Annotated in this window: 56 protein-coding genes (2 of these 56 only partly in view); 31 read left to right on the plus strand and 25 right to left on the minus strand. The window is 68.4% G+C overall.

The annotated features are described in order from the left end of the window. Nucleotides 1–441, minus strand: partial view of an SDR family oxidoreductase gene (locus EV649_RS24125; RefSeq protein WP_130385825.1) — the start only. 450 nt of this gene lie to the left of the window's left edge; the window shows 441 of its 891 coding nt (coding positions 1–441); its start codon is at nucleotides 439–441; its stop codon lies off the left edge, out of view. 74 nt (nucleotides 442–515) lie between these two features. Here EV649_RS24125 and EV649_RS24130 point away from each other — a divergent pair, with 74 nt between their 5' ends. Next, nucleotides 516–1127 (plus strand): TetR/AcrR family transcriptional regulator, encoded by a 612-nt coding sequence (locus tag EV649_RS24130; RefSeq protein ID WP_130385826.1) that lies wholly within the window; start codon nucleotides 516–518, stop codon nucleotides 1125–1127. On the opposite strand, the gene EV649_RS24135 is transcribed toward EV649_RS24130, so the two are convergent. Beyond that, on the minus strand, nucleotides 1108–1572 hold the full coding sequence (locus EV649_RS24135) for a MarR family transcriptional regulator (protein ID WP_130385827.1): 465 nt from the start codon (nucleotides 1570–1572) through the stop codon (nucleotides 1108–1110). The two genes, EV649_RS24130 and EV649_RS24135, sit on opposite strands and share 20 nt — an antisense overlap. A gap of 79 nt (nucleotides 1573–1651) precedes the next feature. Here EV649_RS24135 and EV649_RS24140 point away from each other — a divergent pair, with 79 nt between their 5' ends. The 6 genes from EV649_RS24140 to EV649_RS24165 all read left to right on the plus strand — a co-directional run bounded on the left by EV649_RS24140 (nucleotide 1652) and on the right by EV649_RS24165 (nucleotide 7296). Beyond that, nucleotides 1652–2119 carry a DUF2269 family protein gene (locus EV649_RS24140; protein WP_130385828.1) on the plus strand — a complete coding sequence of 156 codons (468 nt, stop codon included), beginning with the start codon at nucleotides 1652–1654 and terminating at the stop codon, nucleotides 2117–2119. Between the two features lie 2 nt (nucleotides 2120–2121). Next, on the plus strand, nucleotides 2122–2385 hold the full coding sequence (locus EV649_RS24145; protein WP_130385829.1) for a DUF3817 domain-containing protein: 264 nt from the start codon (nucleotides 2122–2124) through the stop codon (nucleotides 2383–2385). A gap of 9 nt (nucleotides 2386–2394) precedes the next feature. Further along, a complete protein-coding gene (locus EV649_RS24150; RefSeq protein WP_130385830.1) occupies nucleotides 2395–3198 on the plus strand; it encodes an exodeoxyribonuclease III in 804 nt (267 codons plus the stop codon). 24 nt (nucleotides 3199–3222) lie between these two features. Next, a complete protein-coding gene (locus EV649_RS24155; protein WP_130385831.1) occupies nucleotides 3223–3933 on the plus strand; it encodes an alpha/beta hydrolase in 711 nt (236 codons plus the stop codon). A 32-nt stretch (nucleotides 3934–3965) separates the two neighbouring features. Next, nucleotides 3966–6062 (plus strand): S9 family peptidase, encoded by a 2097-nt coding sequence (locus tag EV649_RS24160; RefSeq protein ID WP_130385832.1) that lies wholly within the window; start codon nucleotides 3966–3968, stop codon nucleotides 6060–6062. A gap of 274 nt (nucleotides 6063–6336) precedes the next feature. Beyond that, a complete protein-coding gene (locus EV649_RS24165; protein WP_130385833.1) occupies nucleotides 6337–7296 on the plus strand; it encodes a sigma-70 family RNA polymerase sigma factor in 960 nt (319 codons plus the stop codon). A 74-nt stretch (nucleotides 7297–7370) separates the two neighbouring features. On the opposite strand, the gene EV649_RS24170 is transcribed toward EV649_RS24165, so the two are convergent. The 3 genes from EV649_RS24170 to EV649_RS24180 all read right to left on the minus strand — a co-directional run bounded on the left by EV649_RS24170 (nucleotide 7371) and on the right by EV649_RS24180 (nucleotide 10255). After that, nucleotides 7371–8261, minus strand: coding sequence for an endonuclease/exonuclease/phosphatase family protein (locus EV649_RS24170; protein WP_130385834.1), 891 nt, complete (start codon nucleotides 8259–8261; stop codon nucleotides 7371–7373). 87 nt (nucleotides 8262–8348) lie between these two features. Continuing rightward, nucleotides 8349–9065 carry an HAD-IA family hydrolase gene (locus EV649_RS24175; RefSeq protein WP_130385835.1) on the minus strand — a complete coding sequence of 239 codons (717 nt, stop codon included), beginning with the start codon at nucleotides 9063–9065 and terminating at the stop codon, nucleotides 8349–8351. A gap of 44 nt (nucleotides 9066–9109) precedes the next feature. Then, nucleotides 9110–10255 (minus strand): CPBP family intramembrane glutamic endopeptidase, encoded by a 1146-nt coding sequence (locus EV649_RS24180; RefSeq protein ID WP_130385836.1) that lies wholly within the window; start codon nucleotides 10253–10255, stop codon nucleotides 9110–9112. Between the two features lie 46 nt (nucleotides 10256–10301). Here EV649_RS24180 and EV649_RS24185 point away from each other — a divergent pair, with 46 nt between their 5' ends. The 5 genes from EV649_RS24185 (at nucleotide 10302) to EV649_RS24205 (ending at nucleotide 15073) form a co-directional block, all read left to right on the plus strand. Next, nucleotides 10302–11270 (plus strand): Dyp-type peroxidase, encoded by a 969-nt coding sequence (locus EV649_RS24185; RefSeq protein WP_130385837.1) that lies wholly within the window; start codon nucleotides 10302–10304, stop codon nucleotides 11268–11270. 428 nt (nucleotides 11271–11698) lie between these two features. Beyond that, nucleotides 11699–13252: an ATP-dependent DNA ligase gene (locus tag EV649_RS24190; RefSeq protein ID WP_130385838.1), complete on the plus strand. Its 1554-nt coding sequence runs from the start codon at nucleotides 11699–11701 to the stop codon at nucleotides 13250–13252. Beyond that, entirely contained in the window at nucleotides 13245–13919 is a 675-nt protein-coding gene (locus tag EV649_RS24195) for a class I SAM-dependent methyltransferase (RefSeq protein ID WP_130385839.1), read from the plus strand. Before EV649_RS24190 ends, EV649_RS24195 begins: the two co-directional genes overlap by 8 nt. A 6-nt stretch (nucleotides 13920–13925) precedes the next feature. Then, nucleotides 13926–14159 (plus strand): hypothetical protein, encoded by a 234-nt coding sequence (locus EV649_RS24200; RefSeq protein WP_130385840.1) that lies wholly within the window; start codon nucleotides 13926–13928, stop codon nucleotides 14157–14159. 44 nt (nucleotides 14160–14203) lie between these two features. Continuing rightward, entirely contained in the window at nucleotides 14204–15073 is an 870-nt protein-coding gene (locus EV649_RS24205; protein WP_130385841.1) for a helix-turn-helix transcriptional regulator, read from the plus strand. 322 nt (nucleotides 15074–15395) lie between these two features. Here EV649_RS24205 and ctaD read toward each other — a convergent pair whose 3' ends face one another. The 3 genes from ctaD to EV649_RS24220 are packed head-to-tail and all read right to left on the minus strand — an operon-like array spanning nucleotide 15396 to nucleotide 18755. After that, complete coding sequence (ctaD, locus tag EV649_RS24210) at nucleotides 15396–17081, minus strand: cytochrome c oxidase subunit I (protein WP_130385842.1); 1686 nt, start codon at nucleotides 17079–17081, stop codon at nucleotides 15396–15398. A gap of 55 nt (nucleotides 17082–17136) precedes the next feature. Beyond that, the gene (locus tag EV649_RS24215; RefSeq protein ID WP_130385843.1) at nucleotides 17137–17937 is read right to left on the minus strand and encodes an LLM class flavin-dependent oxidoreductase; all 801 of its coding nucleotides are present in this window, start codon (nucleotides 17935–17937) and stop codon (nucleotides 17137–17139) included. Continuing rightward, nucleotides 17937–18755: an alpha/beta hydrolase gene (locus EV649_RS24220; RefSeq protein ID WP_130385844.1), complete on the minus strand. Its 819-nt coding sequence runs from the start codon at nucleotides 18753–18755 to the stop codon at nucleotides 17937–17939. Before EV649_RS24220 ends, EV649_RS24215 begins: the two co-directional genes overlap by 1 nt. An 84-nt stretch (nucleotides 18756–18839) precedes the next feature. Here EV649_RS24220 and EV649_RS24225 point away from each other — a divergent pair, with 84 nt between their 5' ends. Next, nucleotides 18840–19709, plus strand: coding sequence for a LysR family transcriptional regulator (locus EV649_RS24225; RefSeq protein ID WP_130385845.1), 870 nt, complete (start codon nucleotides 18840–18842; stop codon nucleotides 19707–19709). Here the strand turns inward: EV649_RS24225 and EV649_RS24230 are convergent. Beyond that, entirely contained in the window at nucleotides 19706–21724 is a 2019-nt protein-coding gene (locus EV649_RS24230) for a DUF1906 domain-containing protein (RefSeq protein ID WP_130385846.1), read from the minus strand. The two genes, EV649_RS24225 and EV649_RS24230, sit on opposite strands and share 4 nt — an antisense overlap. Nucleotides 21725–21898: 174 nt before the next feature. Here EV649_RS24230 and EV649_RS24235 point away from each other — a divergent pair, with 174 nt between their 5' ends. Both EV649_RS24235 and EV649_RS24240 read left to right on the plus strand, forming a co-directional pair. After that, a complete protein-coding gene (locus EV649_RS24235) occupies nucleotides 21899–22474 on the plus strand; it encodes a TetR/AcrR family transcriptional regulator (RefSeq protein ID WP_130385847.1) in 576 nt (191 codons plus the stop codon). 61 nt (nucleotides 22475–22535) lie between these two features. Continuing rightward, nucleotides 22536–23723, plus strand: a complete 1188-nt coding sequence (locus EV649_RS24240) for a Cmx/CmrA family chloramphenicol efflux MFS transporter (protein ID WP_130385848.1) — start codon at nucleotides 22536–22538, stop codon at nucleotides 23721–23723. Here the strand turns inward: EV649_RS24240 and EV649_RS24245 are convergent. Further along, complete coding sequence (locus tag EV649_RS24245) at nucleotides 23681–24478, minus strand: TIGR02569 family protein (protein ID WP_241998602.1); 798 nt, start codon at nucleotides 24476–24478, stop codon at nucleotides 23681–23683. The genes EV649_RS24240 and EV649_RS24245 overlap by 43 nt on opposite strands. Nucleotides 24479–24533: 55 nt before the next feature. Next, entirely contained in the window at nucleotides 24534–28034 is a 3501-nt protein-coding gene (gene dnaE / locus EV649_RS24250) for a DNA polymerase III subunit alpha (RefSeq protein ID WP_130385849.1), read from the minus strand. A gap of 113 nt (nucleotides 28035–28147) precedes the next feature. Between dnaE and EV649_RS24255 the strand changes: the two genes are divergently transcribed. Together EV649_RS24255 and lexA are read left to right on the plus strand one after the other, a co-directional pair. Then, complete coding sequence (locus tag EV649_RS24255) at nucleotides 28148–29071, plus strand: LysR family transcriptional regulator (protein ID WP_130385850.1); 924 nt, start codon at nucleotides 28148–28150, stop codon at nucleotides 29069–29071. Nucleotides 29072–29128: 57 nt separating this feature from the next. Further along, nucleotides 29129–29800, plus strand: a complete 672-nt coding sequence (gene lexA / locus EV649_RS24260; RefSeq protein WP_130385851.1) for a transcriptional repressor LexA — start codon at nucleotides 29129–29131, stop codon at nucleotides 29798–29800. On the opposite strand, the gene EV649_RS24265 is transcribed toward lexA, so the two are convergent. The 3 genes from EV649_RS24265 to EV649_RS24275 are packed head-to-tail and all read right to left on the minus strand — an operon-like array spanning nucleotide 29775 to nucleotide 32466. Then, nucleotides 29775–30917: an acyltransferase gene (locus tag EV649_RS24265; protein WP_130385852.1), complete on the minus strand. Its 1143-nt coding sequence runs from the start codon at nucleotides 30915–30917 to the stop codon at nucleotides 29775–29777. The two genes, lexA and EV649_RS24265, sit on opposite strands and share 26 nt — an antisense overlap. A 17-nt stretch (nucleotides 30918–30934) precedes the next feature. Beyond that, nucleotides 30935–32125, minus strand: coding sequence for a DUF6596 domain-containing protein (locus EV649_RS24270; protein ID WP_130385853.1), 1191 nt, complete (start codon nucleotides 32123–32125; stop codon nucleotides 30935–30937). Then, nucleotides 32122–32466 (minus strand): YciI family protein, encoded by a 345-nt coding sequence (locus EV649_RS24275; RefSeq protein WP_130385854.1) that lies wholly within the window; start codon nucleotides 32464–32466, stop codon nucleotides 32122–32124. The genes EV649_RS24270 and EV649_RS24275 overlap by 4 nt, the downstream gene beginning before the upstream one ends. Before the next feature lie 80 nt (nucleotides 32467–32546). On the opposite strand from EV649_RS24275, the gene EV649_RS24280 reads away from it, so the two are divergent. Beyond that, nucleotides 32547–33176, plus strand: a complete 630-nt coding sequence (locus EV649_RS24280) for a class I SAM-dependent methyltransferase (RefSeq protein ID WP_130385855.1) — start codon at nucleotides 32547–32549, stop codon at nucleotides 33174–33176. 1 nt (nucleotide 33177) lies between these two features. On the opposite strand, the gene EV649_RS24285 is transcribed toward EV649_RS24280, so the two are convergent. After that, a complete protein-coding gene (locus EV649_RS24285) occupies nucleotides 33178–33618 on the minus strand; it encodes a nuclear transport factor 2 family protein (protein ID WP_130385856.1) in 441 nt (146 codons plus the stop codon). Between the two features lie 93 nt (nucleotides 33619–33711). Here EV649_RS24285 and sigJ point away from each other — a divergent pair, with 93 nt between their 5' ends. Next, nucleotides 33712–34608 (plus strand): RNA polymerase sigma factor SigJ, encoded by an 897-nt coding sequence (gene sigJ / locus EV649_RS24290; protein ID WP_198682653.1) that lies wholly within the window; start codon nucleotides 33712–33714, stop codon nucleotides 34606–34608. Here sigJ and EV649_RS24295 read toward each other — a convergent pair. Both EV649_RS24295 and EV649_RS24300 read right to left on the minus strand, forming a co-directional pair. After that, nucleotides 34571–35749 (minus strand): FAD-dependent oxidoreductase, encoded by a 1179-nt coding sequence (locus tag EV649_RS24295; RefSeq protein ID WP_241998667.1) that lies wholly within the window; start codon nucleotides 35747–35749, stop codon nucleotides 34571–34573. The two genes, sigJ and EV649_RS24295, sit on opposite strands and share 38 nt — an antisense overlap. 65 nt (nucleotides 35750–35814) lie before the next feature. Then, complete coding sequence (locus tag EV649_RS24300; protein ID WP_241998604.1) at nucleotides 35815–36681, minus strand: diiron oxygenase; 867 nt, start codon at nucleotides 36679–36681, stop codon at nucleotides 35815–35817. A 94-nt stretch (nucleotides 36682–36775) separates the two neighbouring features. Between EV649_RS24300 and EV649_RS24305 the strand changes: the two genes are divergently transcribed. Next, nucleotides 36776–37906 (plus strand): MFS transporter, encoded by a 1131-nt coding sequence (locus EV649_RS24305; RefSeq protein WP_198682703.1) that lies wholly within the window; start codon nucleotides 36776–36778, stop codon nucleotides 37904–37906. On the opposite strand, the gene EV649_RS24310 is transcribed toward EV649_RS24305, so the two are convergent. After that, nucleotides 37881–38507, minus strand: a complete 627-nt coding sequence (locus tag EV649_RS24310) for an SAM-dependent methyltransferase (RefSeq protein WP_130385860.1) — start codon at nucleotides 38505–38507, stop codon at nucleotides 37881–37883. The genes EV649_RS24305 and EV649_RS24310 overlap by 26 nt on opposite strands. Nucleotides 38508–38643: 136 nt before the next feature. On the opposite strand from EV649_RS24310, the gene EV649_RS24315 reads away from it, so the two are divergent. From EV649_RS24315 to EV649_RS24330, 4 genes are read left to right on the plus strand one after another with little or no spacing between them, the layout of a single operon-like run. Then, entirely contained in the window at nucleotides 38644–39552 is a 909-nt protein-coding gene (locus EV649_RS24315) for a DUF929 family protein (protein WP_130385861.1), read from the plus strand. 2 nt (nucleotides 39553–39554) lie between these two features. Further along, entirely contained in the window at nucleotides 39555–40025 is a 471-nt protein-coding gene (locus EV649_RS24320) for a vitamin K epoxide reductase family protein (protein WP_241998606.1), read from the plus strand. A gap of 29 nt (nucleotides 40026–40054) precedes the next feature. Next, nucleotides 40055–40717 carry a DUF6766 family protein gene (locus EV649_RS24325; RefSeq protein ID WP_130385862.1) on the plus strand — a complete coding sequence of 221 codons (663 nt, stop codon included), beginning with the start codon at nucleotides 40055–40057 and terminating at the stop codon, nucleotides 40715–40717. Then, complete coding sequence (locus tag EV649_RS24330) at nucleotides 40717–41346, plus strand: UdgX family uracil-DNA binding protein (RefSeq protein WP_130385863.1); 630 nt, start codon at nucleotides 40717–40719, stop codon at nucleotides 41344–41346. The genes EV649_RS24325 and EV649_RS24330 overlap by 1 nt, the downstream gene beginning before the upstream one ends. On the opposite strand, the gene EV649_RS24335 is transcribed toward EV649_RS24330, so the two are convergent. Continuing rightward, nucleotides 41331–41810 carry a hypothetical protein gene (locus tag EV649_RS24335; RefSeq protein ID WP_130385864.1) on the minus strand — a complete coding sequence of 160 codons (480 nt, stop codon included), beginning with the start codon at nucleotides 41808–41810 and terminating at the stop codon, nucleotides 41331–41333. The genes EV649_RS24330 and EV649_RS24335 overlap by 16 nt on opposite strands. 64 nt (nucleotides 41811–41874) lie before the next feature. Continuing rightward, the gene (locus EV649_RS24340; RefSeq protein ID WP_241998607.1) at nucleotides 41875–44256 is read right to left on the minus strand and encodes a phosphoketolase family protein; all 2382 of its coding nucleotides are present in this window, start codon (nucleotides 44254–44256) and stop codon (nucleotides 41875–41877) included. Nucleotides 44257–44536: 280 nt separating this feature from the next. On the opposite strand from EV649_RS24340, the gene EV649_RS24350 reads away from it, so the two are divergent. Continuing rightward, nucleotides 44537–46690 carry a DEAD/DEAH box helicase gene (locus EV649_RS24350; RefSeq protein ID WP_241998608.1) on the plus strand — a complete coding sequence of 718 codons (2154 nt, stop codon included), beginning with the start codon at nucleotides 44537–44539 and terminating at the stop codon, nucleotides 46688–46690. 1 nt (nucleotide 46691) lies between these two features. On the opposite strand, the gene EV649_RS24355 is transcribed toward EV649_RS24350, so the two are convergent. Both EV649_RS24355 and EV649_RS24360 read right to left on the minus strand, forming a co-directional pair. Next, on the minus strand, nucleotides 46692–47306 hold the full coding sequence (locus tag EV649_RS24355) for a DUF1684 domain-containing protein (protein WP_130385866.1): 615 nt from the start codon (nucleotides 47304–47306) through the stop codon (nucleotides 46692–46694). A gap of 11 nt (nucleotides 47307–47317) precedes the next feature. Beyond that, on the minus strand, nucleotides 47318–47971 hold the full coding sequence (locus EV649_RS24360) for a transglycosylase SLT domain-containing protein (RefSeq protein WP_130385867.1): 654 nt from the start codon (nucleotides 47969–47971) through the stop codon (nucleotides 47318–47320). A 73-nt stretch (nucleotides 47972–48044) separates the two neighbouring features. Here EV649_RS24360 and EV649_RS24365 point away from each other — a divergent pair, with 73 nt between their 5' ends. From EV649_RS24365 to EV649_RS24385, 5 genes are all read left to right on the plus strand, one after another. Further along, on the plus strand, nucleotides 48045–48689 hold the full coding sequence (locus tag EV649_RS24365; RefSeq protein WP_157996294.1) for a VOC family protein: 645 nt from the start codon (nucleotides 48045–48047) through the stop codon (nucleotides 48687–48689). A 250-nt stretch (nucleotides 48690–48939) separates the two neighbouring features. Continuing rightward, a complete protein-coding gene (locus EV649_RS24370) occupies nucleotides 48940–49680 on the plus strand; it encodes a class I SAM-dependent methyltransferase (protein ID WP_198682654.1) in 741 nt (246 codons plus the stop codon). A gap of 91 nt (nucleotides 49681–49771) precedes the next feature. Then, a complete protein-coding gene (locus EV649_RS24375) occupies nucleotides 49772–50347 on the plus strand; it encodes a dihydrofolate reductase family protein (protein WP_130385869.1) in 576 nt (191 codons plus the stop codon). Between the two features lie 34 nt (nucleotides 50348–50381). Then, nucleotides 50382–51986, plus strand: a complete 1605-nt coding sequence (locus EV649_RS24380) for a RecQ family ATP-dependent DNA helicase (protein WP_130385870.1) — start codon at nucleotides 50382–50384, stop codon at nucleotides 51984–51986. Beyond that, a complete protein-coding gene (locus EV649_RS24385; protein WP_130385871.1) occupies nucleotides 51983–52555 on the plus strand; it encodes a GNAT family N-acetyltransferase in 573 nt (190 codons plus the stop codon). The genes EV649_RS24380 and EV649_RS24385 overlap by 4 nt, the downstream gene beginning before the upstream one ends. Here EV649_RS24385 and EV649_RS24390 read toward each other — a convergent pair. Genes EV649_RS24390 through EV649_RS24400 form a run of 3 tightly spaced genes read right to left on the minus strand, consistent with a single transcriptional unit; the run spans nucleotide 52533 to nucleotide 55639 of the window. After that, nucleotides 52533–52919, minus strand: coding sequence for a hypothetical protein (locus EV649_RS24390; RefSeq protein ID WP_130385872.1), 387 nt, complete (start codon nucleotides 52917–52919; stop codon nucleotides 52533–52535). The genes EV649_RS24385 and EV649_RS24390 overlap by 23 nt on opposite strands. Before the next feature lie 30 nt (nucleotides 52920–52949). Then, complete coding sequence (locus EV649_RS24395; protein ID WP_130385873.1) at nucleotides 52950–54557, minus strand: alpha-L-arabinofuranosidase C-terminal domain-containing protein; 1608 nt, start codon at nucleotides 54555–54557, stop codon at nucleotides 52950–52952. Then, a complete protein-coding gene (locus EV649_RS24400; RefSeq protein ID WP_157996295.1) occupies nucleotides 54497–55639 on the minus strand; it encodes an ROK family protein in 1143 nt (380 codons plus the stop codon). Before EV649_RS24400 ends, EV649_RS24395 begins: the two co-directional genes overlap by 61 nt. Nucleotides 55640–55761: 122 nt before the next feature. Between EV649_RS24400 and EV649_RS24405 the strand changes: the two genes are divergently transcribed. After that, nucleotides 55762–56857 carry the 5' portion of a sulfatase-like hydrolase/transferase gene (locus EV649_RS24405; RefSeq protein WP_130385875.1) on the plus strand. Its footprint extends 305 nt past the window's final position, so the window shows 1096 of its 1401 coding nt (coding positions 1–1096); the start codon lies at nucleotides 55762–55764; its stop codon lies beyond the right edge, outside the window.

The raw sequence follows: 56857 nt of genomic DNA on the forward strand, positions 1-56857 counted from the left end.
ACCCGGGATGTGGACGATTGCGGCGAGGGACGAGACGAGCAACAGATAGCCCTTGCTCTCCAGCAGGTACGGCAGCGTCAGGTGGACGGTGCGCCAGACACCGATCAGGTCGACATCCAGTACGCGCTCCCAGACCTTCGGGTCCATGCTCCGGCTGAAGCCCGGCGCCGCGATCCCGGCGTTCGCCATCACGACGTCGATCCGGCCGTAGCGCTCGGCGATCGCCTCGACCGCGGTCCGCAGCGAGTCGGTGTCGGTGACGTCGGCCTCCCACCAGCCGGAGTCCGGGCCGCAGTCCTCCGCGACCTTCTTCAACTCGTCCGGCTCCAGGCCGACCAGCGCGAGCTTCGCGCCGTCCTCCGCCAGCTTCCGGGCGACCGCGGCGCCGATCCCCCGGGAGGCGCCGGTGATGAGCACGACTTGACCGGCCAACGGACGCATCTGGCACCTCCAGCTTGTTGAGTGGATACTCAACAGTAAGTGATTATTGACCGAATACTCAATAGACTGCCCGCATGAGCCAGATCTCCTCCTCCGGTGCCAGGCTGCGGCCCGATGAGCGGCGGGCGCAGATCCTCGCGGCCGCGCGCCGGGTGCTGCTCGCGGACCCGCACCGCGAGCTCACGGTCGAGCTCGTCGCCGCCGAGGCCGGCGTCTCCCCCGCTCTCCTGTTTCACTACTTCGGCTCCAAGAAGAAGTTCCAGTACGCCGTCATCGAGGAAGCCGCGGCCGAGGTCATGCTGCGCACCGCCCCGGACCCGTCGCTGCCGCCCGACGAGCAGCTGCGTGCCGGGATCCGCGCGTTCGTCCGCGCCGTCCTCGAGGCTCCCCAGCTGTACCGGGCCACCCTGTTGATGTCGGCCGCCGGGGACCCCGACGTCAGAGCGCTGCACTCCGACCTGCGCCGTGTCTTCAGCCAGTGGGTGATCAGCGCCGTCGCCGAGCGCGGCATCGAGATCACCCCCGTCGTCGAGCTCGCCTGTCACGGCTGGCAGGGTTACGTCGAACAGACCCTGCTGGTGTGGATCGACAACCCGACCGTCTCGCCGGAAGCCCTCGAGCATCTGTGCGCGCAGTCCCTGGACGCCATCCTGTCGACAACCAGCCTCACGACGACCCCGGAGTGATCTCCGACGGCTCGGCAGCGAGCGCGGTCAGCAACTGCAGCACCTTGCCGATCAGACCGTCAGTCGCCTCCGCGCCGAGCCGCGCGGTCAGCTCCGCATCGATCGCGGACAGCACGACTCGGCAGCGACCGAGCAGTTGCTCGCCTGCAGCCGTGACCTTCAGGTCTGCGGCCCGTCCTCGCCCAGGTGCCGTCAGTCGCTCGACAGCCCCCATGTCCTGCAACTGCAGGAGCGTCGACTGCATGCTCTGGGCTGTGATGCCGTCCCTCCGGGCGAGCTCGCTGTACGACAACCCCGGCTGGTGTGCGAGATGCCCCAGCGCCGAGAAGTGCCGCAGCGACAGGCCCTCCGCCCGGAGATCACGCTCCAACCGCGCGCGCAGCTCTCCACCCAGCATCACCAGCAACAGCGCGGGACTCAGCGGCGGTCGCCTGGTCTCTTCCATCCGGCAATCATCGCAGGTTTCAGTCTCACTGATACTTGAGTTACAGTCTGGCTGAAACTTTCGACCTCTGGGGAGTGTGATGAACAAGTTCCTGCTCAGCGTCCATGTCCTGGCCGCGATCATCTTCGTCGGTCCGGTGACGATCGCGGCGAGCATGTTCCCGCCGATCGCCCGCCGGACGCTCCTGGCGGAGGCGCCGGACGCCGCGGTACTGGCGGTCCTCCACCGCATCAGCAAGGTCTACGCGATCGGCGGTCTGGCCGTGCCCGTCTTCGGTCTTGCGGTGGCCGGCGGGATGGGGGTGCTGGGCGACTACTGGCTGATCATCTCGATGATCCTCACGCTCGTCGCCGCTGCCTTGCTCGCCTTCGTGGTCATCCCCACACAATCCCGTGTGCTGGCAGCGGCCGCCGCCGGTCCCGACGTACGCACGGCGCTGCTCCCCCAGGCCAAGGCACTGTCCATGACCACCGGCGTGTTCGCCCTCCTGTGGGCCGTCGTCGTGGTGCTGATGATCGTCCGCCCCGGTTCGACAACGGGGGCCTGACGATGAAGGTGCTGAAGATCGCGGCGGCCGTCGAGGCTGCGACGGTGTGCTTGCTGTTCGCGAACCTCCTCACGGTGCATTGGGCGCCCGTCTCGTCGGTGCTGGGTCCGACGCACGGTACGGCGTACCTCGTGACGATCGTGACGGTCCTCACCTCGGCCGGCGCGTCGCCGCGGGCAAAGGTGCTCTCGTTCGTCCCTGCGGTCGGCGGGTACCTGGCATTGCGGAGGATGTCAGCGCGCGAGCCGTGGGGGTCTGCGCGTTAGGGTTCTCGCGTGCTGACGGTTGCCACGGTGAATGTGAATGGGATCAGGGCCGCCTTTCGGCGCGGGATGGCGCCGTGGCTGGAGAGCACGGACCCGGACTTGTTGCTGATGCAGGAAGTCCGCGCGTCCGACGACGTACTGCGGGAGCTCCTCGGCGGCGACTGGAACATCGCGCACGCCGAGCCGGCGATCGACGGGCACAAGGGACGCGCGGGCGTCGCGGTCGCGAGCCGGCGGCCGATCAAGGACGAGCGCGGCGAGATCGGACCCGAACGGTTCGCCGGGACCGGGCGCTGGGTCGAGGCGGACGTGGTGCTGGACGACGGTACGACGTTGACCGCGGTCAGCACGTACGTGTTCACCGGCGAGTTCGAGACCCCGCCGCGGCAGGAGGAGAAGTACGCGTTCCTGGACGTGATCACCGCCCGGCTGGCCGAGCTGCGGGCGGACGGGCGGCACGTGCTGATGTGCGGCGACCTCAACATCGCGCACCGCGAGGAAGACCTGAAGGCCTGGAAGGCGAACCGCAAGAAGAGCGGCTTCCTGCCCGAGGAGCGCGCCTGGATGGACCGTCTCTTCGAGGCCGGCTGGGTAGACCTGGGCCGCCGCTTCGGCGGTGAAGGCCCCGGCCCGTACTCGTGGTGGTCCTGGCGCGGCAAGGCCTTCGACAACGACGCCGGCTGGCGCATCGACTACCAGATCGCCTCCCCCGAACTGGCAGCCGCCGCCACCAATTGCGTCGTCCACCGAGCCCCGACGTACGCCGAACGCTGGAGCGACCACGCCCCTGTCGTCGCGACGTACGAGATCTAGCCTGACCGTGCCTACGGTTGGGCCATGACCGACGATCCTTCCTTCGTCCTGCCGACGCCCGATGTCACCCGGACGGCGCACGAGGGACTGCTGCTCAACCTCCCGGACACCCCGGAACCCGCGCCGGCCGTTCTGCTGAACCACGGAGTGCCCTACCGCGCGGAGGGCAGGCCGTTGCCGAGTGCGTGGCAGATCTATCAGGGGTACGCCGCTCAGCTCGCCGCCCACGGCTCCGTGGCCGCTGTCGTCGACCACAGTCCCGACGGGCTTCCCGACGACGGTCGCTCGCTGACTGCGCTGTCGAAGGCGATCGCGGCCGTCCGGGCGCACCCGCGCGTGGACGCGAGCCGCGTCGCCCTGTGGTTCTTCTCCGGCGGCTCACCGCTGTCCGTCGGCTTCCTGCAGAGTCCCCCGGACTGGCTCAAATGCATCGCCCTGACCTACCCGGTCCTCGGCGACTCCGAACTGGTCACGATCCGCGGCGTGCACCCGGTCGACGCCGTCAGGGGTGCGCGCGGGCTCCCGCTCGTGATGACCGTGGTCGGTCGTGAACTGCCGGACGTGGCGCTCACCCAGCCGCCGTTCATCGACGCCGCGCGGGCGGCTGGTGCCGATCTCGAGCTGATCGAAGTACCGGATGGCCGGCACGGTTTCGACGTACTCGACCACACCGAAGAGTCGCGCCAGGCGGTGGCAGCCGCGTTGTCCGCGGTGACGGAACGCGTGCGCGCTTAGTCCTTGTCCGACGTCGCAGGTAGTCTCGCGGCATGTCCGAGAATTCTTCTTCTGTCACATCTTCTGGCACACCGCCGGTCGCCGCCCGGAAGCCGGTCGAGCGGGTGCATCACGGTGATGTTTTCGTCGACGAGTACGAGTGGTTGCGGGACAAGAGCGACGACGAGGTGCTGGGGTACCTGCGGGCCGAGAACGCGTACACCGAGGCGCGGACGGCGCACCTGGAATCGTTGCGCGAGGCAATCTTCAAGGAGATCTCGGACCGGACGCTGCAGACCGACCTGAGCGTGCCGGCCCGGCGCGGCGGGTACTGGTACTACTCGCGCACGATCGAGGGGCAGCAGTACTCGCTGCACTGCCGGGTCAAGGTGGACGGCGACCGGCCGCCGGCCACCGACGGCGAGATCGCCGGCGAAGAGGTCATGCTGGACGGCAACGAGGTGGCCGGCGGCTCCGAGTTCTTCTCGCTCGGCACCGTCGACGTGTCCCCCGACGGCCGCCTGCTGGCGTACTCCGTCGATCTCAAGGGCGACGAGCGGTTCACGCTGCGGATCAAGGACCTCGACACCGGTGAACTGCTGCCGGACGAGCTGCCCGAGGTGCACTACGGCTCGGCCTGGTCCGCCGACGGCTCGACGATCTTCTACACCAAGGTCGACGACGCCTGGCGCCCGTACCAGGTCTGGCGGCACACCCTCGGCGCTGCTGATGACGTCCTGGTGATGGAGGAGCCGGACGAGCGGTTCTGGGTCGGCGTCGACCTGACCCGCAACGAGCAGGCGATCATGATCGCGCTCGGCAGCAAGCTCACCAGCGAGGTCTGGCTGCTCGACGCTCAGAACCCGACGGGTGACCCCGTCGTGGTCGCTGCCCGCCGCGAGGGTGTCGAGTACGACGTCGAGCATGCCGGCGACCGGCTGCTGATCACCCACAACGCCGACGCGGCCAACTTCTCGCTGGCCTCCGCGCCGCTCGACTCCCCCGGCGACTGGACGACGCTGATCGAGGGCGACGAGACCAGCCGCCTGCTCGGCGCGGACGCGTTCGCCGACCACGTCATCCTGTACCGGCGCCGCAACGCGCTCACCGAGCTCGCGATCATGCGACGTACCAACGACGGCTTCGGCGATCCAGAAGTACTGGAGTTCGACGAGCCGATCTACACCGTGTCCCCCGGCCGCAACGACGAGTGGCACGACACCCGGTACCGCTTCGGCTACACCTCCCTCATCACGCCGGGTTCGACGTACGACGTGGACGTGGCGACCGGTGAGCGGCGACTGCTCAAGCAGCAGCCCGTGCTCGGCGACGTGGACCTCACCGCGTACACGCAGTACCGGGAGTGGGCGACCGCGCCGGACGGGACGAAGGTGCCGATCTCGATGGTCGCGCGCAAGGACGTCGCGAAGGACGGGAACGCCCCGGTCGTGCTGTACGGGTACGGCTCGTACGAGACGTCGGTCGACCCGTGGTTCTCGATCCCGCGGCTGTCGCTCCTCGACCGCGGCGTGGTGTTCGCGATCGCGCACATCCGCGGCGGCGGCGAGCTCGGCCGGCACTGGTACGACGACGGCAAGATGCTCACCAAGCGGAACACGTTCACCGACTTCGTGGCGGCCGCCGAACACCTGGTGCAGTCCGGCTGGACCAGGCCGGAACGGATCGTCGCCCAGGGCGGCAGCGCCGGCGGGCTGCTGATGGGCGCGGTCGCGAACCTGGCCCCGCAGGCATTCGGCGGAATCGTCGCGGAAGTCCCCTTCGTCGACGCGTTGACGACGATTCTGGACCCGTCGCTGCCGCTCACCGTGATCGAGTGGGAGGAATGGGGCAATCCGCTCGAAGACGCGGGCGTCTACGAGTACATGAAGTCCTACTCGCCGTACGAAAACGTCACCGCGCAGCACTATCCGCGCATCCTGGCGATCACCAGCCTGAACGACACCCGGGTGTTCTTCGTCGAGCCGGCGAAGTGGGTGGCGAAACTCCGGGCGACCGCGTCCGGTGACACCGACGTACTGCTCAAGACCGAGATGGACGCCGGGCACGGCGGCCGCAGCGGGCGGTACGACGCCTGGCGCGAGGTCGCGTTCTCGCTCGCCTGGGAGCTGGACGCCCTCGGCCTGAGCTAACTGCGCCCGACCAAGACGGCCAGGGAATTTCTGGCCCCGGATGTGTGTTGTGCAACACATCCGGGGCACCGGAACACTGGATTTCTGTACGGATTCTCAGGTTGTGTCCCGGAGTGTTGGGCCGAATAGGCCACCAGCACCCCGGGACACCGGTTTCCACGGCGAATTCGCTGCCGGGAACTCTCAGGGAACCTTCAGGGTGTTTACACACTGGTACCGGAATCTTGAACCCTACTCGAGCGTTGCTCTCCATGTAACGACGAAGGGAGTTTCGGTGGCTCGCATGGCTCGTGTCCGCAGCACGGACGACGGTATCGACGGCAAGGACTCCGTCGGTCTCTATCTCGAAGAGATCGCGCGGACGCCTTTGCTGACGGCTGAAGAAGAAGTCGAGCTCGCTGAGACGGTCGAGGCAGGACTCCTGGCGGAGCAACTGCTGGCCGAAGGGCGGGTTGGACGCAAGAAGGGCGGAGCGCCCAAATATGCCACGGAGGAGGAGCTGGAGTGGCTGGCCGAAGAGGGCCAGCGCGCGCAGCAGCGGTTCGTGACCGCCAACCTCCGGCTCGTGGTGTCGATCGCCCGCCGTTACGGACGTTCCCAGATGCCTCTGCTGGACCTGGTCCAGGAAGGCAACACGGGACTGATCCGCGCGGTGGAGAAGTTCGACTACCGGAAGGGTTTCAAGTTCTCGACGTACGCGACCTGGTGGGTGCGGCAGGCCATCACCCGCGGTATCGCGCAGCAGGCCCGTGTGGTCCGGCTGCCGGTGCACGTGGTGGAGCAGCTGAACCAGATCGGGTCGGCACGGCGCACGCTGGAGCGCAAGCTCGGGCGGGAGCCGGAGATCGACGAGATCGCAGCCGAGCTGAACCTGGACCCGGAGCGGGTCACGGAACTGATCCGCATCGGCCGGGACCACATCAGCCTGAACAGCCCGGTCGACGACGAGGGTGAGACCTCGCTGGGCGACCTGATCGCGGCCGAGACCGCGCCGGGTCCGGACCAGCTGGTCGCCGACGCGTCGGACCGTTCGGGACTGTTCAGTCTGGTCGACCAGCTCGACCCGCGGTCCGCGGACGTGATCCGGCGCCGCTACGGTCTGCACGACGGCCGCCAGGCCAAGCTGGCCGACATCGGCGCGGTGCACGGCATCTCCGCCGAGCGGGTCCGCCAGATCGAGCGCGAGGCACTGGGCCGCCTCCGCCTGATGGCAGACCCGACGCTGGCCGCGTAACACCCACCCCGAAACCCCTCAGGACCCCCGAGCCACGATCTGGCTCGGGGGTCCTTTCGGTTCTCAGCCCGACGTCAGCCCAGGTGGATCCAGGACTCGACCGGAAGGTGGTCACTCGGGAACTGCCCGTCCTTGCTGAAGGTGTTGATGTTCGCCTTCGAGACGCGCAGACCCGGGGTGGTGAGGATCCAGTCGATCCGGTCCCCGTTCGGCGTCAGAGGCTTGTACCCGTGGAACGTCGCGTACAGGGCACTGCGGCGCTCGGCCGTCACCCAACTGTCGGCGAACTTCCCGCTCGTCACGAGCTTGTCGTACACGGTCAACCCCGGCTTGGCGGCCTCGTTGAAGTCCGCCGTGAGGATCACCGGCAGCGCGGGGTCGAAGCCGGCGATCCGCTGCAGGATCAGGTCGGCGGACTTGGACCGCGCCGTCGCGTCGTACGCCTCCAGATGGGTGTTGACCGCGTAGAACTCCTTCGACGTCGCCTTGTCCTTGAAGCGCACCCACGTCACCATCCGCGGGCAGCAGCCGCCCCAGGTCTGGGAGCCGATCACGTCCGGGGTGTCCGACAGCCAGAAGTGGTCGTACTCGAGCGGCTGCAGGCGGCGCTGGTCGAAGAAGATCATCATGAACTCGCCCTTGCTGCCGCCCTCCCGCCCCAGCCCGATCGAGTCGTACGCTGGGCCGAGGTCAGAGGCGATGTCCTGCAACTGGGAGTACAGGCCCTCCTGCGTGCCGATGAGCTGCGGGCGTGCCTGCCGCAACTGCTCCCGCATCACCGGACGCCGCTCCGCCCAGGTGTTCGGCGGGGTGTCGCTGGCGTACCGCAGGTTGTACGACATCACGTGCAGTGGTCCAGTTGCCTCGTCCGAGGTTGGCGCGGCCTGTGACACCCCGCTGGTGAGGGTCAGGCCGGCGACGGTCGCCGCGACGAGCGCGGCGAACCGACGGCGCATGGTGAACATGTCAAAAACCTCCAAGGGCGGTTTGCAAGGAGGTTGGACGTTAACCAGATCGGGTGACGCGTCGCTAGCCGTAGCGCGTCGCGGACGTTAAGCGGCCGCTTCGTTCCAGGAGTCGATCAGCGGGGGCAGCTCGGACAGGCGCTGGACGGTCACGTCCGGCGTACCTTCCGTGTGACCGATCTGCTCGAGCGGGATCGCGCTGTGCGGCAGGTGCGCCGCGCGCATCCCGACGTTCTGCGCGCCCCAGACGTCGTCGAACAGCCGATCGCCGACGAACAGGCACCGGGACGGCTCATCGACCTCGACCGCCCGCATCGCGGCCAGGAACGCCTCCGGGTGCGGCTTGGTGTGCGCGATCTCGCTGGTGTAGACGGCTCCGTCGAGCAGGTCGAGTACGCCGTCGCGCGCGAAGACCTCCTCGTGCCGCCGACGCGGCCAGATCGTGTTCGACAGGACGCCGACCTTGAGACCGCGGTCCCGGAGCGCCTGCAGCGTGTCGACCGCGTCCGGCTCCAGCTCGGTGTGCGGGTCCCACTGCCGCTCGTACTCCGCCAGCGCCGCGGGCGTCATCACCACCTCGGCCAGCGAGCACACCTCCTCCAAGGTGCTGCTGCGGTGCTCGTCGCGTGAACGCCGCCACACAGAGCCCTCGGCCGCGACCAGCCGGGCCGCCAGCTCATCGGCATTGTCCTCGTCGAGCAGCACAGACACGGCCCGCCACGTCTCGTGGAGAGAGATGTCGTGCCAGGTTGCCAGCGTGCCGCCCCAGTCGAACAGGACAGCTTCGATCTTCGCGTTCGTCACCCGGCAAAGCCTGCCAGAGCCGACCGACAGTTCTCGCCTGCCTTTCAGCTCAGCCGGCGGATCTCCTGCCGGCGGGCCAGCCAGGTGACGGCGATCAGGTAGAACGCCAGGCACGGAATGTCCGCGACGAACAGCGTCCACGGAGCGCCGCCCTGCACATCCCACTGATCCCCACGGCCCGTTGCCGCCGGCAACAGAAAGGCGATGAGGTTGTTTAGCACGTGCAGAGCGATCGCGGCCTCCAGTCCCCCGGTCCGGACCGTCAGCCAGCCCACTACCACCGCGAACATGAAGATGTCCGCCATCGCCCAGCCGATGTACGCGTGGGCAGACGCGAAGGCAACGCCGCCCACGACGATCCCGGGCCACGGCGAACGGAACAGCCTCCGCAACCAGCGCGCCCGCCCGTTCGGGTCGTCCGGACCGTAGGCGCCGACCGCCTGGATCAGCCAGCCGCGGAACACGAACTCCTCGGCCGTCGACTGGAACGGCACGAGGATCAGGATCACCAGCGCGGGTACGACGAACGCGCTGAAGCCGATCCAGTCTCCGCCGGCGGTCCCGATCGAGTCGTCGGACGGAAACACCGCGTCGACCAGCACGCCCATCGCGAACGACAGTGCGATGTAGCCGAACGCCGGCAGGCAGCACCACAGCAGCCAGCGCCAGCGGATCCGGTTCAGCACCGAGGCAACGCTCCAGAACGGCCGGCGTTGGACCATCCACGCGACGAGGCCGACGAGCGGTGTGAGGACGCCGAGCAGCACCAGCGTCACGGCGAGGTTCTCGGTGTCGCTCGGGAAGATGTCCGTGCCGCTCGGCGTCGGGAACGGTCCGGCCAAGGTGCGGTGCGCGATCACCCACACGACCACGACGAGCGAGGTCAGGACGAACGCGAAGAGGCCGAGCAGGAGGGTTCCGACGAAGGGCCGCCACCAGGCGTGCTTCGGCGTACGGGCCAGCCGGTGGTACGGCGTACCTGCCGGTGCCTGGACCGTCCGCGGCTCGCGATACACGGGCTGCGGCGGGTAGGCGCCGTACGGCTGTTGATAAGGCGGTGGGTATTGCGGCGGGTACTGCTGCGGTTGCTGCTGCGGATATGGGCCGGCATGGGGCGGCGGTGGCGGCGGCTGCCCCGGCTGGGAGTATGGGCCCGGTTGCGGAGGCGGTCCGGGCTGCTGCGGGTCCATAACTGGACTCTAGAAGATCGGGCCAACTGGACGGAGGGAGAACACGGTGGTTACTGAACCGACGCTTGGGGCGGACCGGCAGACGGACGCGTTACCGCAGTCCGTGCTGATGCCGCTGAGCGGTTCCGCCATCTTCCTGGTGGTCCAGGTGCAGCCGGGCGGCGAGGACCGGACCCGCGACCTGCTGGAGCGGCTGAGCGGTCTCGTGCGCTCGGTCGGGTTCCGCGTGCCGGGCGGCAACCTGTCCTGTGTCACCAGCATCGGCTCGGACGTCTGGGACCGTTTGTTCAGCGGACCGCGCCCGGCCGAGTTGCACCCGTTCGTCGAGCTCAAGGGCGCCACGCACCACGCGCCGTCGACCGCGGGCGACCTGCTCTTCCACATCCGGGCCGCGCACCAGGACCAGTGCTTCGAGCTGGCCGGCCAGATCATGAACGTGCTCAACGGCGCCGCGACGGTCGTCGACGAGGTGCACGGCTTCAAGTACTTCGAGATGCGCGACCTGCTCGGCTTCGTCGACGGCACCGAGAACCCGACCGGTAGCGACGCGCACGCCGCCGTACTCATCGGCGACGAGGATCCGGACTTCCGCGGCGGCAGCTACGTGATCGTGCAGAAGTACCTGCACGACCTGAAGGCGTGGAACACGCTGACCGTCGAGCAGCAGGAGCTCGCCGTCGGGCGGACCAAGCTCGACGATATCGAGCTCGACGACGCCAAGAAGCCCGGCAACGCGCACATCGTGCTCAACGTGATCGAGGACGAGGACGGCAACGAGCTGCAGATCCTGCGCGACAACATGCCGTTCGGCGCCGTCGGCACGCAGGAGTTCGGCACCTACTTCATCGGGTACGCCAAGACGCCGGCGGTGACCGAGCTGATGCTCCGGCGGATGTTCATCGGGGTGCCCGAGGGCAACCACGACCGGCTGCTCGACTTCTCCACCGCTGTCACCGGCTGCCTGTTCTTCACACCCCCCGCGAACTTCCTGGACGACCTGCCCCCGGCACCCTGAACGCCATTCCCCGAACCGGACCTCACGCCCTTCGCCCGAACCGCCTCCACAAACCTCCCCAAACCGGTTTGGGGAGGCTCCGTCCTCCGACCGGGGAGCACAACTGCCCGATTCGGGCGGGTAGACCTCCCCAAACCGGTTTGGGAACGGGATCCAGCGACGGGCGTCCAGCGGATTCGTCCGCGGTTGAGCTTTCGTCCCGCAGGCCGGAGTCTGTCGACCTGGCCATGGTCCTCACCGAGTCCGGCTCTGGTCACCTTGGGCACCTTGGGCACCGATCAACCGTTTTCCGCCGCGCATTCTGGTTGACCCGCACTCAAGGTGGTCACAGGCGCATGCCGCGGCCCCTGCCCGGGTGGGTGTGAGGAGATGCCAGGGCCGATGGCGCTGGCGCCCGGACTGTCGGCGGGTTGAGTGACACTTGGGACATGTTGCTCACCGAGGTGGTCGAGACGTCGGCCGCGCTGGCCGGGACCCGGTCGCGGCTGAAGAAGGCCGAGTTCATCGCCGGCTTGTTGTCCAAGGCCACCGAACCGGCCGAGATCGAGATCGTCGTGACGTACCTGTCGGGCGAGCTGCGGCAACGGCGCACTGGAGTGGGCTGGCGGACGCTGATGGACGCTCCGGAGCCGGCCGCCGAGCCGACGGTGACGGTCGAGGAGGTCGACGCCACGTTCGCGGAGCTGGCGGAGATGTCGGGCACCGGCGTACAGGCTCGCCGACGCGCTGCGGTGGACGGGTTGTTCGCGCGGGCGACGGCGGACGAGCAGCGCTTCTTGCAACTGCTCGTCGGTGGTGAGCTGCGACAGGGTGCGCTCGACGGCGTCATGGCGGATGCGGTCGCGCGGGCGACGGGCATTCCGCTGACCAAGATCCGGGCCGCGGCGATGTTGCGCGGGGCGGCTGCTCCGGTCGCGGTCGCCGTACTGACCGAGGGCGAGGCGGGGCTCGCGCAGTTCGGGCTCGAGGTCGGCCGTGGGGTGCAGCCGATGCTCGCGCAGTCGGCGACGAGTGTGGCGGAGGCGTTGGAGAAGACGGGTACGCCGGCCGCACTCGAGTGGAAGCTGGACGGGATCCGGATCCAGGCGCACCGCGACGGCGAGAAGGTCGTCGTCTACACACGGACGCTGGACGACATCACCACACGGGTTCCTGAGGTGGCGACCGCCGTACTGGCGCTCGATGCACAGCAGGTCGTGCTCGACGGCGAGCTCATCGCGTTGCGGACCGACGGGCGACCGGAGGCGTTCCAGGTGACGGGGTCGCGGACGGCGACCCGGGCTGCGACGGGGCCGGAGTCGGTGCCGCTGACGCCGTACTTCTTCGACATCCTGCATCAGGACGGGGAGGATCTGCTCGGGCTCGACGGGGCCACGCGACAGGAGTGGCTGGCGAAGCTCGTGCCTGAGGAGCGGCGGGTGCCGCGGCTCGTGACCGATGACGCGGACGCCGGTCAGGCGTTCTTCGCGGAGGCCGTGCGCCGCGGGCACGAGGGTGTGATGGTGAAGTCGTTGACCGTGCCGTACGAGGCGGGTCGGCGCGGCTCGGGATGGGTCAAGGTCAAGCAGACGCACACGCTCGACCTGCTCGTGCTGGCGGCGGAGTGGGGTCACGGGCGACGGACGGGCTGGTTGTCGAACCTGCATCTCGGCGCGCGGGACGAGGAGACCGGCGAATTCGTGATGCTCGGGAAGACGTTCAAGGGGCTCACGGACGAGCTGCTGCGGTGGCAGACGGAGCGGTTCCAGGAACTCGCCGTACGACGGGACGACTGGGCGGTCTACCTCCGGCCGGAGGTGGTGGTGGAGATCGCGTTCGACGGCGTACAGACCTCGCCGCGGTATCCGGCCGGGATGGCACTTCGGTTTGCCCGGGTGATCCGGTATCGCGAGGACAAGCGGCCTGCCGACGTTGATACCGTGCAGACGGTGCGCGAGATTCACCTCGGACCCGGTGCAGAAGAGAGTGTGGGCGATGAGTGAAGACCCGGATGTCGTGTCGCGGCGGATCGCGCGCGAGTCACTCGACCGGGACGACCCGACCGGCTGGTTCGAGAATCTGTACGCCGCTGCCGCCGAGGGGTCCGCGGTTGTCCCGTGGGATCGCGGTACGGCGCACCAGTTGCTGAGCGAGTGGGTCCAGGAGTCCGCGCCGGACGGCGCGGACAAGACGGCACTGATCGTCGGAGCGGGCACCGGGTGGGACGCCGAGCTGATCGCCGACCGCGGGTACGACACGACCGCGTTCGACATCTCCCCCACCGCGATCGAGACTGCGCTCCGCAATCACCCGGACTCGAAGGCGCACTACCGAGTCGCCGATCTGCTCGCGCCACCGCCTGATTGGCATCACGCGTTCGACCTCGTGGTGGAGATCTATACCGTTCAGGCGCTGCCGATCCCACTCCAGCCCGAGGCCGTCAAGCAGGTCACTGAGTTCGTCGCGCCCGGCGGCACGCTGCTGGTCATCGCCGCCGCCCGGCCGGACGACCAGCGCGACGACGCCATCCAAGGTCCGCCCTGGCCGCTCACGCGCGCGACCATCCAGTCGTTCGCGAGTGCGGATCTCCGGCTCATCCAGCTCAGCCAGTCCCCCAGCCCTGCCGACGCAAGCGTCCTGCGCTGGCGAGCCGAGTACCTGCGCGACTGAGATCCCATGGCCGCCCTGCCTCCGCTCGTGCAGCCCGATCAGATCGTGGAACTGCTGCGGATCGGCGGGCGGCTGGTGAACGACGACGTGACGCCGGTGGACGTGTTGCCGGCCGATTCGCCGTACCGGGAACACGATCCGAAGCGGGAGTTCTTCTTCGGCGATCCGCGCCTCGTCGCCGCCGAGGTGGTGCTGCCGGACCTGCGGAACTCGCTCCTCGTGGGCACCCGGGTGGGCTGAGATTGCATGGGAACATCTGTTCGATAATGATGTAGACTCGGGTTATGGCGGGGCGAAGTGTGGTGGGGCCGACGGCGTTGCGGATGATGCTCGGGAGTCATCTGCGGGAGCTGCGTGAGCGCGCCGGCGTCACTCGCACCGATGCGGGCTGGGCGATCCGGGCCTCGGAGTCGAAAATCAGCCGCCTCGAGCTGGGACGCGTCGGGTTCAAGGAACGCGATGTCTCCGACCTGCTGACGTTGTACGGCGTGCAGGACGCTCGCGAGCGCGATCGGCTGCTGCAGCTGGCCCGCGAGGCCAACGACCCGGGCTGGTGGCATCGGTACGGCGACGTCACGCCCGAGTGGTTCGACTCGTATCTCGGGCTCGAGGCGACCGCCGAACTGATCCGCACGTACGAGATCCAGTTCGTGCCCGGCCTCCTGCAGACCGCGGACTACGCACGCGCCGTCGCTCAGCTCACGCCCGGCGGAGCACGAAACGAGAGCGAGATCGAGCGGGTCGTCGCCCTGCGCACCCGCCGGCAACGGGTGCTCGACCGCGAGCCGCCGCTCAAACTCTGGGCCGTCATCGAAGAGGCTGTGCTGCACCGGCCGATCGGCGGCACCGACGTACTGCGGAGTCAACTCGACGCGCTCCGCGAAGCCGTCACCCGCCCCAACGTGACCGTCCAGATCATCCCCCTCGAAAGCCCCGGCCACGCCGCGACCGGCGGCGCCTTCAGCCTGCTCCGCTTCCCACAACGCGACCTGCCCGACATCGTCTACCTGGAGCACCTAACCAGCGCGCTCTACCTGGATAAACGCGACGACGTCGAGGCGTACACCCAGGCTTTGGACCTCCTGGCCTCCACCAGCCCGTCCCCCCAGCAAACCGAGCACGACCTCACCCGCCTACTCGCCCGCTTACCGTAGACCCGTCACGCCGACCGGTCCCGCGAAGCGGGCTCGCCGCCGCCGACCTCTCGGCCGCCGTCCCCCACGTTCCTCGAGTCGTGGATCTCGGCGTGTCGACGACGGCCAAACGCAGCCTCGATCCACGACTCGACGTTCCGCGCGACAGCAGAGCCGGGGTTATCCCCTCGTGTGCAGGGTTCTCCCTTCGTGTATCAGTAGAGAACCCACCACGCGAGGGGATAACCCGTCGGCTGCTCGACGGGTGGCGGCCGGCCGGCGGTGCGACTACCTGGGCGACGGCGGGAGTGGAGCCGAGTGCTTGGTCTGGGGGTTTTGAGGGTCAGACCTCGAGTTCTTCGCGGTGGGCGGTGATGGCGAGGTCTGGGTGGTGGAGGTCGAAGGCTGGGGATTCGGAGCGGATTCGGGGCAGTTTCTCGAAGTTGTGGCGGGGTGGTGGGCAGCTGGTCGCCCACTCGAGCGAGCGGCCCCAGCCCCACGGATCGTCAACCTCTACTCGTGGAGTGCGGCGCGACTTGTAGATGTTGTAGAGGAACGGCAGCGTCGAGACTCCGAGGACGAACGCGCCGACCGTCGACACCTGATGCAGGACGGTGAAGCCCTCGCTCGCCCGATAGTCGGCGTACCGGCGCGGCATGCCCTCGACGCCGAGCCAGTGCTGCACCAGGAACGTCGTGTGGAAACCGATGAACAGCAACCAGAAGTGCAGCTTGCCCAGCCGCTCGTCGAGCATCCGTCCCGTCAGCTTGGGCCACCAGAAGTAGAACCCGGCGAACATCGCGAACACCACCGTGCCGAACACGACGTAGTGGAAGTGCGCGACCACGAAGTACGAGTCGTTCAACTGATAGTCCAGCGCCGGCGACGCGAGGATGATCCCGGTCAGACCGCCGAACAGGAACGTGACGAGGAAGCCCACCGACCACAGCATCGGCGTATCCATCGAGACCGACCCGCCCCAGATCGTGCCGATCCAGTTGAAGAACTTCACCCCGGTCGGCACGGCGATCAGGAACGTCATGAACGAGAAGAACGGCAGGTTCACGCCGCCGGTCACGAACATGTGGTGGGCCCAGACCGCGATCGACAGCGCCCCGATCGCGAGGGTCGCGGCGACCAGACCGAAGTACCCGAAGATCGGTTTGCGGCTGAACACCGGCAGGATCTCGGTGATGATGCCGAAGAACGGCAACGCGATGATGTACACCTCGGGATGCCCGAAGAACCAGAACAGGTGCTGCCACAGCAGCGCGCCACCGTTCGCGGCATCGAACACGTGCGCGCCCAACGTGCGGTCCGCCTCCAGCACCAGGAGCGCCGCCGCCAGGATCGGGAACGCGATCAGCACGAGGATCGACGTGACCAGGACGTTCCAGCAGAAGATCGGCATCCGGAACATCGTCATCCCCGGCGCGCGCATGGTGATGATCGTGGTGACGAAGTTGACGCCGCCGAGGATGGTGCCGAGACCGGCCATCCACAGACCCATGATCCACAGGTCTCCCCCGATCCCCGGCGATCGCATCCCACCCGACAACGGCGCGTACGCCGTCCAGCCGAAGTCGGCCGCCCCGCCCGGGCTCATGAACGCGCTGATCGTGATCAACCCGCCGAACAGGAACAGCCAGTAGCTGAACATGTTCAGCCGCGGAAACGCCACGTCCGGCGACCCGATCTGCACCGGCATGATGACGTTGGCGAACCCGACGAACAGCGGGGTCGCGAACAGCAGCAGCATGATCGTGCCGTGCATCGTGAAGAGCTGGTTGTACACCTCTTCGTTCACGATCTGCAGACCCGGCTCGGCCAGCTCGGCGCGGACGACCAGGGCCATCACGCCGGCGATCAGGAAGAACGCGAACGACGTGACGAGGTACAGCTGGCCGATCACCTTGTGGTCGGTTGTCGACAACAGCCGGCCGATCACCTGCCCCAGCGGCCGCCGCCCTACCTCGGCAGCGGTCGAGGAGCGCTCGGTGACTCCGGCATGCCCACTGACGCTGGCCATGCGACCTCCCGTATTACCGATTTCCTTCGATTAGACACCTATGGATCGTCATCAGCTAGCTCTGAGGACCGGCCGCGATCATCGCGCGTACGTCGGCCAGTCGCAGCGTCGCGGGGTCGACGTCCATCAGACACCACGTGGCGCCCGCCTCGGCGTACGGGCGTGGATCGACCGACGGCTCCAGGGCCACCGCGATGTCGTAGTCGTCCAGATTGCCCCGAAGTTCACCCAGTACGGCGGCAGGCTCGGCCACCTGATCCGGTGACGTGAGGTTGACCGGGAAGAATCCGTCGTACCGCGCCGCCCGGCGGACCGGCTTCGCGTTGCCCGGGAACCCGGCCAGCCACACCGGCACCTTGCCGGCCACCGGGCGCGGCAGGAACTGCACGTCGTCGACGAGGTAGTGCTTGCCGTGGTGGTTCACCGGCTCCCCCGTCCACCCGGCGGTCAGGATGTCGAGCGTCTCGTCCATCCGCTCGGCTCGCCTCCGGTCGTCCACCTCCTCGCCGGTCTTGGAGTACTCCTGCGCGAACCGGTCGCTGCCCAGCCCGACGCCGAGGATCAGCCTGCCACCGGAGAGCCGGTCCAGGGTCGTTGTCTCGCGCAACAACTTGGTCGGCCGCCGGCGCGCGATCGGCGAGACCATCGGGCCGATCCGCAGCTGTTCGGTGGCGGTAGCCATCGCGCTCATCGTGATCCACGGATCCGACACCTCGCGGATCGGTTCCCGCCACCACAGCTGGTCCCAGAGGAAGAACCCATCCCACCCGGCCTCCTCGGCCGCAGCCGCGAGCCGCGCGACCTCCACAGGATCGGACAACTCGTCGAACAACGGCAGCCAGACTGCGTACCTCATCATCGCTCCTCGGTGTGGTTCATGAGCTCATCGACAAAGGTCTTCCAGTACGGCGCCGACAGTCCGTGCCCCATGCCCGCTAGCACTGCTAGCCGAGCGCCTGGCACCGCGTCACGGATCGATTCACCGTGGGGCAACGGAAGCAGCGGATCCGCATCGCCGTGCAGCACGAGAACCGGCATCGCCAGGTCGCCGAATCCACCGTTCTTCGGTCCGTCGAACGTCATCGCGAAGTGGTTCGTCAGCGAGGCCTCGTAGTTCCGCGCTCGCGCCATGTCTTCCCGCACCAGAGCGCGGGCCTCGGTCTCGTCGAAGTGACCCGCCGCCTCGGCTTCGATCGACCGTACGACGTACTCCTCGACCGCAGCGGCGTCGGCGAAATCCGGCCAACCCAGTCGTGGCATGTCGGCCGACGGTGGCGGGAGGCCGTCGTCGCCGGTGCTCGTCGACACGAGCGTCAGCGAAGCGACTCGCGACGCGTGGTCGACGCCCAGCATCAACGCCGTACCGCCGGACATCGACTGTGCCACCACGTGCGCCCGATCGATGCCGAGCGCATCGAGCAGACCGACGGCGTCCACCGCCAGGTCGCTCATCGCGTAGCCCGGTTCGCCGGTCGGGAACGACGTCGAGCGGCCGGTGTCGCGCTGGTCGTAGCGGATCACGAAGCGACCGCGCGCCGCCAGTTCGGTGCACAGTCGGGCGTCCCACCAGAGCATGGACGCGCCCGCGCCGTGGATCAGCAGGATCGCGGGGTCGGCGGGATCGCCGTACGTCTCCGCGCTGAGTTCGACGTTGTTGACTGCGTAAGTTGTCATGCTTCGACCGTAGAAGCGGACGATCATCGTGAAAAGCGATTGATTCTTATCAAAGCGATCGCCATCGGCGATAGAGTGCAGCCCATGTACGAATTACGTCATCTGGCGACGCTGGCCGCTGTCGCCGACGAGGGGTCGTTCGGCCGCGCCGCGAGCAGGCTCAGGTACACCCAGTCGAGTGTCAGCCAGCAAATCGCGATCCTGGAGAAGGCGGCCGGCGGTCCGCTCTTCGATAGGCCCGGTGGGCCGAAGCCGGTCCGGATCACGCCGCTGGGCACCGTCGTCCTGCAGCACGGACGCGAACTCCTGCGTCGTGCCGACGAGATGCGCGACGGGATCGAGCGATTCCGGGCAGGCGACAGCCGGATCGACATCGCCACATTCCAGACCGTGTCGAACACGCTGCTGCCGCAGGTGATTCGCGGACTCCGCGACGCACATCCGGGGTGCGACATCCGGCTGTTCGAGGAGGAGACAGATGACCCCGACCTCGCCGGGCTCGACCTGATGTTCTTCGACGGCCGGGGCGGCGACGGCATCGAGGACCTGAAGCTGCTGGACGACCCGTACTTCCTCGTCGCGCGGCCCGGCGATTTCCCGGCCGGACCGGTCGCACTCGAGATGCTCGACGGACTGTCGCTGGTCGCGCACCCCGCGATCTGCCACCAGGCAGTCGTCGAAGACTTCCTCAACGCCCGCGGCATCCACCCGCAGGTCGTGTTCCGCACCGAGGGCAACGAGGCACTGCTCGCGATGGTCCGCGCCGGCCTCGGCGCAGCACTGATGCCGCGTCTCGCCGTACTCCGGGACGACGAGAGTCTGGCGCTGCATCAGCTCACGCCAGAACTCCCGCCGCGAGAGATCTTCTTGCTGTGGCAGGCCGGCCGCACGCACTCACCGCTTGCGGCGCACGCGATCGAGCTCGCGCGGAGTGCGGCGGCCGCCCTTGTCTAACTGACAGTCAGAACCTTCGACGCCGTCTGCGTGCCTTGGTGGTCGGCGTCCGCCAGCCACACCACGCGGTACGTGTACGTGCCGCGCGCGGCCGGCTTGATGCTGAACGCGTATTTGCCGTTCGTCGTCAGCTTCCCGGTCGTCACGGCCACCCACGACGTACCGGAACGACGCTGCAGGTACGCCGTCGTACCGGCATGGGGCGGGTTCAGGTAGCCGTACAGCAGGGTCGATCCGCCGAGCCTGATCGCCGCCGGAGTCAGGTACGCCGACATTGCCGGGTGGACCTGGACGAGGGCCGCCGCACTCCGCGTCCCGAGTACGCCGGTGGCACCGTTGTAGCCCCACATGTAGTACGTCGACACCGCCGGCTTCTGCGTCGCCTTCGCCACGCCGTTCGCGTCCGAGGTGAACGTGCCGACCGTCGACCACTTGCTGGCGGTCTTCGCCTTCGAGTACAGCACCACCGGTACGCCGGCCAGCTTGGCGCCGTCGAGCCGGGACACGGCCGTCGACAGCGTCACCGCGCCCGTGTACATGATCGACGCCGCACTCGCCCCGATCGTCGCCTTCGAGCCGACCAGCCGTACGTCGACGCCCGGACCGATCTTGCCCATGCTGTCCTTCACCCACACGCGATACGCGTAGCTGGCTGAGTTCGCCAGCCCGGTGTGGGTAAACAGACTCGCGGTGCCGTTGTAGATCGGCGTACCCGACGTCGGCAGCGGCGGCGGTGTCGAGCCCGCGGCGGCGCGGACCATGATCTGGCCGAGCGTCGTGTTGGCGGGCTTCGTCCAGCGCAGCGTGGCAGCCGCAACCCCACCCGACACGGTGAAGCTGCTCACCGGCGGCGGCGGAGCGGTCAGGTTCAGGTAGTTCCGGTCGATGGACATCGTGACGCCACCGTTGGTCTCGCTCACGTCACCCGCGAACTGGTGCACGCGCTGGTGGTTGCTCCAGTACGTCGCCGGGATGAAGCGCGTCGTACCGACCGGCGTCGAGCCCCAGTGCGCGAACCAGATGTTGTCCGGCCGCATGTACGCCGTACTCGTGTAGGCACTCGCCAGATCAGCAGCGCCCGAGGCCGCGCCGACGTACGCGCCGCCGAGGTAACCGCGCGAGTTCAGCTCCTGCGTCCACCCGCTCAGGTACGACAGCACGGCCGCCTTGCAGGCAGCCGTCGACGTATACGCCTCGATGTCGCTGTAGATCGCGCTGCGCTGCGCGAACCCGAGCGCCTGCGCCGCGGCGACCGCGTTGATCGCAGCATTGCGCCCCTGGATCAAGGCGGTCGAGGCGACCGACGACATCCGGCTGTTGTACGTCGTGCACGGCGCCTGCAGGCCGACGTCGATGAGCAGGAACTGCCAGCCCTTGCTCGCGTTCGCAGCGACCCAATCCGCGGTCAGGTTCGGCTGCGCGCACGCCCGCAACCCGCCGCTGATGTAGATGCCGACCCCTTGGTACGTCGGACGCCACGCATCCATCGCGCCCTGCGACGGCGCCGCGCAGGTGTCGAACCCGTTGCCGGCGTAGTTGCCCGTCGCAACGATCGTCGGCGCTACCGCGGCCTGCTCGGCGACGCGCGCCGACGGCGTCTTCGTCACCACGCGGCCGGTCGCGAGTACGTCGTTCGCCGTGACCTCGGCGCCCGGCGCGTAGTACGCCGTCGCCAGCACGCCCGCGTCGACGACCGCGCGACGGAGCAGTCCGTCGCTGGACGGCTGCGATGTGGTCAGCGGCTCGAGGATCAGGCCCGAACTCCGGCCGACGAGGTGCGCCGGGCAGTTGGCTTGTGCCGTGCTGCGGCCCAGGTACACGGCCGGCTGATCGAGCCGCACACAGGCGGTCGGGTTCGCGGCCAGATCGACGACCGGCCAACTGGCCGGGACTGTTACTTGGTAGCCGCGGTACGAGATGGTTTTTGTGTCTTCAGCGGTGGCCGGGCCGCTTAAAGCGACTCCGGCGACCAGGCCAAGGGCAAGAGCGAGCCCCCCAGGTCTGAACAACCTCACATTGCTCCCCAGTTCATCGTTGGACGGTGCCCCCAAGTGAAGGCGAGCGCCTGCGCTCCTGTCGAAGAGCTTCCGGCACTCGCCTCGATGGCCAGATGCTATCGGCGCAGGAAGTTCGGCCGTCTGGCGGCATGTTTTGGATCGATCGGTCCATAACGTGCTAGGCTCGGCGACATGCCGAGACCGAGGACCTTCGACGAGGACCGTGCCGTGGATGCCGCGATGCGGGTGTTCTGGACCTCGGGCTACGAGGCCACCTCGACACAGGACCTCTGCGCGGCGACCGGGCTCGGCCGAAGCAGCATCTACAACACGTTCACCAGCAAGCGCGATCTGTTCGACCGCGCACTGCAGCGGTACGTCGATCGCTTCACCGCTGCCCAGCTCGAGGTCATCCAGGACACGACACTGCCGGTCCGCGAGCGCGTCCGGCAGATCCTGTGGACCGCGGTGGAGCCGGATCCCGGCGACCCGACCGGCTGCTTCGTGATCAACACGATCGTGGAGCTCGGCCCGAAGGACGCCGAGGTCGTCGATCTCCTCGATCGCGACCACGAGGCCAAGCTCGCCGCACTGACGACCGCCATCCAGGCGGCGCAGGCGGCCGGTGAGATCGACCCGGAGCAGGATGCGGCCGGGCTCGCGACGTACGTCTTCACCGTTCTCGGCGGTCTGCGCGTGGCCGCCCGCCGTGGCGCGACACCCGACAGTCAGCGGATCGTCGTCGAGGCAACGCTGCGCAGTTTCTGATTTCCCGCGGTTCACCCTGCCCAAGTTTTGAACCGATCGATCTAATACTTGAGAGGCCCTCATGCCCCGCGCTGTCTATCTGCTCGGCCTGGCGATCTTCGCCCAGGGCACGTCCGAGCTGATGCTCGCCGGTCTGCTCCCCGAGATCGCGACCGATCTGAACGTCTCCATCCCCGCAGCCGGCCTACTGATCTCCGCGTTCGCCATCGGCATGCTCGTCGGCGCACCGATTCTGGCGGTCACAACGCTGCGCTGGTCCCGGCGCGCCGCGATGCTCGCGTTCCTCACGATCTTCGCGCTCACCCACGTGGCCGGCGCGCTCACCTCGTCGTACGGCGTGCTGATCGCGACCCGGGTCGCGGGCGCCTTCGTGTACGCCGGGTTCTGGGCGGTCGCCTCCGTGACCGCGATCGAGCTGGCCGGGCCGGAAGCGCGCGCGAAGGCGATGAGCGTCCTGGCGAGCGGTCTCACCGTGGCCACGATCGTCGGGTTGCCTGCCGGGACGCTGCTCGGCCAGCATCTCGGTTGGCGGTCGGCGTTCTGGGCGGTTGCCCTCCTGTCGGTCCTCGCGATCGGCGGTGTCGTCGCGACGATCCCCGGCGGACGCGCAGAGAGCGCTCCCCGGCTGCGTCTCGAACTGCGCAGCATGGCGAATCCCCAGCTCTGGCTCGCCTACGGGACGACGGCGCTGTCGACCGGCGCGATCCTGGTGATCTTCAGCTACCTCGCTCCTCTGCTCACCGAGACCACCGGCCTGTCCGCGGCCTGGGTGCCGGTGATCCTGGCGCTGTACGGCGTTGGCGCGCTGGTCGGTATCACGATCAGCGGACGCACCGCGGATCGGCGACCGTTCAGGACACTCGTCGTCAGTCTGACCGGAGTGATCGGCGCGGCGATCGTGCTCGCGCTCGCGACCGGCACGCCGTGGCTCGCCATTCCGGCGATCATCGGCGTCGGGACGTTCGGCTTCGCCACCAACCCGGCGGTGAACTCGCGGGTGTTCGGTGTCGCCGGATCCGCGCCGACGCTCGCCGCCGCCTTCAACATCTCGGCCTTCAACGTCGGTATCACGGTCGGCCCCTGGCTCGGCGGCCTGGCACTCGACGCGGGCGCGGGCTATTCCGCGGTCGGCTGGATCGGCGCCGGACTCGGAGTGCTTGCCTTCGGCACCATTCCGCTCGCTGTCCGGGCCGCGGGCCGAACCGCTCAGCCGACGTACGAGAGCGCGAGCTCGATGACCGGCGCATAGGCCGCGCGGCGGTCGTCCGTCCAGGTCGCGGCACCGCCGGCAAGGTCGTCGGTCGTCATGCGGTAGATCAGCGCGCGCACGAGCATCTGGCCCCATTCGGGCAGCTGCGCCCACCGTGCCGCGAGCTCCGGCTCGGCGCCGTACCAGCACAGTGCATCGGCGACCGCGACAGCCGCCGCCCAGGACGGCGGTCGCCAGTACACCGGCCAGTCGATGATCGCCGGCGGGAGACCGTCGGCGAACATCACGTTCCCCGGCAGATCACCGTGCACCACCTGCGCCACCAGTTCCACCGGCCGCCACGCGGCGACGAGCGGACCGACAAGGTCGACGTACGCCGGACTTCCGTCGACCGACTGTTCCCGCCAGGCGACGCGGTCGCCGTCCGCCCACGGGTCATGGCGGGTGTCGATGAACTCCGGCCGCGGCAGCCCGGCGACGGCCTCATGAAACGCGGCCGCAGCGGTGAGAACCTCGTCCTGCCGCCGCACATCCGTCGCACCGACCAGCAGCTCACTGGCTTCCCACCCGAACGCGACCCACGCACCGTCGCGTGCTTGCACCGGCCGCGGCACCCGGAAGTCCCCGGACTCCGGCAACCCACTCAGCACCTCGGCGCGCCATGCGGACTCGGCGTCGGCGCGCTTGAACACGACCGCTCCGGAGCGCCAGGTCTCCCCCTGTCCGCCGGCCAACCGAACGGGCGGCTCGGTCAGGCTGAAGGCGTCCAACACCCGACGCGAAGGTCCCTGCATGCCTGCACTCTTTCATCGTTAGGTTTGAAGCGTGGTGGGAGGCCGCCCTTCTGAGTCAGGACTGACGGGCGCGCACCGACGCCACCTCGGCCTTCAGGTCGGCCCAGAACTCGGCACCGGCAGCGATCCGGAACCCCAGCCGGTACACGGTCGTGGTCGCGGCGCCGCGCACCCGTAGGTGCACCTCCGACCGTCCGGGATGCGCCGCCAGCACGTCGCGCAACTGGTTCACCGTCCGCGGTACGACGTTGCTCTGCGCCATCTCCAACTCGACGACCCCGACCGTGGCCAGATCAGGAACCATCACCTCGGAACCGATCAGCCGCGGTACGTCGTCCCGCTTGTCCAACCGCCCTTTCACGAACACCACCGCGTCCTGCTGCAACCGCCCGGACACCAACTGGTACGTCGCCGGGAAGAACAGGCACTCGACCGACCCGGCGAGATCCTCGATCGTTGCCGTGGCCCACGGATCGCCCTTCTTCGTCACCCGCCGCTGCAACCCGGAGATGATCCCGCCGATCGTCACCACCGTGCCGTCGGACTGATCACCGAGCTGAGCAATCCCCACGTCGGAACGCTCGGAGAGCGCTCCCTCGAGGCCGAACAACGGATGGTCCGACACGTACAGCCCCAGCATCTCCCGCTCGCGCGCCAGCAGGGCCGCCTTGTCCCACTCGTCCGGCGCGAAACTCACGTCGAGCGCGAACACCGGCGATTCCGACGTACCGAACAGATCGAACTGCCCCTCGGCCTCCTTCCGCTTGACCGCGACGGCGTTCTCGACCAGCTCCTCGTGTCTCGCGAGCAAGCCCTTGCGCGTGTGCCCGAGCGTGTCGAACGCACCGGCCTGGATCAGCGACTCGATCGCACGCTTGCTGCAGGCAACGGACTCCACCTTCGCGAGGAAGTCCGGGAACGACGCGTACCGACCGCCCTCGCGGCTGCGGATGATCCCGTCGACGACCCCGGCCCCGACGTTCCGTACGGCGGAGAGCCCGAAGAGCACCACGTCCTCACCCTGTGCGGCGAAGTTGGCCAGCGACTCGTTGATGTCGGGCGGCAGCACCTTGATCCCCATCCGCCGGCACTCGTTCAGGTACACCGCGGACTTGTCCTTGTCGTCCTTCACCGACGTTAGCAACGCCGCCATGTACTCGGCCGGATGGTTCGCCTTCAGGTACGCCGTCCAGTACGACACCAGCGCGTACGCCGCGGCATGCGCCTTGTTGTACGCGTACCCGGCGAACGGCACGAGGACGTCCCACACGGCCTGCGTCGCCGCGTCCGAGAATCCGTGCTGCCGGCAACCATCCCGGAACGGGACGAACTCCTGGTCGAGCACCTCCTTCTTCTTCTTGCCCATCGCGCGCCGCAGCAGGTCCGCCTGGCCCAGGCTGTACCCGGCGAGGATCTGCGCCGCCTTCTGCACCTGCTCCTGATAGACCACCAGCCCATAGGTGATCCCGAGCACCTCCCGCAGCGGCTCCTCGAGCTCCGGGTGGATCGGCGTGATCTCCTGCTGTCCGTTCTTCCGGAGCGCGTAGTTCGTGTGCGAGTTCATCGCCATCGGACCCGGCCGGTACAACGCCGTCACGGCGGTGATGTCCTCGAACTGATCCGGCCGCATCAGCCTCAGCAGCGCGCGCATCGCCGTACCGTCGAACTGGAAGACGCCGAGCGTGTCGCCACGGCTCAGCAGCTGGAACGTCGGCGTATCGTCGAGCGGCAACCGCAGCAGCTCGATCTCGAGGCCCTTCGTCGCCCGCACCATCTTCACCGCGTCGTCGATGACGGTCAGGTTGCGGAGCCCGAGGAAATCCATCTTCAGCAGCCCGAGGGACTCGCAACTCGGATAGTCCCACTGCGTGATCGTGACGCCGTCCGAGTGCCGGACCCAGACCGGGACGTGGTCGACGATCGACTCGCTCGACATGATCACGCCGGCCGCATGCACCCCCATCTGCCGGACGAGGCCCTCGACGCCCTTCGCAGTGTCGATCACCGTGCGTACGTCGGGGTCGTTCTCGTACATCGACCGGACCTCGGCGGCCTCGTCGTACCGCAGATGCTGCGGGTCGGTGATCCCAGTCAGATCGATGCCGGAGCCGCCGACGTCGGCAGGCATCGCCTTGGTGATCCGGTCGCCGGTCGCGTACGGGAGGCCGAGGACACGGGCCGAGTCCTTGATCGCGTTCTTCGCCTTGATGGTGCCGTAGGTGCCGATCATCGCGACCTTGTCGGCGCCGTACTTCTCGGTGACGTAGCGGATCACCTCGACCCGGCGGCGTTCGTCGAAGTCGATGTCGACGTCCGGCATCGAGACCCGCTCCGGGTTCAGGAACCGCTCGAAGATCAGCCCGTGCTCGATCGGGTCCAGGTCGGTGATGCCGAGCGCGTACGACACCAGCGACCCGGCCGCCGAGCCGCGGCCCGGCCCGACCGCGATGTCGTTGCCCTTGGCCCACATGATGAAGTCCGCGACCACCAGGAAGTAGCCCGGGAACCCCATCTGGATGATGACGTCCATCTCGTACTCGACCAGCTTCTGGTAGCGCTCGTCCCACCCGTCCGGGTACCGCCTGCGCATCCCCCGCAGTACCTCGTCGCGGAACCACGTCACCTCCGTGAACCCCTCGGGTACGGCGAACCGCGGCATCAGGTCGCGCTTTGTGAACATCCCGGTGGTGTCGATGCGCTCGGCAACCACCAGCGTGTTCCGGCAGCCGTCCTGCCAGGCGTCCGAGGTGTCGACGGCGTACATCTCGGCGGCCGACTTGAGGTAGTGGCCGGACCCGTCGAAGCGGAAGCGGTCCGGGTCGGCCAGCGCCTTGCCGGTCTGGATGCAGAGGAGGGCGTCGTGCGCCTTGGCCTCGGCCGCGTGGGTGTAGTGCGAGTCGTTCGTGACGAGCGGTGGGATGCCGAGCGTGCGGCCGAGGTCGAGCAGGCCGTCGCGGACCCGGCGCTCGATCTCGATGCCGTGATCCATGAGTTCCAGGAAGTAGTTCTCCTTGCCGAAGATGTCCTGGTACTGCGCGGCCGCCTCGACTGCGGCGTCGTACTGGCCGAGTCGTAATCGTGTTTGCACCTCTCCGGACGGGCAGCCGGTGGACGCGATCAGTCCGTCGGACCATTGGGCGAGGCTGTCCTTGTCCATCCGCGGCCACTTCTGCAGCCAGCCCTCCTGGTACGCGTCGGAGGACAGCCGGAACAGGTTGTGCAAGCCGGTCGCGTCGCGCGCCCAGATCGTCTTGTGCGTGTAGCCGCCGGATCCGGAGACGTCGTCGCGTTTCTGGTGCGGTTGTCCCCAGAACACGCGTTCCTTGGTACGGCGGGACGCGGGCGCGACGTACGCCTCGATGCCGATGATCGGCGTGACGCCGGCCTTCTGCGCCTGGTGGAAGAAGTCGTACGCGCCGTGCAGGTTCCCGTGGTCCGAGATCGCGAGATGGGTCATGCCGTGCTCGGCGCAGGCCGCGAACAGGTCCTTCAGCCGCGCGGCGCCGTCGAGCAGCGAGTACTGCGTGTGAACGTGCAGATGTGTGAACGAAGGCACCCGAGCTCCACAACCGTCAGTTGTCTGGAGCCCTCATCCAAGGAGCGTCCGGCGTGTGGATCAAACAACCCTGGACGCGTTGCCGACAACCCGCGGTTGTACTGTCTGGTCCCGTGAATCTCGACAGCCTGCGCGCGTTCGTCGCCGTCGCCGAGGAAGGCCAGTTCCGGTACGCCGCCGACCGCCTGCGACTGAGCCAGCAGGCCGTGTCGAAGCGGATCGCGGCGCTGGAGTCCTCGCTCGGCGCGACGCTCTTCGACCGGGTACCGACCGGCGCGACGCTGACGGCTGCCGGGCGGACGTTTCTACCGCACGCGCACGCCGTACTGATCGCTGCTCGCCACGCTGTCGAGTCGGTGCAGAACGAGGTGCGGCCGCTGCGCGTCGACATCCTCGGGAGCCGGCTGCTGCCCGCCGTACTCATGCTGGATTTCCACCAGACGCACCCGGAGATCCCACTCAAGACGTTGGTGCTGCGCGGTTTGGGAGCGGCGCTTCCAGCGCTGCTCGCTGGTGAGATCGATGCGACGTTCGCGTATCACCCCGAGCCGCTGCCGGCTGGGCTCGAGAGCATGGTCGCGTACCTGGAGCCGCACGAGATTGTCGTCGGGGCAGGGCATGCGCTGGCGAATCGGACCTCGGTGCCGGTGGACGAGCTGCGCCGGTACACGTTCTGGATCCCGGGGATCATCGAGGGCAGCGAGTGGGGTGCTTTTTATCAGGAGCTGACCGCGGAGTTCGGCCTGACGATCGACTCGACCGGTCCGAACTTCGGGTTCGAGGATCTGGTAGGGACGATCGCCGAGTCGAAGTCGCTGATCACGTTCTGGGGTGAGCGGACCCGGGAGGCGGGTCCGTGGCCGCGCGGCCTGCGGCGTCTTCGGGTCGTGGACCCGACGCCGGTCTATCCGTGGTCTTTGATCTGGCTCAGCTCGAACAAGCATCCAGATCTGGTGAAGCTGATCGAGCACGTACGACGACAGCCACAGCCCGCCGACACCAGCGAACTGTGGGTACCCCGACGACTCCGCAGCTAACTACTCTTTCGCGAGTCGGAGCGCGCTTGCAGGCCGGGTGCGATCTAGGATTTCGCGGTGACTGATCTCGACCTGTTCGGCGACCTCGACACCGGGGCGCTTCCGGAGCGGCAGCAACGCATTCTGGTGGTGATCCGGGACTGGGTGACGCGGCACGGGTACCCGCCGAGCAGCCGGCAGATCGGCGACGCGGTCGGGCTGCGCTCCTCGTCGTCGGTGTCCAAGCACCTTTCCAGTCTCGAGGAGAAGGGGTTCCTCCGCCGGAGTCCGTCGGTCTCCCGGCCGATCGACGTCCGGATGTTCCTCCAGGAGCCGGCTGCGGCGACGAGTGACGACAACGTGCCGGTGCCGGTGGTCGGCGACATCGCGGCCGGTACGCCGATCTCCGCGATCGAGCACGTCGACGACGTACTCCAACTCCCCCGCGGCCTGACCGGTCGCGGCACCGTGTTCGGCCTGCGCGTCCGCGGTGAGTCGATGATCGACGCCGCGATCTGTGACGGCGACATCGTCGTGGTCCGCCAGCAGTCCGAAGCCCACTCCGGCCAGATCGTCGCCGCGATGCTCGACGACGAGGCAACCGTCAAGGTCTACCGCCGCCGCAACAACCACGTCTACCTAGAACCCCGCAACCCCGCCTACGAGGTAATCGACGGCGACAACGCAACAATCCTCGGCGTAGTCGTCTCAGTCCTCCGCAGCTTCAGCCGGTTGGGGTCGGGCGTTTGACGCCGAAGAGTTGGTTGATGACCGGGGTGGATGACAGGAGCCAGGCTAGGAGGGCGGAGATGGCGAAGGCGGTGGGTAGGAGTGCGGCGTACTTGAGCCAGAGGTTGGTGTGCCAGCTGACGATGTAGTAGGCGAGCGCGAGGATTACCGGCTGGTGGATGATGAAGTACGGCATTGCGGCTCGGGCCAGGCGCGGGGGTAGGGTGCGTTGGAGGGCGGGGGCGCGGAGGCCGAAGCCTAGGACGGCGACCAGCCAGCCCCACACAGCGAGGGTGATGAGCGGCGAGTACCAGACGTACGGCCAGGAGTAGCCCGGGTTCGGCCACCAGCCGTCGAGGAAGTCGATGATGCCGGTGACGACACCGAGCACGAACGCGCCGACGCCGAGGATCAGTCCCGGTACGGCGTCCCGTCGTACCGCGGCCAGGAGTCGCTCGTCCGACATCACGAGATACCCGACGACGAAGAAGTCGAAGAAGAACACGAACTCGCCCCACCCATGCTCCGGACCGGGCGCGGCGAGCAGCAGCAGGTGAATCGGCACGAGAGGTACGGCGAGCAACAGGATCGACCCGCGCCGCTGAAACCGCCGCGCGATCCAGTCAGTTCTCCCGCGCAGCAACAGGAACAGCGGCAGACCGAGTACGGCGAACTGGATCAGATACACGAGGAACCACAGGTGGTACGTGTCGCGTAACCACAGCGGCGCATCGCCGGCGAGATCGCTGAAGAACGTCCGCACATCGCCGAAGAACGAGGCCGTCGACCGGCCCTTGTGGTGCTCCTCGATGAAGTACTGCAGCGGTGACAGCAGCACGTACGCGACGAAGAACGGGACGAGCAACCTCAGCGAGCGCTCTCTGAGGAACTCGAGCGCGCTCCGCCACCGCAGCGCGAGCCAAGCGGCCGAGCCGGAGATCATGAAGAAGAACGCCAGCCCCCACAAACCCAGGAACGCGATCGCGACCGAGATCCCACCACTCGTCTGCGCGTTCTTCACATGCCAGTCGCCGTCGTCGAACGGCCGCAGGGTGTGGAACACGAACACCCCGAACACCGCGATCACGCGCAACCAGTCGAGAAACCACAGCCGTTCGCCCCGCCCCTCCACACCCATGGAGCAAGGATGCTGGGTCAGCGGGCCAGGCGCTCGTTGAGCAGCCCGAGCTGTGCCGGATTGGCGGTCAACTCGGCGGCGCGCTCATCGGCGTCATGGGCCTCGGCAACGCGGCCGAGGTCGCGGAGGAGTTGCGCGCGGGTCGCGTGGAACAACGAGTACTGCTGAAGTCCGGTGGCCATTCCGTCGAGTTCTGCGAGGGCGGCTGCAGGTCCACGTACGTAGGACAGTGCGATGGATCGGTGCAGGCCGGCGACGGGTGTGGGCTGCAGGGTGAGGAGCATGTCGTAGAGGACGAGGATCTGCGGCCAGTCCGTCTCGGGCCAGGTGGGTGCCTCGCTGTGGCAGGCGGCAATGGCGGCCTGGAGCTGGTACGGGCCGGGTGCGTGGTACCGGCGGGCGGTGCGCGTGAGGAGAGCGGTTGCGTCGGCGATCGCTGCGTGGTCCCACGACGTACGGTCCTGGTCCTCGAGAAGGACCAGGTCGCCGGCCGGCGTGAAGCGGGCCGCCGTACGGGCTCGATGCAGTCTGATCAGGGCGAGCAGGCCTGCTACCTCGGGTTCGTTGGGCAGGAGGCCGTGGAGGAGCGCGGTCAGCCATTCGGCGTCGTCGACGAGATCGCGCGAGTGCGCGCGTTCCGCCGTACTCGACAGATAGCCCTCGTTGAAGAGCAGGTAGATGACTGTCAGTACGTCGTTCAGGCGGTCGGGGAGCTCGTCGTCGCGCGGGATCCGGTACGGGATGCCGGCGTCGGTGATCTTGCGCTTCGCCCGCGTGATCCGCTGCGCGACGGCGGACTCGGATGCCAGGAACGCGGCCGCGATCTGAGCAGTCGTCAGACCGCACACCACTCGAAGCGTCAGCGCCACCTGAGCCTCGCGCGCCAACGCCGGGTGGCAGCAGGTGAAGATCAATCGCAGCCGATCATCCGGCGGCGCCTGCTCCAGCGGCTGAAGAAGCGCGAGCTTGGAGCGATAGTTCTGCTGCCGACGCAGTACGTCGAGACCGCGCCGCTTCGCGACCGTGAACAGCCACGCGTCCGGCCGCTCCGGAATACCTTCGACCGGCCAGCGCTTCAGCGCGATCTCGACCGCGTCCTGCACCAGGTCCTCGGCCGCGGAGAAGTCACCGAGCAGCGACACCAGCGCGCCGGCCAGCCGCCCCGCGTGGTCACGCACCACGCGGGCCAGCTCCTCCTCGGTACTCACATCTCGGCGACCGGGCGGATCTCGATCACCGGGCAGGCCGGCCAGGTCTTCACCATCCGCAGCGCCTCGTCGAGATCCTCGACGTCGATCTCGGTGAACCCGGACACGACCTCCTTGCCCTCGATGAACGGCCCGTCGGTGGTCAGCTGCCCGCTGTCCAGCCGGACCGTTGTCGCGGTCTCCCGGCCCTGCAGCTTGCTCCCCCGGTTGGTGATCTTGTCCGCGTGGTCGTCGAACCACTGGTACACCCGCCGGTACGCCTCCTCCTTCTCGGCCTCGTCCAGCGCCGCGAACTCGGTCGCGAACTCTTCGGTCTCGATGAACATCAGCACGTACTTCACCCGTATACCTCCTTGATGACAGTCTCGCTCAGGAGACGATCGGCCCGGGCCGCGATCCGACAGTCTGCGATGGTAGGTGCATGAGACGCCCGTTGTTCGCTCGCATGTACACGCGGGTGCGGCCCGCCATGGACGAGCAGGGAGCGGCCGATCATCGGCGTCGGCTGCTCGCCGGCGTGCAGGGCCATGTGGTCGAGGTCGGAGCGGGAGACGGCGGCAACTTCGCCCACTACCCGACCGACGTGGTCAGCGTCCTCGCCGTCGAACCCGAGCCCTACCTCCGCGCCCAGGCCCAGCGCCAGGCCGCCGCGGCCCCCGTCCCCGTCGAGGTCGTCGAAGGTACGGCGGACCACCTGCCGGCACCTGATGCGTCAGCCGATGCCGTCGTGGTCTCACTCGTACTCTGCTCGGTCCCCGACCAGGCCCAAGCCCTGGCCGAGGTGCGACGGGTACTGCGCCCCGGCGGCGAACTCAGGTTCTACGAGCACGTCGCCGCCACCCCCGACCGCACCCTCGCAACCGTCCAGCGCATCTCCGACGCGACCCTGTGGCCCCTGTTCGCCGGCGGCTGTCACACCCACCGCGACACCGCCGCCGCGATCACCGCCGCCGGTTTCGAGATCGAGGAACTCGAGCAGTTCGAGTTCCCGCCCGATCGCAAGAACCCAGCCAGCCCGCACATCCTCGGCCGGGCGAGGCTCAGGGCCTGACCTAAGGCAGCAGGTCCATGGCCGCGGTGCCGTTCTGGAAGTTCGTCGGGACGGAGACCTGGTCGTGGACGATCAGCCACTGCCCGTCGATCTTCCGCCAGGCCGCAGTCCAGCGCAGCCAGTAATCGATCTTGCCGCCCAGCTTCATCACGGCGTTCATGTGGTTGAGCGAGTACACGACCGCAAGATCGCCGTCGACGAGGACGGTCAGATCGCGGACCTCGTACTCGAGCGGCAGCTCGAAAGCCTCGAAAACGAGTTCCCAGTTCTCCCATTTCGTCTCGGCGCCGAGGTGCCGCAGCGGGGGCTGGATGTCGAACGAGACGATGTTCGGGGCGAAGATCGTCCGGACGGCGGCTCGGTCGCCCGTCCGGATAGCGTCGAGCAGGACGTCGATACGTTCGCGGATGTCGACTTCGGATACAGCGTTCTGTGTGGTCATGATCGGTACGACGAGACATCGGCACGAACTGTCAGACCTCACAGTTCTTCGGGCTGTTCCGTCGTACCAGGTATGAACGAGGAGAGGATCGCTATGAGTGACCCGGGCCTGAGCGCGATCATGAGCGAGCGGCGGCAACTGATCAACCTCGCGTACCGGCTGCTGGGGTCGCTGGCCGACGCCGAGGACGTGGTCCAGGAGACGTACGCGCGCTGGTACGCGATGACTCCGGACGAGCAGCAGGCGATCGACAACCCGGCGGCGTGGCTGACCAAGGTCGCGAGCCGGATCTGCCTCGACCTGCTGCGGTCCGCCCGCGCCCGGCGGGAGCGGTACGTCGGTGAATGGATCCCCGAGCCGCTGCCGGAAACCACCGAGTGGCACACCGGATCCGCCGACCCAGCCGACCCGGCCGACCGGGTGACGCTGGACGAGTCGGTGAACATGGCGTTCCTCGTCGTACTCGACGCGATGACGCCGGCCGAACGGGTCGCGTTCATCCTGCACGACGTGTTCCGGTATCCGTTCCCAGAGGTCGCGGAGATCGTCGGCCGGACGCCGGCGGCGTGCCGTCAGCTGGCGTCGTCAGCCCGGCGCCGGATCCGGGACGCCGAGCATCCGGCAGCACCGTCAGCGCGACGGGCCGAGCTGGTGCGGGAGTTCAAGGCGGCCTGGGAAGCGACCGACATCGCGGCGCTCGTCAACCTGCTGGATCCCGAGGTCACCGCGGTCGCCGACGGTGGCGGCATCGTGAGGGCCTCGCTCGCGCCGGTGCACGGTGGCACCGACGTCGCGCAGTACTTCGCCGATCTCCCGGTGTTCAACCTCGGCCGCACGCTCTTCGAGCGCATGGTCAACGGTCAGCCCGGGCTGGTGATCGAGTTCGAAGGTGTCGTCGAGACCGTGATCGCGTTCGACGTGGACGGCGATCACATCACGAACATCTGGGCGATCAGGAACCCGGAGAAGCTGCAACCCTGGAAGAGCTGACCAGCGTCGTCACGGTCTCCTGGGCGCAGGCCTTGTTCACGCCGATCCCGCCGCGAGCGCCGCGTTTGATCCAGCCCGTCACGTAGTGACCGGGCCGGCCGACGACGGCGCCGCGGACGTTCGGGACGATCCCGCGGTCCGCGTCGAACGGCAGCCCGTCGATCGCCTGGCCCTCGAACCCGATCGCGGTGAACAGGTTGCCCGCCGCAATCGTCTCGCCGGAGTCGAGCGTCAACCCGTCGGACGTCCAGCTCGTCGGCCGGGCGTGGTACCGGAGCTCGACCCGGTCGCCGGCGGCGGCGAGCAACTCCTGCATCGCCGTTTCCGTGTACGCCGCCGTTTCGGGACCGCGCCGGCCCAGCAGAACGACCTCCTTGATCCCGCTGGCCGCGAGCGTACGACGTACCTCCGGGGTCACGTCCATCGACCGCAGGCGTTCCTCGTCGCTCAGCAGGAGCCGCGCGAGGTCGAGCGCGACGTTCCCGTTCCCAACCACGACTGCCCGCGGTCCGGTCAGCTCGACCGGCAGCGATGCACCGGGGCGCCCGTTGCACCAGGCAACGAAGTCTTCGGCGGTGCAGGCCGCCTCCTCACCGATAATCCCGAGCCGCCGGCTGCGGCGCGCCCCGACTGCGTGGACCACCGCGTCGTACCCGCTGGTCAGCGACGCGGCATCGGTGCCCGGCAGCCAGCGCACCCGCGAGTGCCCGACGATTCGTTCGAACGTGTCGATGATCTGCTTGGTCCGCGGGTGATCCGGCGCGACACCGAACCGCACCAGGCCGCCGATCCGGTCGCTCCGGTCAACCAGCGTCACCTCCGCCGTTGTCCGCAGCAACAACTCGCGCGTCGCGTACATCCCGGCCGGCCCGGCGCCGACGACCAGCACCTGGCGCGGACCGTCACCCCAGACCTGGTACGACGGCGGCCCCCAGCTGTCCAGGTCCGTGGCCTCGAGCGGCTCCCGTTCCGCGAAGTACGCCGCGTTCCGCTCGACGTCCTCAGGCGCCGCCTGGTCGGCCGGTTGCGCCGCGTCGACCGGACAGATGTCGGCGCACGCTCCGCAGTCGATGCAGGTCCGCGGATCGATGAACAGACTCACCCCCGCGCCGAATCCGGGCTCGCCGGGCGACGGGTGGATGCTGTTCATCGGGCAGACCGCGACGCAACTCGCGTCCGAGCAGCACTCCCCCGAGATCGCGTAACTCACAACAGACCGGTCCGCCGATACACGCGGGCCGCGGCGGGCGTCAGCAGCCCGACCGACCCGAGGAAGTCCATCAGGTTCGCGCAGCTTGTCCGCAGCAACGACCGGTGGTGCTCGTTGCGCCGCGCTTCACGTACGGCGCGCTCGGCGTCCAGCCCGACATTCGCGTACACCTCGCGGCTCACCATGCTCGACACGATCATGTCCGCGGCGATCGCGATCACCAGCGCACTCACCCACCGACGCCCGCGCCCCGCGCCGGCCAGCCGCTCGCGGGTCTCCTCACGCGCGAACACCATGTGCCGCGACTCCTCCACCACGTGGATGTGGTTCACGGTCCGCACCAACGGCTCGACGCGGCGGTCCCGCATCCAGTCGCGCTGCATGACGTCCAGCACCTCTTCGGCCACCAGAATCGCGGCGTACGCCGTCTCGCCGGTCGCGACCGTCTTGAACATCCGGCCGAGCTCGCGCGCGAGCAGCCGCGGGCGGTACGCCGGCTCGACCATCCGCTCGGTCGCACGAGCGAACATGATCGAGTGCCGGCACTCGTCGGCGATCTCGGTCAGCGCCCACTGGAACTCGGCGCTCCGCGGCGGCTTGTCGTACACGTCCCGCAGGATCATCTGCTGCAGGATCAGCTCGAACCAGATCCCGGTCGTCGCCACCGACGCGGACTCGTGCCGGGTCAGCTCCCGCTGCTGCGCCTCGGTCAGGTCGTCCCAGTACGGCGTCCCGTAGAGCGTGCTCCACTCCGGCGACATCCCGTACCCGTCGCCGAGCGGCGCGTCCCAGTCGATCTCGGTCTCCGGATCCCGGGACAACCGGCTCGCCGACCCCAGCAACCGTTCAGCGGTCTCGTCCATCGGGCACACCTCCGAGTCGATATGACATCGTCTATGTAACATAACCGATGGTTCAAGTCCTGTCGACTAGATTCCTCCTGTGGATCGGCGAGCGATGAGGATGTGGCCGCTGTACGCGGCCGGGTTCACGACCGCGTTCGGCGCGCACGCAGTGGCGGCGAACCTCGGCGGATCCTCCTCCGACGCCGTCACCTCACTGCTCACCCTCGGCTTGCTGCTCGCCCTGTACGACGGGGCGGAGGTACTGCTGAAACCGGTGTTCGGCACGATCGCGGACCGCATCGGCGCGCGCCCGATGCTGCTGTTCGGACTCGTCGGATTCGCGGTTGCCTCAGGCACCTATGTGCTCGTGGACAGGCCCGGGTGGTTGTGGGTCGCGCGCCTCGGTCAGGGCGCGGCGGCTTCGGCCTTCTCCCCCGCCGCCTCGGCGTTGGTTGCCCGGTTGAATCCGTCGGCGAAGCATGGGCGTGCCTTCGGTAGCTACGGGTTCTACAAGAGCATCGGGTACACGGCTGGGCCGTTGCTCGGTGGTGGGCTGGTGTGGCTCGGCGGGTTCCGGCTGTTGTTCGGGGTGATGACCGTTCTCGCCGCGGGCGTTGCCGTCTGGGCGCTCATCGCCGTACCAGCGGTGCCGCCGTTGCCGCGGACCCGGCAGACCGTGCTGGATCTTGCGCGGCGGATCACTGACCCGGTGTTCCTTCGTCCGACCGCGGCGCTCGCGGCTGCGACGGCGGCGTTGTCGGTCGGTGTTGGGTTCCTGCCGGTGACCGGCGCGGCGGACGGGCTCGGCACGATCGCGACCGGCGCGGCCGTATCTTTGCTAGCGGCGACGGCGGCGGTCGTGCAACCGCGGACCGGACGTGCGCTCGACGCCGGCAAGCTGACGACGCGGACCGGCATCGCGGTGGGGTTGAGTCTGGCAGCGGTCGGCTTCGTCTGTGCCGCACTGCCGGGCGTGGCGTTCCTGCTGATCGCGTCCGCGTTGATCGGTGCGGGCACGGGTGTGATCACGCCGCTCGGGTTCGCGGCGCTGGCCGCGAGTACGCCGCCCGAGCGACTCGGTCAGACCATGGGCACCGCGGAGCTCGGACGCGAGCTCGGCGACGCGGGCGGTCCGCTCCTCGTCGCCACGATCGCGACAGTCGCCGTACTGGATGTCGGCTATCTCGCCCTCGCCGTTCTCCTCGCGCTGGGGCTGCTCATGTTCCGCCCGGCACGAAACTGAACAGGCTCTGCCCTGTCACCAGCGGTTCCGGTACGCCGGTGAAGCGGTGCGCGCCGACGCCGAAACCGGCCTGCGGATCGGACACCCACACCTGCTCGAAGCCGCGCGCCTCGAACCAGTCACAGATCGTCGGCACCAGGTCCGGCTCGCCCCGATGACGGGTCCAGATCACCGTCGCACCGGTACGGCAGAACTGCGGGCTCGCCGCGATCGTGCGCTGGATGTCCGCGGACGTGATGTTGCCGAAGATCCCGCACAGCAGCACCAACTCAGCCGGCACCAGGCCGACATACTGATCGGTCGACGACGCATCGCCCGTGACCACCTCGACCTGATCGAGACCGCTCGCCCGCTCCCGAGCAAACGCCGACAACTCAGGGTCGAGCTCGACGAGCCGCGCCTGTACGTCGCCACGCCGTGGATGATCCTCCAGTACGTCGATGAGGTCCCGACCCTGCCCCGCGCAGAGGCTGACCGCCGGCACCGGACCCGCCGGTGCCCGATCGAGCGCCGCGCGTACCTGCGCCTGCACCGCCTCCAACCGCCGCGACAGCCCGGACTCGGGATCGTCGTACTCCGTGTGCCACGCCTGCCAATCCATGTCCCGCAGCCTAGACAGGTGGTGGGGGCGGTGACCCGGCGTGCGATCTGTAATCTCTCGGTGACGGAGAGGCAGGAACTTCCGGGGGCGATGGATAGTTGTCCTTCAGGAGCCTGCGCGCGATCAGAGGAGAGTCATGGCACGGCGTGTCGAACAGAAGGCTGCGGCCCGCGAGCGGATCGCGGCGCAGCTGGCCGCCCAGCAACAGGCGGAGCGGCGGCGGCGCCTGCTGCTCGCGGTCGGCTTGGTCGTGCTGGTCGTGGTGATCGTCGGCGGCCTGGTGACGATCCGGCTGGTCGGTGGCGGCAAGAAGACCGCGACCGGTCCGAGTGGCGCGGCCGACGCGGGTCTCGTCACCGCGCTCTCCTCGATTCCGGACTCGACGTTCGCCGCGGTCGGCACCAGCGAGGTCAAGGCCGCTCCGTCGGCGATCACCGCGCCGGCGCTGACCGCGGGCGGGAAGCCGAAGGTGCTCTACATCGGCGCCGAGTTCTGCCCGTACTGCGCCGCGGAGCGCTGGCCGGTCACGGTCGCGCTGTCGCGGTTCGGGACGTTCAGCAACCTCGGTACGACGCATTCGGCGTCCGAGGACGTGTTCCCGAACACGCCCACGCTGTCGTTCCACGGAGCGACGTACACGAGCCAGTACCTCGCGTTCACGGGCGTCGAGACGACCACGAACGAGATGGTCGGCAACGGGTACAAGCCGCTCGACACCCCGACGGCCGAGGACCAGAAGACGTTCGACACGTACAACAAGCCACCGTATGTCGGCAGCGACGGCTCGATCCCGTTCATCGATCTCGGCGGCAAGTACGTCGGGTCCGGGGCGACGTACAGCCCGGATCTGCTGGCGGGTAAGACACAGACCGAGATCGCGGACGCGCTGAAGGACCCGTCGAGCCCGATCGCGAAGGCGGTCGACGGCTCGGCCAACGTTTACACCGCAGCGATCTGCAAGCTGACGAACAACCAGCCGGCGAAGGTCTGCTCGACCGAAGCGGTGACCGCGGCGGCGGCGAAGCTCGGCGCGGCGAAGGGCTGAGCGTGACCGAAACCGCACAGCACCCGTCCCGGACCTCGTTGGGCTGGCTCCCCTGGGCCACGTTGGTGGTGTCGGTCGCCGGCCTCGCGGTGGCGGCGTACCTGACCTATGAGCACTTCACCGCCGGCACAACGCTCGCCTGCCCGGACACCGGGGTGGTCAACTGCGCCAAGGTGACGAGCAGCCAGTACTCGAAGGTCCTCGGGATCCCGGTCGCGCTGCTCGGCCTCGCGTTCTTCGTCGGCATGACCGCGCTGTCGGTGCCGCCGATGTGGCGTACGTCGTCCCCGTGGCCGAGCCGCCTGCGGCTGGTCGGCGTACTGACCGGGGTCGTGTTCGTGTGCTACCTGATCTGGGCCGAACTGTTCCAGATCAATGCGATCTGCCTGTGGTGCACAGTCGTCCACGCACTGACGCTCGTTCTGTTCGCCCTGGTCATCATCCGGCTGGCCCTGGTTCCGCCCGCGTCATGAAATAGCGTCACAGCGGGTACCGGAGCCGCATGCGATGGCTACGATTGCGGGCTTTGCTGCTGGCCAACCTGGTGCTCTTCTTCAGCTTCCTGACCGGCCTGGCGTTCGTCGGCCACGCCCAGGAGAACTCCGAGCTCGCAGATCACGGCCAGGCGCCGCAGACGTTCGCGCAGTACGTCGGCTCGTCGTCGTTCGGCGAGGCGGTATTCGAGAACTGGGAGTCCGAGTTCCTGCAGATGTTCATGTACGTCCTGCTCACGGCGTACCTGGTGCAGAAGGGTTCGGCCGAGTCCCGGCCCATCGACGAGCCGGCGCCGCAGGACGAGGATCCCCGCGACCATCGCACCGACCGGAACGCGCCCTGGCCGGTACGGCGCGGTTCCGAGCTGATTCTCACGCTGTACGAGAACTCGCTGGCGATCGCCTTCGGGCTGGTGTTCGTGCTGTCGCTGTGGTTGCACGCGGCAACCGGCGCCGCGACGTACAGCGAGGAGCAGGAGATGCACGGCGGTGCGGCGGTCACGACGTGGCAGTATCTCGGGACCTCGCAGTTCTGGTACGAGTCGCTGCAGAACTGGCAGAGTGAGTTCCTGGCCGTCGCGGCGATCATCGGCGGGTCGATCTACCTCCGGCAGCGGCGCTCGGCGCAGTCCAAGCCCGTCCACGCTCCCCACTCCGAAACGGGCGGCTGATGACCAAATACCCCGGAGCTGAGAAGTGGGTGCCGCACAACGGCGGCATGCGGAAGGTCCGCGCGGAGCTCGGCAGCTGCCGTGGTTGCGATCTGTGGGAGGACGCCGAACAGGCCGTGCCGGGCGAAGGGCCGGTGCGGGCGCGGATGATGTTCGTCGGCGAGACGCCCGGGGATCACGAGGACAAGGAAGGTCACGTCTTCGTCGGGCCGGCCGGGCACCTGCTCGACAAGGCGCTGGTCGAGGCCGGGATCGAGCGGTCGGACGTGTATCTCACCAATGCCGTGAAGCACTTCCGGTTCGAGCTGCGGGGGAAGCGGCGGATCCACAAGACGCCGGCGGCGAGTCAGATCACGGCCTGCCATCCGTGGCTGGTGCGGGAGCTCGAGATCGTGAAGCCGTCGCTGGTCGTCGTGATGGGGTCGGTCGCGGCGAAGGCTCTCCTGGGCTCTACGTTCCGGGTGACACAAGAGCGTGGCAAGCGGGTGGAGTTGCCGGATGGCCTGCCGGCCGTGGCGACCGTGCATCCGTCGGCGGTGGTCCGGTCCGAGGAGTTCCGGCGCGACTTCGGGCTCTTCGTCGACGATCTCCGGGTCGCGGTCGAGCTACTTGGTCAGGAGGCCGTGTAGCCGACCACCGAGACGGATCCCACGATCTGCCCGTCGGTCCGGGTCAGTTGCTGGATCGGCATGCCCGGCAGGCTGGTCGCGAACCAGAAGATCTCGTCGGTTCCGCCGTCCCGCACGGTGTAGCGCAGGCAGTCCAGCGCGCCGATCTCGGTCTCGATCCGTTCCGGCTCGATCGTCGTGTCGGCGGCCGCGAACGAGGCGTGCCGCTGCAGGTCGAGCCAGGTCGCCTTCATCACCTGCGGCTCGCCGAGCAGAGCGCCGTCGAGCGATCGCTGCGAACGTTCCAGCGTGGCGCCGTCCTCGTCGCACTCGACGTACGTGCTGATCAGCAGGAACGGCTCCGCACCGGCCGACTCGACGCGCCGTGTGATGGACTTCCCCACCCTCGTCGCGTCCCGGATCTCGGCGGCGGTGAACGGTGTCGGAGCCTGCCCGACCTCCAGTACATGCGAATCCGCTGCCATCCGGCCTCCAAAGCTAGGACTCGATGCCACTGTAGAGGTCGGCCGCGTCGATGTCGCGGTCGAGCTACCCCGCTGACCAGCGCCAGTTCCGGACCTCCGGCAGGTCCTCGCCGTACCGCGTGACGTAGGCACGATGGCGGGTGCGTTGGCCGGCGAAGTACTGCCGCGTCGACACTGCCCGGGACTGCAGCGACGGCACCCGGTCGATGACATCCATCGCGAGGTGGTAGCGGTCCAGGTTGTTGCGGACGACCATGTCGAACGGAGTGGTCGTCGTACCCTCCTCGATGTAGCCGCGGACGTGCAGGTTGGCATGACCGTGCCGCCGGTAGGTGAGGCGATGGATCAGCCACGGGTAGCCGTGGTACGCGAAGATCACCGGCTTGTCCGTTGTGAACAGGGCGTCGTACTCCGCGTCCGGCAGCCCGTGCGGATGCTCGGTCGCGTCCTGCAGCCGCATCAGGTCGACGACGTTCACGACCCGGATCCGCAGCTCCGGCAGGTGCTCACGGAGCAGCTCGACCGCGGCGAGCGTCTCCATCGTCGGCACGTCGCCAGCGCAGGCCATCACCACATCGGGATCGCCGTCGTCGTTGCTCGCGAAGTCCCAGACCCCGGCACCACGAGCACAGTGCACCGACGCTTCGTCCCAGTCGAGCCAGTTGGGCTGCGGCTGCTTGCCGGCGACTACGACGTTGATGTAGTTCCGGGTCCGCAGACAGTGGTCCATCGTGGACAGCAGCGTGTTCGTGTCCGGCGGCAGGTAGACCCGGACGACCTCGGCCTTCTTGTTCACCACATGGTCGATGAACCCCGGGTCCTGATGCGAGAACCCGTTGTGGTCCTGCCGCCAGACATGCGACGTGAGCAGGTAGTTCAGCGACGGGACCGGACGCCGCCACTCGAGGCGGTTGATCGTCTTCAGCCACTTCGCGTGCTGGTTCACCATCGAGTCGACGATGTGCACGAACGCCTCGTACGACGAGAACAGACCGTGCCGCCCGGTGAGCAGGTACCCCTCCAACCAACCCTGGCAGGTGTGCTCGCTGAGGATCTCCAGCACGCGGCCGTCCGGCGCGAGGTGGTTGTCGCTGTCCCGGCGCTCGGCGAGCCACCGCTTCCCGGTCTCCTCGTAGACCGCGCTCAACCGGTTCGACTCGGTCTCGTCCGGCCCGAACAGCCGCAGGTTGTCCGGGTTCCGCCGGAAGGCGTCCCGGAGGAACGCGCCGAAGACCTTCGTCGGCTCCCCGTCCTCGGCGCCCGGCGCCTTCACCGGTACGGCGTACTCCTCCACCGGCGGCAGCTCGAGGTCACGGCTCAGCTCGCCGGCGTTGGCGTGGGGGCTCGATCCCATCCGCCGCTCCGGGCCCGGAGCGAGCTCGAGTAGATCCGGGACGGGGCGGCCCTGGTCGTCGAACAGCTCCTCGGGCCGGTAGCTGCGGAGCCAGACCTCCAGTTGGCGCAGATGGTCCTCGTTCGTGCGGACGCCGGACAGCGGGACCTGATGCGATCGCCAGGTGCCCTCGACCTGCTCACCGTCGACCGTTCGCGGACCGGTCCACCCCTTCGGCGTACGCAACACGATCATCGGCCAGGCGGCGCGCGCCGGCGCCTGGTCCGCCGACCGTGCCTCGCGCTGGATCTCGTCGATCCGGTCCAGGCACCGGTCCAGCGTGGCCGCCAGCGCCTGGTGAACCTCGGCCGGCTCGGCGCCCTCGACCAGGTACGGCTCGTACCCGTATCCCCGCATCAGCGCGGTCAGCTCCTCGTCACCGATCCTCGCCAGCAGCGCCGGGTTGGCGATCTTGTAGCCGTTCAGGTGCAGGATCGGCAGTACGGCGCCATCGCGCGCCGGGTTCAGGAACTTGTTCGAGTGCCACGACGCCGCGAGCGGGCCCGTCTCGGCCTCACCGTCACCGACGACACAGGCCACGACCAGATCCGGGTTGTCGGCGGCCGCGCCGTACGCGTGACTGAGCGAATAGCCCAGCTCGCCGCCCTCGTTGATCGACCCCGGCACGTCCGCCGCCACGTGACTCGGGATACCTCCCGGGAAGGAGAACTGCCTGAACAACCGCCCCATCCCGGCCTCGTCCCGCGTCGTGTTCGGGTACGCCGCCGTCCAGCTCCCCTCCAGCCACGTGTTCGCCACCAGCGCCGGCCCACCGTGCCCAGGTCCGGTCACGAACAACATCTCCCGGTCCCGCTGCCTGATCGCCCGGTTCAGGTGCGTGTAGATCAGGTTCAGCCCGGGCGTCGTACCCCAATGGCCGAGCAGCCGCGGCTTGATGTGCTCCGGCCGCAGCGGCTCCCGCAGGAGCGGATTGGCGAGCAGATAGATCTGGCCGACGGACAGGTAGTTGGCCGCGCGCCAGTACGCGTCGATCCCCCGCAACTCGTCGTCACGCAGTGCTTCACCCAGTGCCTTGGCCTCGATCTGCTCCACAGTTCGCCCCTCGAAGATCGCCGAAGTTCTTCGTGTTCCGGGCTGGTACCCGGTGCCGGTCTGCAACATTCGGGCGAGTGCGGGTAACATAGGGTCTCGATCGCGCACACACAGGAGCGGTGCATTCTGAGCCGTGTTCCTGGGGGACCTTCTGGACGGCCCTCTGCACGTCATTGGGCACGTCATTGGGTACGTCACGAGGTCGCGCCTCGTCGGCGGATCGGTCCGGGCGTGGTCCGGTATTCCGTCACGGCTCCGCCGTGGCACGACACAGGAGGAAATGTTGGCCCGACGAGGTCAGCGCCAGCCCGGCGCTACCCGTTCCGCTCCCCGTCGCCGGCGTCGCGTCCGTGACGGCGAGTCCGACGGTCTGATCCAGGTCCTCGCGCAGGCCGTGCGAGAGGTCGAGGCCGCGGTCACCCGTGGCGCGATCAAGCCGTCGACCCGGACGAAGTTCCAGATCGTCGCCCTGCTGGTCCGCGAGGAGCGGTCCCGGGTGAACGGCGCCGAGTCCGCCACCGAGGCGTACCGCACCGAGCAGCTCCGGCGGCTCGACGGGATCGCGACGATCCTGGCGAAGACCGCCGCGCTGGAGCCCTCGCTGCTCGGCCTGCTGGCCGAGGACGCGGTGATCTCCGAGGCGGCGGCCGCGCTCAAGCGGCAGATGCTGGAGGACGCCGGGATGGAGGCGCCCGAGGAGCCGGAGCCGGAGCAACCGGCCGCTCCCCCGGAGACGCAGACCCGTCGGGTGGTCCCGCAGGCAGTCGTGTCCCGGCAGCTCGCGAACCCGTTCCTCCCCCCGGACTTCTCGAACGCCCCGGCCCGCACCGCCAAGCCGAGCCGGCTCGGCGGCTGGGAGCTGATCGGACCGCTGCTGCGCTCGTTCGAGCACGCCGCGGCCTCGGCCACCATGAACCTGCCCGACCCGAAGGGGCTCCGGCTCACCGGTGGAGTCGACGCACTCCGCCTCCGCGGCCTCGAACTGATGCCGCACCAGGCCGGGCTGATCGAAGCCGCGGCCGAGGGCCACCGGACGTTCCTGCTCGCCGACGAGCCCGGTCTGGGCAAGACCGCCCAGGCGCTGCTCGCCGCGCAGGCCGTCGACGCCTATCCCCTGCTGGTCGTCGTGCCGAACGTCGTGAAGACGAACTGGGCCCGCGAGGCCGGCCTCTGGACACCCCGCCGTACGCCGACCGTCATCCACGGCGACGGCGACACGATCGACGGATTCGCGGACATCGTGGTGGTGAACTACGAGATCCTCGACCGGCACGTCGGCTGGCTCGGCGACCTCGGGTTCCGCGGCATGGTCGTCGACGAGGCGCACTTCATCAAGAACAAGAAGTCGCAGCGGTCCCGGAACGTGCTCGACCTGTCCAACCGGATCCGCAGCCGGACCGCCCGGCCGCTGCTGATGGCCCTCACCGGCACGCCGCTGATCAACTCGATCGAGGACTTCACCGCGATCTGGGAGTTCCTCGGCTGGATCGACGAGAAGGCACCGCGGTCCGAGCTGATGGAGAAGCTCGACGCGACCGACCTGACCCCGGCCGACCCCGGGTTCAACGCGGCCGCGCGGGCCAGTGTGATCGACATGGGCATCGTCCGCCGCCGCAAGGTCGACGTGGCCGCGGACATCCCGGCCCGCCGGATCGCCGACCTCCCGGTCGAGCTCGACGGCGCCGTCGGCCGCTCGATCCGGGCCGCGGAGCGGGAGCTCGCGGACCGCCTCGTCGAGCGGTACAAGACCGCCCTCGAGACCCGTCGCCTGGGCATCGTCGTGGACGGCATCGACCACGACCTGGTCCGCCAGGTGGCCGGCTGGGAGCGGGCCGAGATGGCCGCCAAGAAGACCGGCGACAACGTGTTCAGCCTGTTCCGCCGGATCGGTCAGGCGAAGGCAGGCCTGGCCGCCGACTACGCGGCGCAGCTCGCGCAGAACGTCGGCAAGGTCGTGTTCTTCGCCCGCCACATCGAGGTGATGGACACCGCCGAGGAGCTGTTCGCCGAGCGTGGCATCCGGTACTCGTCGATCCGCGGCGACCAGACCGCACGCACCCGGCAGAAGAACATCGACGCCTTCGTCAACGACCCCGAGGTGTCGATCGCGGTCTGCTCGCTGCTGACCGCGGGCGTCGGCATCAACCTGCAGGTCTCGTCGAACGTCGTCCTCGCCGAGCTGTCGTGGACCAACGCCGAGCAGACCCAGGCCATCGACCGGGTGCACCGGATCGGCCAGGACGAGCCGGTCACCGCGTGGCGGATCATCGCCGCGCAGACCATCGACACCCGGGTCGCGGACCTGATCGACGCCAAGGCCGGCCTGGCCGCCAAGGCGCTCGACGGCTCCGACGAAGAGGTCGGCTCCTCGGCCGACTTCCAACTGGAGGCGCTGGCTGCCCTTCTTACCCGTGCCCTGGAAGCTGCTGTCTGATCTAGCCTGATAGCTCGCCCACCGGCAGTTCGACACTCATGGTGTTGGCTGCCGGTGCCAGCGGGCAGGTCCATTCCGGGCTGTAGGCGCAGGACGGGTTGTACGCGAAGTTCAGGTCGACGACGAGCTCGGGAAAGTCGCCGCCGAGGTCCGCGCCTTTCACCGTGTCGATCAGGTAGCGGCCGCCGCCGTACGTCGATTTGCCGGCCAGCGCGTCCTTCACCGGGACGAACAGGCCACCTCCGTACGACTCCAGCCACCACACGTCCAGGTCCCCGACCGGCAACTGGAGTACGCCGACGCGCGAGAACGGGATCACGCCGTCGGTCGCAGACTGGAACTCCCAGCTGAACGGCTTCACGTCGGTCTCGATGGTCGCCTCGAAGCGCAGTTCCGGGCGGTACGGCGCGACGGGCGCACCGGCGTACGTCGTGCGCTGTTCCGGTGGGACCGGTGAGGCGGAGTGGTTCGTCAGCAGCTCGTTGCGGCCGGCTTGCCAATGGGCGTGTGCGGCCGCTGGATCGCTCTCGGCGCGGATGTCTCGGTAGAGGGCGAGGACCTGTCGGCGCCAGTCGGCGACGGCAAGCGCGGGTGCCCCGAAGTTCCCTAGGTTCACAGCGTCTCCTGTCAGCTCTTGAGCGCTTCGGCGGATTTCGCCCAGTTGTCGTGCAGGCGGTCGACGTACGACTGGGCCTGCGAACCAGCCTTGCGGCCGCGGGCGAAGATCCGCATGTTGCCGCCGCCCGCGTTGTAGCCGAGGGCAAGCAACTCGTCCTTGGTGTAGAGATCGGCACGCTTGCTCGGCAGCCGTTTCGCGAGGTCGTGGAGGTGCCAGGCCGCAGCCTGGATCGCCAGCGCGGGGTTGTCGGGCAGCTCTTCCCACTTCCGCTTCGCGAAGTCCCGGCCGCGTTTGGTCTCGTCGAACGCAGGCTTGTGCATGTTCGCGATCCCGAACGCCGGATCGGAGTCCACCTCCGCCCACTGCCGCTCGAACTTCGGGTCGTGCGGCTTGTACGACTCGTTGTACAAGATTGCCATCAGCAACTGCGGGTTGATCCCGGCCTGCTTGGCGTACCGCCGTACGTCGGGCGCGAAGTGAGCCGGATCGTAGTCGTCGTACCACGGCTTCGTCGTCGTGGTCTTCGCGGTCGGCTTGGTGGTGGTTGTGGCCGTTGGCTTGGCGGTGGGTTCTGTTCTGGCGGTGGAGTCCTTGTCGGAACAGGCCGCCCAGACGCCTACTAGCAGTACTCCGACCGCCACCCACGACCAGCGTTTCGCCACCCCACCACCGTAGTCAGCCCGGGCAACGCGCCGACCCGCGACACTTCCGGAAAGCGCTTGCTACGGTGGTGTGGTGATCTACGAGCTGAACCATGTCGGTGGCCGGGTACAGGATCTCGAGGCGAGCTTGTCGTTCTACGGCGGGCTCGGGGCGGAGGTGGTCGATCGGTTGTTCATGCCCGGTCCGCGCGTCAACCGGGTCCACATCCAGCTCGCGACCGGCCTGGTCGAGCTGCTCCACCACGAGGAGCCCGACGCGCAGGCGACGTACGGGCTGAACCACATCGGCTTCATGACCGACGACCTCGACGGCGACTACGCGCGGCTGATGGCCCTCGGGTACGCCGAACTCTCGTCGCCCCGCGTGGCCGGGAGCGGGCAGGGCCGGCTCGCGTTCCTGTCCGACCCGAACGGCGTCCGCGTCGAACTTCTCCAGCGCTCGGAGGACTTCCGCGTCGCACCGATTACCGCGGGTCCGGTGGTCGCCTTCACGCACGTCGCCGTCGCGGCCCCCGATCCCGAGGCGGCGGCCGAGTTCTACGGCACCCACCTCGGCATGGAACGCGTCACCGACGACACCTTCCGCCTGGGCTCTGACACCCTCAAACTCGTACCCCCACCGGCCGCCACCATCGCCCACCTCGCCTTCACCACCACCTCCCCCACCCCAAACACCCAAGACCCCGACGGCACCCCAGTCACCTTCCTCGCCAGTTGATCCGCTGCAGGCGGATCCCCAACACTCACCAACGCAGGTCCAGCCCGCCGGATGGCCCGACCCACCGCTTGAACCCGCGCGGCGATCCCGTGGGTGGCGTGGGTCGCGCCTGACCACTACCACCCACGGATCAAGCACAAGAACGGTTATCCCCTCGAATTGGGGGTTCTCTGCTGGTGTGCGAGTAGAGAACCCCCAACGCGAGGGGATAACCCCGCCAAGTGAGTGGCAGGCGTTCTAGCCTGGGGGCGTGTTCGACTATGACGGCGAGATGCGGTTCTTGCAGGGGCGGTTTCGGGCTGCTTGTGGGGTGCGGGCCGGGGATCGGGTGCTTGATGTCGGGTGTGGGGGTGGGCAGACGACGCGGGAAGCGGCCGCGGATGCTGGGCGCGGGCGGGTGGTCGGGGTGGATGTTTCCGAGAGGATGCTCGAGGATGCGCGACGGCGTACGGCGGAGGCACACGTCAGCTATCTGCTCGCGGACGCGGCGACGTACGACTTCGGGGCGGCGGCGTTCGACGTGTGTATCAGCCGGTTCGGGGTGATGTTCTTCGACGATCCGGTGGGTGCGTTCGCGAATCTGCGGCGGGCGTTGCGGCCTGGTGGCCGGCTCGTCGCGATGGTGTGGCAGGCGCGCGCGGAGAACGAATGGGCACAGGTGATCCCAGCGACGATCGGCGGGGACGCGGAGGTGCGGGACGAGTCGCCGTTTTCGCTTGGGGATCCGGATGTTGTGCGGGGCATCCTCGGGTCTGCGGGCTTTGGCGACGTGACGTTTGCCGCGGTGCGTGAACGGCTGTACTACGGTCCCGATGTCGAGACGGCGTACGAGAACGTCCTGCAGCTCCGCGAGCCGCTAGCACTGCTAGCGGAACTCGCCCCGGCCGACGCCGAGCGTGCACGAGCCGACCTGCGTGCGATGCTCGCGGCGCACGACAGCGGTGACGGCGTCCTGTTCGACTCCGCTGCCTGGATCGTCACCGCGGAGTGACCGGCGTCACATTTCACGGATGTCGTATCCGCCGCGACCCGCACGACGCTCAGACACGAGCACCACACACCACTTGATCAAGGAGCACCAGATGCGTTCCCTCATCACCACCGCGTTCATCTCTCTCGACGGCGTCGTGGACTCGCCCGGTGGCGAGGCGGGCTACCGCAACGCGGGCTGGACCTTCAAGGACATCGCGTTCGAGGAGGCGGCGTACGCGCTCAAGGGCGAAGAGCAGGACGAGGCCACCGCGCTGCTGCTCGGCCGGGTCAGCTACCAGGCGTTCTCGCCGGTCTGGCCGGGGATGACCGTGGAGTTCGCCGGCTACAACGCGATGCCGAAGTACGTCGTCTCGACCACCCTCAAGGACAGCGACCTGGTGTCGAACTGGGGCGAGACCACCATCCTCCGCTCCCTCGACGACGTCGCCGCGCTGAAGGAGACCGAGGGCGGCCCGATCATCATCAACGGCAGCGCCACCCTCAACCGCAACCTGTCCGACGCGGGCCTGATCGACCAGTACAACCTGCTCGTCTTCCCCGTCCTCCTCGGCGCCGGCAAACGGCTCTTCAGCGACACCGACCGCGACAAGCTCAACCTCAACCTCACCTCGAGCGAGTCCTACGCCAACGGCATCCAGAAGCTCGTGTACGCCGTCCAGCACTGACCGCTGTACTACCGTTCGAGCATGGGTGCGCGCGATGTCCGTTGACGTGCTGGCTCTTGCTCGGGCGCGGCTGGGATTCCAGACACTGCGAGTGGGACAAGAGGACGCCGTACGGGGTGTGGTCGGCGGGCGGGATGTCCTCGCGGTGCTGGCCACCGGAACCGGGAAGACAGCGATCTATCAGCTGGCCGGGCTGGCGCTCGGCGGGGTGACTGTGGTGGTGAGTCCGCTCGTCGCCTTGCAGCGCGATCAGTTGCGGGCGTTGCGTCCGGCCGGCGTCGAGGTTGCGGAACTCAACGCGACCGACCACGCCGGCCGGCGCGCCGCCCATGATCTGTTGACGAACGACCGGCCCGGATTCGTGCTGCTGTCCCCCGAGCAACTCACGCATCCCGACGTACTCGAACTGTTCGCCGCGTCCCGGCCGACGCTGGTGGCCGTCGACGAGGCGCATCTGGTCAGCGAGTGGGGTGAGGACTTCCGGCCCGACTACCTCCGTCTCGCCGCCGCGATCCGGGCGATGGGACGACCGCCGGTCCTCGCGCTCACGGCGACCGCCGCGCCGCCGGTGCGCAAGGAGATCGTGCATCGCCTGGAGCTGAACGACCCGGCTGTCGTCGTCGGCGGGTTCGACCGCCCGAACCTCAACCTCGCCGTGTTCACATTCGCCGACGACGACACCAAGAACCGCCGGCTGCTCAGCCACGTCCGGTCGTCGCGCGGCCCGGGCATCGTATACGTCGGCACGCATCGCCACGCAGAGGACCTCGCGCACGAACTGACCACGGCCGGCGTCGCTGCCCAGGCGTACCACGCGGGCCTGCCCGCGAAGCAACGCCGCGAGGTGCAGGACACGTTCCTGGAGGGCGGGTGCCGCGTCGTCGTCGCGACGATCGCGTTCGGGATGGGCATCGACAAGCCGGACATCCGCTGGGTGAGCCACGCCGAGGCTCCGTCGTCGGTGGACGCGTACTACCAGGAGATCGGCCGCGCCGGCCGCGACGGCGAACCGGCCGACATCGAGCTGTTCTTCCGGCATGCCGACCTGGGGCTGAACCGCTTCTTCGCGTCCGGCGGCGTCACCGACGACGACCTGCTCGCGGTGGCCACCGCGATCCGCGAACACCGGCCGAAGGACATCGCCGCGCTGGCCGCCGCTTCGGGCCTCGGCACAGCCCGGGTCGAACGGGCGCTGGGCCGGCTGACCGACGCCCGCGTCGTTGCTGTCGGCCACCAGTTCCACCTGGCCCGCGGAGTCGACGTCGACCGGGCCGTCACCGCGGCGTCGGCCGTCGAGCACGATCGTCGCGAGGTCGCGAGGTCGCGGGTCGAGATGATGGCTGCGTACGCGGAGTACGGCGGTTGCCGGCGCGAGTGGCTGCTCAGCTACTTCGGCGAACGGTACGACGGCCCGTGCGGCAATTGCGACAACGATCTTGCCGGCCGTACCGCGGCGCCGCCCGAGGACCAGCCGTTCCCGGTCGGCAGCCGGGTCGTCCATCGCGCCTTCGGCCCCGGTCTGGTCGAGCACTACGACGGCACCACGATGACGGTCCTGTTCGACCGCGTCGGCTACAAGGAACTCCGTACGGCGTTCATGGTCCACAACCAACTTCTGCAAGCCGAGGTCGCTCCATGAGTATCGACGTACGCCCCGCCAGCGTCTTCGAGGACGTGCGGGCGGTGATCGGGCCGAAGTCGCCGACGTCCAACGTGTGCTTCTGCTTGAGCTATCGGATTCCGTCCAAGCTCAACAACTCGCTCCGCGGGCCGGAGCGTGGTGCCTACGTCGAGAGGCTCTGCCAGGCGACGCCCGCTCCCGGCGTGCTCGCGTACGACGGTGACACGCCGGTCGGATGGGCCGCGGTCGCGCCGCGTACAGAGACGACGTTCGCCAAGAACCGGAAGATCCCGCACGTGGACGAGCTGCCGGTGTGGTCGTTGTGGTGCATCCGGGTCCGCCCCGGACACCGCGGCGAGGGGATCTCGCACGCGCTGATCGCCGGCGCCGTCGAGTTCGCGCGCGAGAACGGGGGGCCGGTCGTCGAGGCCTATCCGCTGGACAACGGCGACAGCAAGGTCGATCTCACGATGGCGTACGCCGGGATCCGCAAGAACTTCGAGCACGCCGGGTTCACCAAGGCCGCCGACACCACGTCGACCCTCGCGGGCCATCCCCGCATCCTCATGCGTCTCGATCTCCGCTGAGCCAGCGCGCGGCCGCGTGGTACGTGTCGTCCGGCCTGCTGTTGAAGGCGATCGCCGCATCGGGAGCCAGCTGCCGCGTCAGGTTGACGATCCGTTCGAACAACTCGAGCTGATCCTCGTTCCTCCGGATACCGCCACCGATCACCACGCACTCCCACGGCTGCGCCGCCAAGGCCGCGCTCACCACCGCCTCGATGTCGTCGCTGCCGTCCAGCCCGACGAGGCAGGTCTGTGCGCCGACGCCGTGTGCGGCGAAGTCCGCCATCCCGACCTGGATCCCGGTCGCGACCGGCTCCGGGTCCCACGGCCCGGGAACGCGGTACGGATCGAGACCGATCACCAGCACCCGCGCGTTGACGCCCATGCTCGCGACACTACTACTCTGCGGATTCGGCTAGTTGAGGTCGAAGGACAGCAGCGTGATGCTGTGGGGCGGGAAGTCGTAGCTCGCGTCGGTCAGTTCGACGGTGCCTAGGTCGCGCAAGCTCACGGCGTCCGGCGCGGTCAGGCTGTTGGACGCGAGTACGTCGTCCGCGGTCAGTTGCTTCACCGCAGCCCGTGCCGGCAGGGCGTCTCGACTCGCGTCGAGGGTCAGGTCGGCGCGGATCGCGGTGTCGCGGTGGCGGTTGATGACGGCGACGCGGATCGAGTTGCCGTCGGCCGTCTGGGTCGCGGAGACGTCGAGATCCGGAACGGTCGCCGGGTAGGCGCGGAACTCGCCGCGGTGGTCGCGCTCGTCGCCCTGCCGTACGGCGGTCAGCTTGCCGGGCGACCGTACGTCCGCGGCGAGCGCGATCGGGCCGAGGTGGTTCTGGTACAGATCCCAGACGTGGTACGTCGCCGCACGCACGGCACCGTTGGGGCGGGCAACGATCACGCCGTTCGCGTTCAGCAGGTTCACCGTGTTCGCCATCGCGACCGGAACTTCGCGGCCGCCGGCGCGGTGCAGGGCGTGGAAGACGCCGGCGTAGAAGAGCGCGTCGGCGAGCGTTCTCGGACTCCACCGGTTCACGCGGTGGGCGGGGTGGGCCGGTCGGCCGTCGACGTCGCGGGCGACCGTGCCGCCATCGTCCGACGGTTGTGGCTCCGGCCACGTCGCGGGCTCGACGTGCCGGATGTTCCATTCGTCCAGGGCCAGCGCCAACGGACGCTCGCCTGCGATCCCGCCGACCAGGTCCGAGTACTCGACGATCTGCTGCTCGAAGTAGAGCGACTGGGCGACGATCGCGTCGTACTCGGCATCGCCGTCGATCAGCTGCGTCGTCGCGCCGTAGAGGTGGAACGACAGGTAGTCGATCTGGTTGCCGACGGCACCTAGTACGGTCTTGGTCCAGCCGTCGCGGTCGTCGGTCTTGCCGACCGCGATGAATCTCAGCGACGGGTCGACAGCTCGCATGAAGCGGGCATGCTCGGCCGCGTCGGCGGCGTATGCGGCGGCGCTGCGGTGGCCCATCTGCCAGTCGCCGTACACCTCGTTGCCGAGTCCCCAGTACTTCACGCCGTACGGCGCCGGATGGCCGTTGAGCGCCCGCCGCCGGGTGTATTCGGTGTTGCCGCCATAGTTGGTGTACTCGACCCAGCGGACCGCCTCGTCGACGTCGCGGCAGCTGTGCGCGAGGTACGGCTCGGTCCCGACCTCGGCGCACCAGGCGAGGAACTCGTCGGTGCCGAAGTGGTTGCTCTCCTCGGATCCCCAGGCCAGCTCCAACCGTCGAGGCCGGGAGTCGCGCGGTCCGATGCCGTCTTCCCAGTGGTATGCCGACGTGAAGTTGCCGCCCGGCCAGCGGACCACCGGGAGACCGAGTTCCCGGCAGAGCTCGATCACGTCTTGCCGCAGACCGTTCCGTGCGTCATCGCCCCCGTACGCCAGCGGTGAGCCTTCGTCGAAGACGCCGCCCTCGATGTTGCCGAAGAACGCGGACTCCAGGAAGTGCCCGTAGATCAGCGGGTCGATGGCGTGCCGCCGGTCCCGGCGGATGTCGATGGTCGCGGCGGGATGCACAGGCGGGAAGCCTCCTGGTCGAGAGCGCTGAGAGCGGTTGTGAGTACGAGGGCGATGCCGCCGCGGGCTGCGGCGTCGGGGCCGAGTGCTGCGCGGGTGACTCGTACTGTGCGGTGGACCTGGCTGTGGGTGTGCCGGCGGAGCGCGGCTTCCAGCGGCTTGAACAGGTGGTCGCCGGTCTCGGCCAGTTCGCCGCCGATCACGACGACTTCCGGGTTGACGGTGTTGCAGGCCGCGGCCAGAACCTCCCCGATGCGCGTGCCGGCATCCGCGAGCAGGTCGCGCGCCGTTTGGTCGCGGGCGTCGAGGATGTCGCTGCATTGCGCTTGCAGGGTTGTCAGCGATACGTAGCGCTCGAGACAGCCACGGCCGCCGCAGGGACAGGCGGGTCCGTCACGGTCCACGCTGATGTGCCCGAGCTCCCCTGCCGCGCCACCGGCTCCCGCGAACAGCCGGCCACCGAGTACGAGTCCCCCGCCGACGCCGTACGACAGCCGCAGATACAACGCGCTGTCCACACCCGAGCCAGCGCCCCACACCGCCTCCGCTAGCGCTGCTAGCCGCGTGTTGTTGTCTACATAGACAGGTACGCCGAACCACGCGGAAACCGTTTCGCGCACCAGCTCGACCCGCTCCGAGCGCGCATCGGCCGCCACCGGACCGACGATGCCTACGCCGACTCCGGCGAGCGCGGTCAACGAGATTTCGTGGCGGGTGGTCAGGTTGTCGACCAGGTCGAGAGCGAGCTCGACGCGGCGGACCCACGGCGTACGTTCTGCGCAGGCGATCGCGCCCGAGGCGACGAACTCGTGCGCGACGTTGGAGATCGTCACCTGGATCCGGCGCTGCCCGAGATCGATCCCCAGCGCGAGCCCACCGGCCGGATTCAACGTCAGCACCGAAACCGGCCGCCCACGCCCTCGGAGTCCAGGGCCGGCCGGGTCTTCGCCGCGGCGCTCGGCCAGGGCCTGTTTGCTCAGGAGGGTTTGGATGATCGACGAAAGCGTCGCGCGGGACAGGTTCGTCTGTTCCGCGAGTTGAGCGCGGGTCAGCGGACCTCGGGTGCGCAGGGCGGACAGCACCCGTTCCTCGTGTGTTTCCCGGAGAAGCCGAAGCGGCCCGGACGATTCCCTTCCCACGGGACCCGACTCTGACCGCCGGACCATATTTATGTCAATACTTCAGATTTAATACACTGATCCGCATGCGGCCGAACGTTCTGCTCCTCTGCACCGACCAGCAGCGGTTCTCCGCGCTCGGTGCCTCCGGCAACGACGAGATCGAGACCCCGAACCTCGACCGGCTCGCCGCGCAGGGCGTGCTGTTCGAGAACTGCTACGTGCAGAACCCGGTCTGCGGCCCGTCCCGCGCCAGCCTGATGACGAGCCGGTACGTCCACCAGCACGGCCTCTGGGCGAACGGCGTCGGCCTGCCGGACCACGCGCGCCTGTTCAGCAAGGACCTCGCCGACGCCGGCTACGACTGCGGCCTGGTCGGCAAGTTCCATCTCAACGCGTGCTTCGGCGGTCGTTCCGAGAAGCGGCACGACGACGGTTTCCGCGTGTTCCGCTGGGCCCACGACCCGTACCCGGGCTCGTCGGAGAACGAATACCACCGCTGGCTCCACACCCTCCGGCCCGACCTGGCCGGAGTCGAGGTCGACTACGACACGCTCCCCGCCGAGATCCACTACAGCCACTGGATCGGCGAGCAGACGATCGACTTCCTCACCCAGTCCCGCGACCGCGACAAGCCGTTCCTGTTCGTCGCCAACTTCTTCGACCCGCACCACGGCTTCGGCGCCCCGGAGGACTATGTACGCCGCTACCGGGACAAGGAACTCAGCCGCCCACTCCCCGACGACCTGACCGGGAAGCCACCGATCCAGACCGAGGCGTCCCACGAGTCGTACGCCGGCCACGCGCGCGGCTTCACGTCGTATAGCGCGGAAGAGCTCCAAGAGGTCAAGGCGGCGTACTACGCGATGATGACGCTCGTCGACGAGGAGGTCGGCCGGATCCTCGACGCGCTCGACGCCGAAGGGCTCAGCGACGACACGCTCGTCATCTTCACCAGCGACCACGGCGAGATGCTCGGCGACCATCAGCTGATGCTGAAGGGCCCGATGATGTACGACCAGGCCGTCCGCGTCCCGCTCATCCTCCGCTGGCCCTCGACGATCCCGGCCGGCGCTCGCAACACCGAGCTCGTCCAGTGGATCGATCTCGGCGCCACGATCCTCACCGCCGCCGGACTGCAGCCCCTCGGCGAGGGGCAGGACCTGTTGCCGTTGGCCACCA

The organism is Kribbella sp. VKM Ac-2569 (assembly GCF_004216905.1).
In the GTDB taxonomy this organism is placed as follows: Bacteria; Actinomycetota; Actinomycetes; order Propionibacteriales; family Kribbellaceae; genus Kribbella.

Coding starts and splice junctions, on each gene's coding strand:
- EV649_RS24130 (WP_130385826.1), top strand. CDS start 516: ATGAGCCAGATCTCCTCCTCCGGTGCCAGGCTGCGGCCCGATGAGCGG.
- EV649_RS24135 (WP_130385827.1), bottom strand. CDS start 1,572: ATGGAAGAGACCAGGCGACCGCCGCTGAGTCCCGCGCTGTTGCTGGTG.
- EV649_RS24140 (WP_130385828.1), top strand. CDS start 1,652: ATGAACAAGTTCCTGCTCAGCGTCCATGTCCTGGCCGCGATCATCTTC.
- EV649_RS24145 (WP_130385829.1), top strand. CDS start 2,122: ATGAAGGTGCTGAAGATCGCGGCGGCCGTCGAGGCTGCGACGGTGTGC.
- EV649_RS24155 (WP_130385831.1), top strand. CDS start 3,223: ATGACCGACGATCCTTCCTTCGTCCTGCCGACGCCCGATGTCACCCGG.
- EV649_RS24160 (WP_130385832.1), top strand. CDS start 3,966: ATGTCCGAGAATTCTTCTTCTGTCACATCTTCTGGCACACCGCCGGTC.
- EV649_RS24170 (WP_130385834.1), bottom strand. CDS start 8,261: ATGTTCACCATGCGCCGTCGGTTCGCCGCGCTCGTCGCGGCGACCGTC.
- EV649_RS24180 (WP_130385836.1), bottom strand. CDS start 10,255: ATGGACCCGCAGCAGCCCGGACCGCCTCCGCAACCGGGCCCATACTCC.
- EV649_RS24190 (WP_130385838.1), top strand. CDS start 11,699: ATGTTGCTCACCGAGGTGGTCGAGACGTCGGCCGCGCTGGCCGGGACC.
- EV649_RS24195 (WP_130385839.1), top strand. CDS start 13,245: ATGAGTGAAGACCCGGATGTCGTGTCGCGGCGGATCGCGCGCGAGTCA.
- EV649_RS24200 (WP_130385840.1), top strand. CDS start 13,926: ATGGCCGCCCTGCCTCCGCTCGTGCAGCCCGATCAGATCGTGGAACTG.
- EV649_RS24205 (WP_130385841.1), top strand. CDS start 14,204: ATGGCGGGGCGAAGTGTGGTGGGGCCGACGGCGTTGCGGATGATGCTC.
- ctaD (WP_130385842.1), bottom strand. CDS start 17,081: ATGGCCAGCGTCAGTGGGCATGCCGGAGTCACCGAGCGCTCCTCGACC.
- EV649_RS24215 (WP_130385843.1), bottom strand. CDS start 17,937: ATGAGGTACGCAGTCTGGCTGCCGTTGTTCGACGAGTTGTCCGATCCT.
- EV649_RS24220 (WP_130385844.1), bottom strand. CDS start 18,755: ATGACAACTTACGCAGTCAACAACGTCGAACTCAGCGCGGAGACGTAC.
- EV649_RS24225 (WP_130385845.1), top strand. CDS start 18,840: ATGTACGAATTACGTCATCTGGCGACGCTGGCCGCTGTCGCCGACGAG.
- EV649_RS24235 (WP_130385847.1), top strand. CDS start 21,899: ATGCCGAGACCGAGGACCTTCGACGAGGACCGTGCCGTGGATGCCGCG.
- EV649_RS24240 (WP_130385848.1), top strand. CDS start 22,536: ATGCCCCGCGCTGTCTATCTGCTCGGCCTGGCGATCTTCGCCCAGGGC.
- EV649_RS24245 (WP_241998602.1), bottom strand. CDS start 24,478: ATGCAGGGACCTTCGCGTCGGGTGTTGGACGCCTTCAGCCTGACCGAG.
- EV649_RS24265 (WP_130385852.1), bottom strand. CDS start 30,917: ATGGGTGTGGAGGGGCGGGGCGAACGGCTGTGGTTTCTCGACTGGTTG.
- EV649_RS24280 (WP_130385855.1), top strand. CDS start 32,547: ATGAGACGCCCGTTGTTCGCTCGCATGTACACGCGGGTGCGGCCCGCC.
- EV649_RS24285 (WP_130385856.1), bottom strand. CDS start 33,618: ATGACCACACAGAACGCTGTATCCGAAGTCGACATCCGCGAACGTATC.
- sigJ (WP_198682653.1), top strand. CDS start 33,712: ATGAGTGACCCGGGCCTGAGCGCGATCATGAGCGAGCGGCGGCAACTG.
- EV649_RS24300 (WP_241998604.1), bottom strand. CDS start 36,681: ATGGACGAGACCGCTGAACGGTTGCTGGGGTCGGCGAGCCGGTTGTCC.
- EV649_RS24305 (WP_198682703.1), top strand. CDS start 36,776: ATGAGGATGTGGCCGCTGTACGCGGCCGGGTTCACGACCGCGTTCGGC.
- EV649_RS24310 (WP_130385860.1), bottom strand. CDS start 38,507: ATGGATTGGCAGGCGTGGCACACGGAGTACGACGATCCCGAGTCCGGG.
- EV649_RS24315 (WP_130385861.1), top strand. CDS start 38,644: ATGGCACGGCGTGTCGAACAGAAGGCTGCGGCCCGCGAGCGGATCGCG.
- EV649_RS24325 (WP_130385862.1), top strand. CDS start 40,055: ATGCGATGGCTACGATTGCGGGCTTTGCTGCTGGCCAACCTGGTGCTC.
- EV649_RS24330 (WP_130385863.1), top strand. CDS start 40,717: ATGACCAAATACCCCGGAGCTGAGAAGTGGGTGCCGCACAACGGCGGC.
- EV649_RS24335 (WP_130385864.1), bottom strand. CDS start 41,810: ATGGCAGCGGATTCGCATGTACTGGAGGTCGGGCAGGCTCCGACACCG.
- EV649_RS24350 (WP_241998608.1), top strand. CDS start 44,537: ATGTTGGCCCGACGAGGTCAGCGCCAGCCCGGCGCTACCCGTTCCGCT.
- EV649_RS24375 (WP_130385869.1), top strand. CDS start 49,772: ATGCGTTCCCTCATCACCACCGCGTTCATCTCTCTCGACGGCGTCGTG.
- EV649_RS24380 (WP_130385870.1), top strand. CDS start 50,382: ATGTCCGTTGACGTGCTGGCTCTTGCTCGGGCGCGGCTGGGATTCCAG.
- EV649_RS24385 (WP_130385871.1), top strand. CDS start 51,983: ATGAGTATCGACGTACGCCCCGCCAGCGTCTTCGAGGACGTGCGGGCG.
- EV649_RS24390 (WP_130385872.1), bottom strand. CDS start 52,919: ATGGGCGTCAACGCGCGGGTGCTGGTGATCGGTCTCGATCCGTACCGC.